General features: G+C 61.7%; 60 protein-coding genes, 2 tRNA genes and 4 pseudogenes (1 of these 66 cut by a window edge). 15 read left to right on the top strand and 51 right to left on the bottom strand.

The features are described 5' to 3' along the window. The 6 genes from EGJ09_RS24725 to EGJ09_RS24700 all read right to left on the bottom strand — a co-directional run. Positions 1 to 2,178 carry the 5' portion of a toprim domain-containing protein gene (locus tag EGJ09_RS24725; RefSeq protein WP_125925025.1) on the bottom strand. Its footprint begins 540 nt before the window's first position, so only the first 2,178 of its 2,718 coding nucleotides appear in the window; its start codon is at positions 2,176 to 2,178; its stop codon lies off the left edge, out of view. A gap of 14 nt (positions 2,179 to 2,192) precedes the next feature. Next, positions 2,193 to 2,435, bottom strand: coding sequence for a hypothetical protein (locus tag EGJ09_RS24720; protein ID WP_125925006.1), 243 nt, complete (start codon positions 2,433 to 2,435; stop codon positions 2,193 to 2,195). Positions 2,436 to 2,511: 76 nt separating this feature from the next. Continuing rightward, the gene (locus EGJ09_RS24715) at positions 2,512 to 2,880 is read right to left on the bottom strand and encodes a hypothetical protein (RefSeq protein ID WP_125925005.1); all 369 of its coding nucleotides are present in this window, start codon (positions 2,878 to 2,880) and stop codon (positions 2,512 to 2,514) included. Next, positions 2,877 to 3,179, bottom strand: coding sequence for an ogr/Delta-like zinc finger family protein (locus EGJ09_RS24710; protein WP_082423650.1), 303 nt, complete (start codon positions 3,177 to 3,179; stop codon positions 2,877 to 2,879). The genes EGJ09_RS24715 and EGJ09_RS24710 overlap by 4 nt, the downstream gene beginning before the upstream one ends. After that, positions 3,176 to 3,658 carry a YmfL family putative regulatory protein gene (locus tag EGJ09_RS24705; RefSeq protein WP_125925004.1) on the bottom strand — a complete coding sequence of 161 codons (483 nt, stop codon included), beginning with the start codon at positions 3,656 to 3,658 and terminating at the stop codon, positions 3,176 to 3,178. Before EGJ09_RS24705 ends, EGJ09_RS24710 begins: the two co-directional genes overlap by 4 nt. 29 nt (positions 3,659 to 3,687) lie before the next feature. Next, entirely contained in the window at positions 3,688 to 3,912 is a 225-nt protein-coding gene (locus tag EGJ09_RS24700) for a DNA-binding protein (protein ID WP_125925003.1), read from the bottom strand. 50 nt (positions 3,913 to 3,962) lie between these two features. Here EGJ09_RS24700 and EGJ09_RS24695 point away from each other — a divergent pair, with 50 nt between their 5' ends. Together EGJ09_RS24695 and EGJ09_RS24690 are read left to right on the top strand one after the other, a co-directional pair. After that, a complete protein-coding gene (locus tag EGJ09_RS24695; RefSeq protein ID WP_256658461.1) occupies positions 3,963 to 4,337 on the top strand; it encodes a helix-turn-helix domain-containing protein in 375 nt (124 codons plus the stop codon). Positions 4,338 to 4,413: 76 nt separating this feature from the next. Beyond that, positions 4,414 to 5,082, top strand: coding sequence for a hypothetical protein (locus tag EGJ09_RS24690; RefSeq protein ID WP_125925002.1), 669 nt, complete (start codon positions 4,414 to 4,416; stop codon positions 5,080 to 5,082). Between the two features lie 257 nt (positions 5,083 to 5,339). Here EGJ09_RS24690 and EGJ09_RS24685 read toward each other — a convergent pair whose 3' ends face one another. The 26 genes and pseudogenes from EGJ09_RS24685 to EGJ09_RS24570 form a co-directional block, all read right to left on the bottom strand. Then, positions 5,340 to 6,575: a phage late control D family protein gene (locus tag EGJ09_RS24685; RefSeq protein WP_125925023.1), complete on the bottom strand. Its 1,236-nt coding sequence runs from the start codon at positions 6,573 to 6,575 to the stop codon at positions 5,340 to 5,342. Positions 6,576 to 6,604: 29 nt separating this feature from the next. Next, the gene (locus EGJ09_RS24680) at positions 6,605 to 7,045 is read right to left on the bottom strand and encodes a phage tail protein (RefSeq protein WP_125925001.1); all 441 of its coding nucleotides are present in this window, start codon (positions 7,043 to 7,045) and stop codon (positions 6,605 to 6,607) included. 5 nt (positions 7,046 to 7,050) lie between these two features. Continuing rightward, the gene (locus tag EGJ09_RS24675; protein WP_125925000.1) at positions 7,051 to 10,134 is read right to left on the bottom strand and encodes a phage tail tape measure protein; all 3,084 of its coding nucleotides are present in this window, start codon (positions 10,132 to 10,134) and stop codon (positions 7,051 to 7,053) included. Then, on the bottom strand, positions 10,124 to 10,243 hold the full coding sequence (locus EGJ09_RS24670; RefSeq protein WP_125924999.1) for a GpE family phage tail protein: 120 nt from the start codon (positions 10,241 to 10,243) through the stop codon (positions 10,124 to 10,126). The genes EGJ09_RS24675 and EGJ09_RS24670 overlap by 11 nt, the downstream gene beginning before the upstream one ends. Before the next feature lie 8 nt (positions 10,244 to 10,251). After that, positions 10,252 to 10,587 (bottom strand): phage tail assembly protein, encoded by a 336-nt coding sequence (locus tag EGJ09_RS24665; protein ID WP_125924998.1) that lies wholly within the window; start codon positions 10,585 to 10,587, stop codon positions 10,252 to 10,254. Positions 10,588 to 10,613: 26 nt separating this feature from the next. Further along, on the bottom strand, positions 10,614 to 11,129 hold the full coding sequence (locus EGJ09_RS24660) for a phage major tail tube protein (protein WP_125924997.1): 516 nt from the start codon (positions 11,127 to 11,129) through the stop codon (positions 10,614 to 10,616). Positions 11,130 to 11,143: 14 nt separating this feature from the next. Next, complete coding sequence (locus tag EGJ09_RS24655) at positions 11,144 to 12,316, bottom strand: phage tail sheath protein (RefSeq protein WP_125924996.1); 1,173 nt, start codon at positions 12,314 to 12,316, stop codon at positions 11,144 to 11,146. An 87-nt stretch (positions 12,317 to 12,403) separates the two neighbouring features. Continuing rightward, entirely contained in the window at positions 12,404 to 12,802 is a 399-nt protein-coding gene (locus tag EGJ09_RS24650; protein ID WP_256658460.1) for a phage tail assembly chaperone, read from the bottom strand. Positions 12,803 to 12,807: 5 nt separating this feature from the next. Then, positions 12,808 to 13,290: pseudogene (locus EGJ09_RS27125) on the bottom strand (glycine-rich domain-containing protein); the annotation flags it as partial. Between the two features lie 948 nt (positions 13,291 to 14,238). Further along, positions 14,239 to 15,309, bottom strand: a pseudogene (locus EGJ09_RS26880) (phage tail protein); the annotation flags it as partial. Beyond that, positions 15,302 to 15,913: a phage tail protein I gene (locus tag EGJ09_RS24640; protein WP_125924995.1), complete on the bottom strand. Its 612-nt coding sequence runs from the start codon at positions 15,911 to 15,913 to the stop codon at positions 15,302 to 15,304. The pseudogene EGJ09_RS26880 and the gene EGJ09_RS24640, both read right to left, overlap by 8 nt. Continuing rightward, on the bottom strand, positions 15,910 to 16,824 hold the full coding sequence (locus tag EGJ09_RS24635; RefSeq protein ID WP_125924994.1) for a baseplate J/gp47 family protein: 915 nt from the start codon (positions 16,822 to 16,824) through the stop codon (positions 15,910 to 15,912). The genes EGJ09_RS24640 and EGJ09_RS24635 overlap by 4 nt, the downstream gene beginning before the upstream one ends. Beyond that, on the bottom strand, positions 16,821 to 17,165 hold the full coding sequence (locus EGJ09_RS24630) for a GPW/gp25 family protein (RefSeq protein WP_125924993.1): 345 nt from the start codon (positions 17,163 to 17,165) through the stop codon (positions 16,821 to 16,823). Before EGJ09_RS24630 ends, EGJ09_RS24635 begins: the two co-directional genes overlap by 4 nt. Then, positions 17,162 to 17,737: a phage baseplate assembly protein V gene (locus tag EGJ09_RS24625; protein ID WP_125924992.1), complete on the bottom strand. Its 576-nt coding sequence runs from the start codon at positions 17,735 to 17,737 to the stop codon at positions 17,162 to 17,164. The genes EGJ09_RS24630 and EGJ09_RS24625 overlap by 4 nt, the downstream gene beginning before the upstream one ends. Before the next feature lie 61 nt (positions 17,738 to 17,798). Then, positions 17,799 to 18,254, bottom strand: a complete 456-nt coding sequence (locus EGJ09_RS24620) for a phage virion morphogenesis protein (protein ID WP_125924991.1) — start codon at positions 18,252 to 18,254, stop codon at positions 17,799 to 17,801. Beyond that, on the bottom strand, positions 18,247 to 18,780 hold the full coding sequence (locus tag EGJ09_RS24615; protein ID WP_125924990.1) for a phage tail protein: 534 nt from the start codon (positions 18,778 to 18,780) through the stop codon (positions 18,247 to 18,249). The genes EGJ09_RS24620 and EGJ09_RS24615 overlap by 8 nt, the downstream gene beginning before the upstream one ends. Then, entirely contained in the window at positions 18,764 to 19,030 is a 267-nt protein-coding gene (gene lysC, locus EGJ09_RS26645; RefSeq protein ID WP_218567561.1) for an Rz1-like lysis system protein LysC, read from the bottom strand. The genes EGJ09_RS24615 and lysC overlap by 17 nt, the downstream gene beginning before the upstream one ends. Next, a pseudogene (locus EGJ09_RS26875) lies at positions 18,951 to 19,313 on the bottom strand (LysB family phage lysis regulatory protein); the annotation flags it as partial. The gene lysC and the pseudogene EGJ09_RS26875, both read right to left, overlap by 80 nt. After that, positions 19,313 to 20,146 (bottom strand): N-acetylmuramidase family protein, encoded by an 834-nt coding sequence (locus EGJ09_RS24605; protein ID WP_125924988.1) that lies wholly within the window; start codon positions 20,144 to 20,146, stop codon positions 19,313 to 19,315. The pseudogene EGJ09_RS26875 and the gene EGJ09_RS24605, both read right to left, overlap by 1 nt. Beyond that, on the bottom strand, positions 20,143 to 20,457 hold the full coding sequence (locus EGJ09_RS24600) for a phage holin, lambda family (RefSeq protein WP_099813805.1): 315 nt from the start codon (positions 20,455 to 20,457) through the stop codon (positions 20,143 to 20,145). Before EGJ09_RS24600 ends, EGJ09_RS24605 begins: the two co-directional genes overlap by 4 nt. Before the next feature lie 36 nt (positions 20,458 to 20,493). Then, positions 20,494 to 20,706 carry a tail protein X gene (locus tag EGJ09_RS24595; RefSeq protein WP_099813804.1) on the bottom strand — a complete coding sequence of 71 codons (213 nt, stop codon included), beginning with the start codon at positions 20,704 to 20,706 and terminating at the stop codon, positions 20,494 to 20,496. After that, positions 20,706 to 20,915, bottom strand: a complete 210-nt coding sequence (locus tag EGJ09_RS24590; RefSeq protein WP_125924987.1) for a hypothetical protein — start codon at positions 20,913 to 20,915, stop codon at positions 20,706 to 20,708. Before EGJ09_RS24590 ends, EGJ09_RS24595 begins: the two co-directional genes overlap by 1 nt. Beyond that, the gene (locus EGJ09_RS24585; RefSeq protein WP_125924986.1) at positions 20,915 to 21,391 is read right to left on the bottom strand and encodes a head completion/stabilization protein; all 477 of its coding nucleotides are present in this window, start codon (positions 21,389 to 21,391) and stop codon (positions 20,915 to 20,917) included. Before EGJ09_RS24585 ends, EGJ09_RS24590 begins: the two co-directional genes overlap by 1 nt. 99 nt (positions 21,392 to 21,490) lie before the next feature. Continuing rightward, positions 21,491 to 22,192, bottom strand: coding sequence for a phage terminase small subunit (gene gpM / locus EGJ09_RS24580; protein ID WP_125924985.1), 702 nt, complete (start codon positions 22,190 to 22,192; stop codon positions 21,491 to 21,493). A gap of 2 nt (positions 22,193 to 22,194) precedes the next feature. Next, entirely contained in the window at positions 22,195 to 23,208 is a 1,014-nt protein-coding gene (locus EGJ09_RS24575) for a phage major capsid protein, P2 family (protein ID WP_125924984.1), read from the bottom strand. A gap of 40 nt (positions 23,209 to 23,248) precedes the next feature. After that, positions 23,249 to 24,097, bottom strand: a complete 849-nt coding sequence (locus EGJ09_RS24570) for a GPO family capsid scaffolding protein (protein WP_125924983.1) — start codon at positions 24,095 to 24,097, stop codon at positions 23,249 to 23,251. Positions 24,098 to 24,249: 152 nt separating this feature from the next. Between EGJ09_RS24570 and EGJ09_RS24565 the strand changes: the two genes are divergently transcribed. Together EGJ09_RS24565 and EGJ09_RS24560 are read left to right on the top strand one after the other, a co-directional pair. Next, positions 24,250 to 26,001, top strand: a complete 1,752-nt coding sequence (locus EGJ09_RS24565) for a terminase ATPase subunit family protein (RefSeq protein WP_125924982.1) — start codon at positions 24,250 to 24,252, stop codon at positions 25,999 to 26,001. Next, positions 26,001 to 27,044: a phage portal protein gene (locus EGJ09_RS24560; protein ID WP_125924981.1), complete on the top strand. Its 1,044-nt coding sequence runs from the start codon at positions 26,001 to 26,003 to the stop codon at positions 27,042 to 27,044. Before EGJ09_RS24565 ends, EGJ09_RS24560 begins: the two co-directional genes overlap by 1 nt. Before the next feature lie 44 nt (positions 27,045 to 27,088). Here the strand turns inward: EGJ09_RS24560 and EGJ09_RS24555 are convergent, their stop codons facing one another. From EGJ09_RS24555 to EGJ09_RS24535, 5 genes are all read right to left on the bottom strand, one after another. Further along, complete coding sequence (locus EGJ09_RS24555) at positions 27,089 to 27,487, bottom strand: DUF2513 domain-containing protein (RefSeq protein ID WP_125924980.1); 399 nt, start codon at positions 27,485 to 27,487, stop codon at positions 27,089 to 27,091. A gap of 719 nt (positions 27,488 to 28,206) precedes the next feature. Next, positions 28,207 to 28,563: a hypothetical protein gene (locus EGJ09_RS24550; RefSeq protein ID WP_125924979.1), complete on the bottom strand. Its 357-nt coding sequence runs from the start codon at positions 28,561 to 28,563 to the stop codon at positions 28,207 to 28,209. Then, complete coding sequence (locus EGJ09_RS24545) at positions 28,560 to 29,066, bottom strand: Panacea domain-containing protein (protein WP_125924978.1); 507 nt, start codon at positions 29,064 to 29,066, stop codon at positions 28,560 to 28,562. The genes EGJ09_RS24550 and EGJ09_RS24545 overlap by 4 nt, the downstream gene beginning before the upstream one ends. A 257-nt stretch (positions 29,067 to 29,323) precedes the next feature. Beyond that, positions 29,324 to 29,399, bottom strand: a tRNA-Thr gene (locus EGJ09_RS24540). Between the two features lie 98 nt (positions 29,400 to 29,497). Next, complete coding sequence (locus EGJ09_RS24535) at positions 29,498 to 29,752, bottom strand: hypothetical protein (RefSeq protein WP_125924977.1); 255 nt, start codon at positions 29,750 to 29,752, stop codon at positions 29,498 to 29,500. A 541-nt stretch (positions 29,753 to 30,293) separates the two neighbouring features. Between EGJ09_RS24535 and EGJ09_RS24530 the strand changes: the two genes are divergently transcribed. Together EGJ09_RS24530 and EGJ09_RS24525 are read left to right on the top strand one after the other, a co-directional pair. Beyond that, on the top strand, positions 30,294 to 30,569 hold the full coding sequence (locus EGJ09_RS24530) for a hypothetical protein (RefSeq protein ID WP_046788292.1): 276 nt from the start codon (positions 30,294 to 30,296) through the stop codon (positions 30,567 to 30,569). Continuing rightward, entirely contained in the window at positions 30,566 to 30,838 is a 273-nt protein-coding gene (locus EGJ09_RS24525) for a DUF3077 domain-containing protein (protein ID WP_115273108.1), read from the top strand. Before EGJ09_RS24530 ends, EGJ09_RS24525 begins: the two co-directional genes overlap by 4 nt. A 284-nt stretch (positions 30,839 to 31,122) precedes the next feature. Here EGJ09_RS24525 and EGJ09_RS24520 read toward each other — a convergent pair whose 3' ends face one another. The 5 genes from EGJ09_RS24520 to EGJ09_RS24500 form a co-directional block, all read right to left on the bottom strand. Further along, positions 31,123 to 32,328, bottom strand: a complete 1,206-nt coding sequence (locus EGJ09_RS24520) for a methyltransferase (protein ID WP_125924976.1) — start codon at positions 32,326 to 32,328, stop codon at positions 31,123 to 31,125. A gap of 85 nt (positions 32,329 to 32,413) precedes the next feature. Then, positions 32,414 to 33,103, bottom strand: coding sequence for an ABC transporter permease (locus tag EGJ09_RS24515; protein ID WP_125924975.1), 690 nt, complete (start codon positions 33,101 to 33,103; stop codon positions 32,414 to 32,416). Beyond that, positions 33,100 to 33,795, bottom strand: a complete 696-nt coding sequence (locus EGJ09_RS24510) for an ABC transporter permease (protein WP_012316686.1) — start codon at positions 33,793 to 33,795, stop codon at positions 33,100 to 33,102. The genes EGJ09_RS24515 and EGJ09_RS24510 overlap by 4 nt, the downstream gene beginning before the upstream one ends. A 55-nt stretch (positions 33,796 to 33,850) precedes the next feature. Next, positions 33,851 to 34,603 carry an ABC transporter substrate-binding protein gene (locus EGJ09_RS24505; RefSeq protein WP_115273105.1) on the bottom strand — a complete coding sequence of 251 codons (753 nt, stop codon included), beginning with the start codon at positions 34,601 to 34,603 and terminating at the stop codon, positions 33,851 to 33,853. Positions 34,604 to 34,614: 11 nt separating this feature from the next. After that, entirely contained in the window at positions 34,615 to 35,388 is a 774-nt protein-coding gene (locus EGJ09_RS24500) for an ABC transporter ATP-binding protein (protein WP_012316684.1), read from the bottom strand. Between the two features lie 365 nt (positions 35,389 to 35,753). On the opposite strand from EGJ09_RS24500, the pseudogene EGJ09_RS24495 reads away from it, so the two are divergent. Then, positions 35,754 to 35,975: pseudogene (locus EGJ09_RS24495) on the top strand (GABA permease); the annotation flags it as partial. A 170-nt stretch (positions 35,976 to 36,145) separates the two neighbouring features. Here EGJ09_RS24495 and EGJ09_RS24490 read toward each other — a convergent pair. The 6 genes from EGJ09_RS24490 to EGJ09_RS24465 all read right to left on the bottom strand — a co-directional run bounded on the left by EGJ09_RS24490 (position 36,146) and on the right by EGJ09_RS24465 (position 41,625). Continuing rightward, positions 36,146 to 36,589: a hypothetical protein gene (locus tag EGJ09_RS24490; RefSeq protein ID WP_039603031.1), complete on the bottom strand. Its 444-nt coding sequence runs from the start codon at positions 36,587 to 36,589 to the stop codon at positions 36,146 to 36,148. Positions 36,590 to 36,701: 112 nt separating this feature from the next. Then, positions 36,702 to 37,691 carry a polyphosphate kinase 2 gene (ppk2, locus tag EGJ09_RS24485; protein ID WP_125924974.1) on the bottom strand — a complete coding sequence of 330 codons (990 nt, stop codon included), beginning with the start codon at positions 37,689 to 37,691 and terminating at the stop codon, positions 36,702 to 36,704. Between the two features lie 191 nt (positions 37,692 to 37,882). Next, a tRNA-Phe gene (locus EGJ09_RS24480) sits at positions 37,883 to 37,958 on the bottom strand. 90 nt (positions 37,959 to 38,048) lie between these two features. After that, entirely contained in the window at positions 38,049 to 38,321 is a 273-nt protein-coding gene (locus EGJ09_RS24475; protein ID WP_125924973.1) for an oxidative damage protection protein, read from the bottom strand. Beyond that, positions 38,318 to 39,385, bottom strand: a complete 1,068-nt coding sequence (mutY, locus tag EGJ09_RS24470) for an A/G-specific adenine glycosylase (RefSeq protein ID WP_119687916.1) — start codon at positions 39,383 to 39,385, stop codon at positions 38,318 to 38,320. Before mutY ends, EGJ09_RS24475 begins: the two co-directional genes overlap by 4 nt. Further along, positions 39,382 to 41,625 carry an AsmA family protein gene (locus EGJ09_RS24465; protein ID WP_125924972.1) on the bottom strand — a complete coding sequence of 748 codons (2,244 nt, stop codon included), beginning with the start codon at positions 41,623 to 41,625 and terminating at the stop codon, positions 39,382 to 39,384. The genes mutY and EGJ09_RS24465 overlap by 4 nt, the downstream gene beginning before the upstream one ends. 370 nt (positions 41,626 to 41,995) lie before the next feature. On the opposite strand from EGJ09_RS24465, the gene EGJ09_RS24460 reads away from it, so the two are divergent. The 6 genes from EGJ09_RS24460 (at position 41,996) to hisF (ending at position 47,012) form a co-directional block, all read left to right on the top strand. Further along, a complete protein-coding gene (locus tag EGJ09_RS24460; protein ID WP_012316677.1) occupies positions 41,996 to 43,654 on the top strand; it encodes an OFA family MFS transporter in 1,659 nt (552 codons plus the stop codon). Between the two features lie 233 nt (positions 43,655 to 43,887). Beyond that, complete coding sequence (gene hisB / locus EGJ09_RS24455) at positions 43,888 to 44,481, top strand: imidazoleglycerol-phosphate dehydratase HisB (RefSeq protein WP_012316676.1); 594 nt, start codon at positions 43,888 to 43,890, stop codon at positions 44,479 to 44,481. Next, on the top strand, positions 44,482 to 45,120 hold the full coding sequence (gene hisH, locus EGJ09_RS24450; RefSeq protein ID WP_012316675.1) for an imidazole glycerol phosphate synthase subunit HisH: 639 nt from the start codon (positions 44,482 to 44,484) through the stop codon (positions 45,118 to 45,120). Next, the gene (locus EGJ09_RS24445) at positions 45,121 to 45,381 is read left to right on the top strand and encodes a DUF2164 domain-containing protein (protein ID WP_012316674.1); all 261 of its coding nucleotides are present in this window, start codon (positions 45,121 to 45,123) and stop codon (positions 45,379 to 45,381) included. A gap of 112 nt (positions 45,382 to 45,493) precedes the next feature. Further along, on the top strand, positions 45,494 to 46,231 hold the full coding sequence (gene hisA, locus EGJ09_RS24440; RefSeq protein WP_012316673.1) for a 1-(5-phosphoribosyl)-5-[(5-phosphoribosylamino)methylideneamino]imidazole-4-carboxamide isomerase: 738 nt from the start codon (positions 45,494 to 45,496) through the stop codon (positions 46,229 to 46,231). A 10-nt stretch (positions 46,232 to 46,241) separates the two neighbouring features. Beyond that, the gene (gene hisF / locus EGJ09_RS24435) at positions 46,242 to 47,012 is read left to right on the top strand and encodes an imidazole glycerol phosphate synthase subunit HisF (protein ID WP_012316672.1); all 771 of its coding nucleotides are present in this window, start codon (positions 46,242 to 46,244) and stop codon (positions 47,010 to 47,012) included. A 115-nt stretch (positions 47,013 to 47,127) separates the two neighbouring features. On the opposite strand, the gene choV is transcribed toward hisF, so the two are convergent. From choV to EGJ09_RS24420, 3 genes are all read right to left on the bottom strand, one after another. Continuing rightward, positions 47,128 to 48,306, bottom strand: coding sequence for a choline ABC transporter ATP-binding protein (gene choV, locus EGJ09_RS24430; RefSeq protein ID WP_046788302.1), 1,179 nt, complete (start codon positions 48,304 to 48,306; stop codon positions 47,128 to 47,130). Then, complete coding sequence (gene choW, locus EGJ09_RS24425) at positions 48,303 to 49,151, bottom strand: choline ABC transporter permease subunit (RefSeq protein WP_177010808.1); 849 nt, start codon at positions 49,149 to 49,151, stop codon at positions 48,303 to 48,305. Before choW ends, choV begins: the two co-directional genes overlap by 4 nt. Before the next feature lie 81 nt (positions 49,152 to 49,232). After that, the gene (locus tag EGJ09_RS24420; RefSeq protein ID WP_046788304.1) at positions 49,233 to 50,180 is read right to left on the bottom strand and encodes a choline ABC transporter substrate-binding protein; all 948 of its coding nucleotides are present in this window, start codon (positions 50,178 to 50,180) and stop codon (positions 49,233 to 49,235) included. 441 nt (positions 50,181 to 50,621) lie between these two features. On the opposite strand from EGJ09_RS24420, the gene EGJ09_RS24415 reads away from it, so the two are divergent. After that, positions 50,622 to 51,998, top strand: a complete 1,377-nt coding sequence (locus EGJ09_RS24415) for an L-serine ammonia-lyase (protein ID WP_115273097.1) — start codon at positions 50,622 to 50,624, stop codon at positions 51,996 to 51,998. A 391-nt stretch (positions 51,999 to 52,389) separates the two neighbouring features. Continuing rightward, complete coding sequence (locus tag EGJ09_RS24410) at positions 52,390 to 53,496, top strand: GlxA family transcriptional regulator (RefSeq protein WP_115273096.1); 1,107 nt, start codon at positions 52,390 to 52,392, stop codon at positions 53,494 to 53,496. Positions 53,497 to 53,578: the final 82 nt, after the last annotated feature.

Below are 53,578 nucleotides of genomic sequence, written 5' to 3'. Positions count from 1 at the left end.
GATGAAGCCGCTCACCTTTTCCATCGGCATACGCTCCAGCTCTTCGGCCAGCAGCTTGGTCTCCGGGGTCTGGTGCTCACGGGTCAGCATGCAGTGAGCGATCCGCTGCAGGATTGGCTCAGAGGCGTTGACCGCGTTGTTCTGTGCGATCAACACAGCAGCGCGGAAGGGCGGCTCGCGGGTCTCGTTGCCGTTGTTCTTCACACCGGTCGAGCGAACCGATCGCCCGTTGTATGCGGTCTTGATTTCGTCCCAGTCGAAGTGCTTCACCGGCGCGCCGTCTTTCTGCTCGCGCTCGGACTCGATCAGGACTACCGGCAGATTGGCCACCTGGGCAAAGTTTCGCGCTCGGCTGGCCGGTGTGGCCTTGGACGGGTCGAAGCCTTCATATTCGGTCCGGCCGACCAGCTTCCACAGGAACTCCACCAGCGTGGTCTTACCAGCGCCGGCTTCACCGACCAGCTCGAAGAAGCAAAAGGACTTCTGCAGCTGGCGGATCTGCTCGGCATGTAGCGAGCCAAGCCACCAGACCAGGACGACCACACCACGCACGCCGAAGCACTTCCAGAAGGTGTCGAACCAGCCAGCGTGGTATTCGGCCAGGTCAGTGTTGACGACCAGGGTCGGCGACTGGCTCTGGGATTTGATGCTCAGTTGGCCAACGTCGAAAAAGTCCTCATCGTTCAGGTGGTGGACCTTGCCGTTGGCGATCGCCAGGTCGTTGAACACGTAGACTCCGTGCTCCCTGGTGTACCCGATCCAGTCAATGGTGTTGACCCGCTTCAGGCAGTCCAGCTGAGGCTCCAGCATGCGCTCCAGTTGCAGTGCGCTGCCGGTGAACATCCCGCCGTTTGAGACATTCAGCAGGCGCTTCTTGAACTCCGGCGCCGACGATAACTGTGCAGCCGTGAATGTGCTCTTGGTCGCCGGCATTCCAGGCCGCTCAATGCGGAAGTAGTACCAGGCCTCGTCGGTCTGCTCGTTGCGCATGTTGTACAGAGCCTGGAAGTAGCAGTTCGCAATGCGGACTACCGCCCCACACTCGCGCATCGCCTTGTCTCGCCGCTGGCGATCGTTGAGCAACTGGTCTTCCTGGCTCTCGGAAGAGTCCATTTCCCGCATCCGTCGGTCGAACTTCTCCAGGTCGAACTTGAACCAATAGAGCCGGTTCTTGAACGAGAAGGAAAACTCCCCGCGGGGCTGCCAGTCGTACATCAGCAGGCCCTTTTCCTCGGCAGTTTCGGCGAGCAGCAAGGCTCCCTCATGACGGGCCTGCTTGAGGTCGCTCGCGACCTGGCCAGCGCGCTGATCGTCTTCCAGGAAATTCCAGCGCAGGTGCAAGTCATTCCAGTCGACCTTTCGGCCGTCAGGCTGTGGAACGAGCGCAGCCTCGCACTTGAAACCCATTTCCCGGGCTTCTTTCGCCCAGCGCCGGGTGTTTTTCTTGGCTACGGGTTCATTGTCTAGGGCCCAGATCAGTTTCGGCGGTCGTTTGTCTGCCTCCTGGCAACTGCGCAGCAGGGCCTTGAGCGACTCGGTGGGTAGTGGCGCGCTCGACATCATGGAAACGGCAGCAATGCCGTTGTGCATCAGCGCGATGGCGTCGAAGATCCCTTCCACGATCCACAGCTCGTCGACTTCGAGCAGATCCAGTGCAGGGGAGCACCACCAGACGCCGCTGTAGCCTGCGCGGCCTTCGCCGGTCGGTTGGAAGCGAGCTTTCATTTTGCCAAACCGGTTTGGCCGGTCGATCAGGCGCTCCCAGTAACCGCCTTTCTCCAGCGGGAAGCGCACAGTTGCGCTGCCGATCTTGAGCTTGTGGTCGTAGTAGTTGTCCTGGGCGTACCACCCTTTGATCAACTCTTCCCGGAAGCCTCGATTGAACTCCAGGTAAGCGCGGGCTGTGGCAGCCGGATCGCTTTCGGTCGAAGGGGCCAATTCGCTCCAGTCGTTGAACAAGTCGTCGTACAGGTCCTTGACATGCACACGGTGGTTGCACTTCTCAGGCCTGCCGCAGATCAGCATCCATGGGGCGTCGTGGTAGGTGTAGAGAGTTTTCTGGCCACAGCCATGCGCAGGGCATTTGCCCTTGCGCATGAACTTGGTGCCGGGCATGTGCTTGAGGCCGAAATCACGCTCCAGGCGCTGCAGCACATCAGTGCGCAGGCGGTCTTTCATTGGGTGGGTCGTGGTCACAGCGCACGCTCCACTACCGGGCCAACGTGCTTTTCCAGCTCTTTGCGAGTGCGGCAAATGCCCAGCAAGTGGGGAATGTCTGCGAGAACCTTCGGCCCGCGCTCACCGGCTGGCACGTGGCGGTACCGATCGGAGTACCAGACATCGGCCATGGTGAGGTTGTACTGGCTGCTGAGCCATTGCAGGTAGTGCTTAGCCTGCTGCTCGTCCAGCTCGATTTTGAGGGTGATCTTGCTCATTTCTGCCACCAGTGGAATGCAGTTTCCCCTTACCCACGCAGAGCGGGGCATCGGGAAGGGGTTTATTCGGTGTGTTTCAGTTGTTGCGGTGGTGAAGCATGCGGCGCGGCAGATAGCGTGCCGGCACCTGGTATCGGTGCTGTGTAACCGTGTCCAACAAGATCAGGCTCGGCCGAAAGATCCCGCTGGATGCACAGACGCCGATCATCCGCAGGCGCTTGGTGGTCTTGCTTTCGAATTCGGCGACGGCCAGCTCGGCAATCCGCTGCACCAGGTGCGCCGGCACTTCCAATGAGTGCGACAGGTAGTGGCTGCAGCTCTGCAATACCTGGTGATCGCCAGACAAGTGCAGGCCTTCGCGGCGGAACAGGTAAGCCACGGCGGCCTGCTGCATAGCGGCCCGGTAGTCGGTTTCGTGGTTGGTGGTCAGGGCAACGGCGTTCATGCGAGTGCTTCCTCCATGTCCAACTGGTCCAGCAGGTCGGGTTGATCATCAGTTGCAGCAGACTTCATGGCTTGGCGCCGGAGGGCGACAGGGGCCACAGGCAAGCGAACAGAAGGGTTCGGCATGCCGCTCGGGCTCATCTCATGGGTCATTTCGAACTGGGCACGCACGGACCAGCCACAGGCCTCGTTCACGCACTGCAGATAGGCAATGCGCAGGAAAATATGTGTGCCTTCGCTGGTGCGGATTCGCATCTTGCTGCTGCAGTGGGGGCATACGAGCTTGTAGGCGCTGCTCACATTGACCCCCTGACATTCGCGGCGCTGTAAAGCTGAATGGTGGCAGTCACCTCAGCGGTACGAGCGGCGAAATAACGAGTGAGGGCCTGAATGATGGTCATCGCCTCGCATGCCTCGATGACACCATCCTCGATCGCGGAAGCGATCAGCTGGTCAATATGGCCGAGCTTTGCATCGGTTCTCAGTGAGCGCTGGAACAGCTCAACGTTGTCCAGGTCCTCGGTTTTGGACAGTGGGACGAACATGCCCCCGTAAAGACGGGCTATGAACTCCGGCAGGTGAGTGGTCTTGGCGTCTTGCTCAAGCAGGTGGATCTGCTCATAGCTCAGCGGGCGGCTGCCGGCGTTCTCGTATGCGCGGTTATCGAACTGCTTCAGCTGGTAGCCAAGGCGCTCGGCGGCGCTATCCCGACCTCCTGGATAGGCACACACAACGGCGCTAACAACCTGGCGCAGGCTTTCTAGAACGGTGGTCTTCATGTTCTGGTTTCTTCCTTGGGCCAGGGGGGCTAGTTTTTGGGCTTGCTGGATTTGGGCAGGCGCTTGATGCCGAGCAGTACAGCGGCTCGGTGCGCTTCTCCACGAAGGCATTTCTTCTGCCCGAGGAGAACCGCATAGACGGTGCTTGGGTGCAGCCCATGCTTGAGGGCGAACTCTTTTACGGAGATGCCCTGCTTTTCCAAGCGTTCTCGGGCTCTCTCGCATGCTTGCTCGGTTACGGGGGTGGCGTGCATAGTGGCAATCGTGCAATTTCGTGTAGTGGTACGCGAAGGATGATGCACATTTGTTCATTTGTAAATATGGAAAAGGAACGTTTGTGCATCTTCTTGAGGAAATCGGTGCGCGTCTGCAAGCCGAACGCAAACGGCTTGATCTGACCCAGGACCAAATGGCAGCCCTGGTTGGGGTGTCCAAGCGGACATTGGCCAGCTATGAAGGCGGAACCCGCGAGGCAGGCGCCGCACTCTTGAACTTGGCTGCCGGTGCGGGCGTGGATGTTCTTTATGTGTTGACCGGTGCGCCGTCGCCGCAGGCTGCAGACAGCCTTTCCGCCGAAGAGGCGGAGTTTGTGGTCATGCTTAGGGGTATGACGGATAGCGATAAGGCTGTCCTGGGTCGCACAGCCCAAGCCTTCGTAAAGGCGAACTCGTGGAAGTGAGAAACAGCTGATCTTCATCAGTTGAAAGGATTGCTGTTGCCGGCCATGGGGGCCGGTGGATTGTCGAGGATGATGTATGGATGACTTGGTTGGGGTCTTGTGCCTCGGCGTGGGCGCGGGCACCTGGTGGTGGCTTGCGGGGCGTATGAAGAAACGCGGCAGTGGCTGGTTGACCAGGCAGGTAGCCGGCAGCTTCGCATGTTGTTTTATGGCGGTGGTCGTTGCCGGAATTGCAGTCTCAACGGGGATTGTGGAAAACAAGGCACCAGAGCAGGCGAAGGTCCCGCCCGTTACGGAGCAACATGCCACTGCCGCCAAAGTTGAACTAAAAACTTTGGGAATGACACCGGCTGTCTATGCGAAGCGCATTAACCCATTGCTGGAAAAGTATGAGAAGCCATACCGAGTTGATCCAAATGAAATTACCAAAGGCGAAGTCCAGGACATTCTGAAAACTAGCCTAGGCCCTTACACGTCACTGATTGCGGCTGTGTCGAAGGAGACAGGCGAACTGGTTGACGTGACCCTGATCGGCGCCGGTGATGGCAAGCCTTTGTCGGGGATCGAAATTATGCTGATCGCCAGTGCGGCCCTCGCTGCAGCTGCGCCGGATGCGGATTATCGCGAAGTATTCAAGAAGCTTCCCGACATGCTGAAAGGGAGCGATCAAACCTATGGACAGGTCAAGTTGAGCGTCAAGCCAACAGACATGATGGGCACCTGGTTTATGGCTGCCCCTATATAGTCCAAGGGTGAAATTGGAGGGTTCTTCGACTTTCCATTTGGTTGTGTGCGGTATCTCCGATGCCGCATATGTCTTATGGAAATGGAGTACCTATGATGGAAAACCTTACCCAGTTGGAACGCCTCTTTATCGAACTTCTGCGCGACCTGGATGAGCAGGGAAAAGAAGACTTGATGAGGTTGTTGGAGGTGCTTTCGCAGTCGACTGAGTAACGGAGCGGTAGAAGAAACCCGGCAACTTGCCGGGTTTCTTTTTGGTCAGGAATTTTTCTCCTGGAGCTTCTTCCATTCCCGATCTGCCGCCTTTTGCGCTGCCTCCTTGCTGTCGTACACCCGCTTGATGCGCTTGGGCTTCGTTGCGTCGCCGGCTACGACAGAGGTTTCCTTGCCTGTCGCCTTGTCCCTGTAGAACGCCACCACACCGGTGTAGGCACCGTCTTTCGGCTCGTCATACAGCCCATCGACAGAGTCCTCTGGCAATTTGCTCTCCAGCTCCAGGCTGGTGGTGAAGCCACCATCGGCCGTGAGGCTGTGCTGCACGTTGCCGCCGTACCAGACAATGGCATCGATCTCGCCTTTGATCCCTCGCAGGCTGTAGGTCAGCTCTGGGATCAAATCTGCTCGGCCTTTAGCCAAGTTGTAGCTCAGCGTGGCACTACCTCGCTGCAGGCGGTTTAGCTCCGATCGTGCGGCCCGTAGAGCGGAATCGCGATCGCTGTAGGTGTGCCTCAGGTCCTTAACCTTGTCGCCACCACCGGCAATCGCCTCCTGCTTTTTGGTGCTGCCCACGTCGTAGTAATAGGCCTTCACTCCGTCGTAACTGTCCCGATCGGCCTGCAGGAACCGATGACCATCACCGTCGCGCCTGGTTAGGGTGATGTGGGGTAGAGCGCTGCCGCCTGCGGTCTTACCCCCGCCTGCCGCCAGGCAGACCAGGCAGCCGGCTTTCACCGAGATAACCGCGTCGTGCATCTCGCCAAGCCGGGTGAGGATGTTGGCATCGGACTCGTTGGCCTGGTCCAGGTGCGCAACAGCACGCGCAGCAACTGCAGCCGCGATGTTGGTTTTGAGGTCGTTCGCGCTGGCGATGTCGCTCAGGATCTGGCCGAGGGTGGTGGTGTTCCAGCTGCGCTCGCGCTTGGTCTTCAGGCCGTTGCGCAGATCTGCCGATCGAGCGCGGATGTTCAGCATGTCGGGCGTGCCGCTGTGCTCAGTTTCGTCAACGGTGAATGAGCCCTTATAGACCAGGCCTGTATCGCTCCAGCCCAGCCACAGCTTCAACACGGCGCCCCGGGGCGGAATCTCCAGCAAGCCGTCGTCGTCCGTGAGACTCAGGCTCAACTGATCAGCCTCAAGGCCACGGTTGTCGGTGAGCTGGAGGCTGGACAGCCGGGGGTTGATGCTCTTGGCGATGTCCTTGCCGTTGACGGTCAGGCGGAAGGCCGGCAACGAGTTGCTGTTGTCCCGCTGCATCTCGTTCTGGACATCCCGCATGTACGCTACGACGCGCAATTCCTCATCAGTCACACCAGTGCCCTCAGCAGACTGACGTCGCTGCTCGCCACACTGCCGAGCAGATCGATGCGGCCGGCGTCTATGCGGGTCAGAGCCAGATTGAACTCAATGCGCCGGGCTTTGCCATCGGCGAAGAACAACGTCTGTGTCTCGCTCAGGCTTTCGATGACGTACAGCCCGAGCATGCGCCCGGTGCCGTCGACCAATGACCAGGCGCGACCGGTATTGGCCATGCTCCGCAGCTCATCCAGGCATACCGGGGCGCCGGCCAGCTCCGGTAGGATGACGCCGGGCAGAGTGATCTTGTCATCGCCACGGCCGACGAACTGCCGTGCCGGCGGAGCACCGACACGGTTACTGCTGGCGTATCGCCAATCGGTCTGGCGTTGCAGTTCCTGGTAGGCGAGGGTGTGCATGCTGAAAACGAACATGCCCAAGGCGAGCATCATGCTGGTTACTCCTGGTCAGAAAGACGGCTTCGCTGGCGAGCGGATTTTTCCCGGTTGCGGCGGTCAAGTTCCGCGCTGACGGCACGGGCAATGGCCTGTCCATCCATGCCCGGGGCAGGGTGGATGTTGATGTGGATGACATCGTGGCTGTCGTTCACGCTCGGCGCCGCTGCAGCGACCGGCGACCGGTTGTCCAGGCTGATGCCGGGGGCCGTGTCGGTGGCCAGCGCCTTACCGGTGCTCAGCTGGGGTGCGACAGTTTTGATGTCTGGTTGACCGATTCGGGTCTGCGCCACCTGCTTAGACAGGGTCTTTGCTTCGGTTGGGATGACCGCTTGAGGCGCAGGAAACGACTCGCGCCGTTTCGGCTGGGCTTGTGCCAGCTGCTGGTTCAGGGTCTTCGCTTCGGTTGGGATGACCGCTTGAGGCGCTGACAACGACTCTGGCCGTTCCAGCTGGGCTTGTGCCAGTTGCTGGCTTAGGCTCATCGCTTTGGCCGGTGCAGCCTTGGCCTCGGCGACTTCTGGAGCGACCGTTTTCAAGTCGATTCGCCCAGACTTCGCTAACTGCTGGTTTAGGGCGGCTATCTCGGTACTGGTGGTTTGGTCAGGCTCAGGCGCTGCGAGCCCGGCCTGGCTCAATTGCGCGCTAAGGCTGCTGGAGCTGTTCGCGAGCGCCTTGCCAGCCTCGATCTCGGGCGCGGTCGCTACGAGATCGAATTGTCCAGCTTTGGTCAGGTCTTGGCCCATGCGAGCCACAGCGTCGATCGGGGCTTTCGCACCGGCATCGACGCCCATGGCGAGGCCTTCGGTGGTGAAACCGCCCAGCTCAGCAAACACCCGCGATGGGCTGTGGATGCCTAGCTTCTCTTTGAACCATCCGATCGTGGAGTCGCCGAGGCTGGTGATGGTGTCTTTGACCAGGCCGAGGCCCGCTGTCAGGCCACCAATTAAGCCATTGATGATCATGCCGCCGAACTCGGTGAAGCGCGTCGGCATTTCTACGCCCAGGTAGTTAAGGACAGCAGAGAACGCCTGATACACCAGGCCGATCGGGCTGAAATTGGCCAGCACCGTGAGGATACCGGTGATGCCGCCACTGAACCCTGCCTTGATCTCAGCCCACGCACTGGCGAAGTAGGCCTTCACCTGGTCCCAGTTTTGGTAGATCAAGTAAGCCGCACCGGCAATCACAGCGATGGCTGCTGCGATGGCCAGCACCACCGGATTAGCGGCCAGCCCCCACAAAGCGATCGATACAGTACGAATTGCCCCTAGCAGGCCACCGGAAAGCACACCGATAAGCTTGCCGACCACTGGTAGCACCGTGGCGCCCTTGAGCGCGAACAGCGACATGCCGTACTGGGCCAGGGCAAACGGGCCCAGCACGCTGGCCAGGCCAAGCGTCAGGGCGCCCATGCCAGCCACCAGCACGGCGACGGCCGCAGCGCCTTTTGCGATGCCGGCCGCCAGTTCGGGGTTGGCGCTGATCCAGGTCTTTGCAGCACCGACGATTTCAGTGACGGTTTGCACCAGCTCGCGCAGCGGCCCGCTCTCTCCATCGACAAGTGCGCCGATCAGCGCGCCCCAGGTGCCAGTAAGCTTGTCCAGGTCACCGCCCAGGTTGTCCCGGAAGGTCTTGCCCATCTTGTCCGCCGCCCCGGTGATGTCGCCCAAGCTGGCGGTACCGCCGGCCAAGGCTTTCAGGAAGTCGGGGATCTGATCGACAGCGAGGTCCTCAACGGGCGTGCCGAACAGCGCAATGGCAGCGTTGGCCCGCTCTGCCGGGTTTTTGATGCCCAGCAGGGCGTTGGCTGTCTTCGTGAGGGCCTGGCGCGCATCGGTACCACCTTTGGCGATGGCGGCAGACATCTTCCCGGCATTCAGGCCGATCGAGGCGTAGGCTTCCTGGCTGGACTTGGACATGTCAGAACCACGGATGGAGAACTCCTTGATGGCGTCCCCGGTCTTGTCCAGGGCGAACTTGCCCTGCTTGGCCATGTTCACCAGAAGGCTCATGGCCTCTTCGCCGCTAAACCCCATACCACGGAAGTGAGTGGAATATTCGTGCAGAATTTCGGGGATTTCGCCGCGCATCTGCGTCGAAACTTTCTGCATGCCAGCGGCGACCAGGTCGAAAGCTTGTTCGCTGCTGCCAGCCAGGCCGTTCTTCATCAGGATGCCGACCATCTGGATGCTTTCTGCCACGTCGATACCCATGATCTGCGAGAGATCCAGGGCACGTCGCGCTGCAGCATCCAGTTCCTTGTCACCTACGTCACCCAAAGCCCCCAGCGTGCTCTTGGCCGCTGCCACGGCTTCGCCGATCTCGGCCACGTCGGTGCTTTGGCCGTCCGTGCGAATGTTGCGGATGATGTCCACATACTGGGTGGCGCGCTCTGGCGATTCACCGGACTGTGCCGCGATCATCGAGGCCTGATGGGTGACTTCCAGCTGAGGGGCAATCAGCGCAGCACCAGCCATGCCGGCGCCGACGCCGCCCGCGATACCTGCTGCCCCTGCACCTGCCATTTTGCCGGCCCTGTCCTGGACCTTCTCCAGCCGAGCTTTGGCCTGGGCAGCCTTGCGCTGCGCGGCAGCCAGCTGCTTGAGCCTGGTTTCCTGCTGCTCGATGGTGTGATTGGTCTGCGCCATTTCCTGGCGCAGTGCCGCGTTGTGCTGGTTGAGCTTACGGGTGTCGATACCGGCCTCACTGAGCCGGCGCTGGAGGCCCCGAAGCGCCTCCTGTTCGTCCTTTGTCTGCTGCTTGAGTGCATTGGTGGCACGTATGGCCGCCTGAAACTCGGCCGTCATCTGCTTGGTCGGGGCGTCCACCGTGGACATCGCCCGGCCCATTTCCTTGACCTTGGCCCGCGCCTCGTCCAGAGCCTTGGCCGTTTCCCTAGCCTGGGCATGCTGCTGCCGCCAGGCGCTCACGTCCTTTTGCTGGGCGTTCAATTCCTTGAGGCGCTCGCGGGTTTCCTTGAGCGAACGGGCGGTATCCTGCCCGCCCTGGTTGATCTGGCGCAGCGGAGCGGTGGCTTTGTCCACGGCGTCCAGCAGCACCCTCAGCCGTAGATCATTTGCCATCGCCGCTACTCCTTACACGCGCTCGCTCGCGCCATTCCATCAGCTCTTGGACGCCCAGTCGGTCCATGTCGGCCGGGGTCCAGTGAAACACCACGGCCAGGTCGGCCATGGCATCGTCTACGCAACGAGGGATGCGTCCGTCTTCGTCCGCTTCTGCAGCAAAAAACCTGTGACCTTCACGCCGACGGCTACCAGGTCGGCCGGGTCCATGGCGCGGACTTCGGCTTCGGTGAGCGGGCTAATGCGTGGTACCAGCTTGATCAGCGCGCCAACGTCCATTTGCAGCAGATCCGCGAGCTGAATGCCGCGCAGCTCGCCCGAGGAGGGTTTTCGCAGGGTGATGGTGCTCAGGGTGGACTCGCCACGCTTGACTGGGGTGTCCAGCTCGACGGCATTTTCGTCCTGAACCAGCGGGGTTGCTTCTACGGTGACGGTGGCTTTTTCAGTGCTCATAGGTGTTCGGTCCTTGCGGTTATAGGTCAAAGGCCAATGGCGCGGCGCTGGGCGGCCAGCATGTCGACGCCGTTGACGTTTTCGATGAAGTTCAGGAGGTCGATTTCAACCAGGACGGAGCCGTCAATGGTCAGCTTGTAGTAGCTACAGGTGGTGGTGATGGTGTGCTCGGTGTCCTCGCCGGATACGGCTTCACCCATGTCGATGGTTTCGTGACGGCCACGAACTACGACTTCCACGGTGCTTACCGCTGCGGTGTCGTCTCGCTGATAGGACCCTGAGAAGCGAATCATCAGGCCCGAGGCGCTCTGGTTGGCGAACTGTTTGATGACCTGGTCGTCAACGCCGCCGATCTTCCACTCCAGCTGCAGGCCGTCGTCAGAGAAGCCGAGGTCGGCTTTCACAGGGCCATTCATACCGGCGCCGCGGTAGGCCTCCATCTTTCGCCCGAGTACGGGCAGCGTGACTGACTTGGTGATGCCCATGTAGCTCACGCCATCATGGAAGGTGTTCAGGTTTTTGAGTTTGCGTGGCAGTGCCATTGTGCTGGCCTCCGTCAGCTATTGATGCGGCTGGCGAAGTCCGCCAGGTAACGGTCGGTGATGCGCTGGCGGAAGTTCAGGTCCTCCAGCGGCGGTACCGGGGTGTAGTCGTAATCGATGAACAGTTTCCCGGCCTTGAGGGTGGCCTCCGTATTGGCTTCCTCGTCGTACCAGGCTTCGCCGCCGATCAGGTAACCACCGGAGATCAGTTCGCGGAACTTGGCGTTGATACCTTCGATCATGTCCCGGACCAGCGATGGGTGCATGGGCTTGTCCATGGCCCACATGTGCGCTTCGGCCATGGTGTCGGCCAATACCTGGGCGGTGCGGGTGTAGTTCTCGAAGGCGAAGAGCGGGTCGGCGCTGCAGGTGCGGCTGCCCCAGAAGCGGTAGCCATCGGCGTTGATGAGGGTGGTGACCTCGTTGCCGTTCAGGTAGTTGGCATCGGTCGCTGGGTTCTGCAGGTCCCAGAACACGTCGGCGCTGATGCCAGTCACGCCGTTGACCGGGACGTTGGACAGCGTTTTGTGCCAGCCGGTGTCCTGATCGATCTTGGCGCGCAGGCCCAGCGCACGCGCTACGGCCGGAGCGGTGCCGGTCGCGTCCGTTTCGGTATTCCAGTATTCGAAGTCTGGCCAGATGACCATAACTTCCCGGGCGCCGAAGTTCTCGCGGTAGGCCGTGGCCTCTTCCTTGGTTTTGCAGCCTGCGGCACTGACGTAGGCGAACGCACGCAGCTGCTGTGCAATGGTGACCAGAGCGGTGGCCACCGGTTGCGAGTCCAGACCTGGAACGCCCAGGATGCGCGGGGTGACCTTGAGGCGACCTTTCGCGGCCAGCAGGGCCTTCATGCCGGTGTACTTACCGTTTTCGTCGGTACCGCCGATGATGTTGCTGGTTGTCTCGGCATCGGTTTCGCCGGCTGCAACCCGCACCACAACGGTGACTGGCTGGGTTTGGTCGGCAATGGCCTGGAGGCTGGCCGCCAAGGTGCCGGTCTTGCCAGCCTTGGCAATTGCACTCTGCACGCTGGTGAGCAGGACAGGGGTATTGAGTGGGAATGCGATCGGGTCGGCGTCGTCTGCAGTGCAGACCATGCCGACGATCGCGGTGGAAACGGTGCGGATTGGGCGGGTGCCCTCGTTGATTTCGAGGACGCGCACGCCGTGATGGTATTCGTCGGCCATGTTTGATGCCTGTGCAGTGGAATGACACTGCACAGGCTGCCGCGCGCGCGGGGGTTCAGCGAGCTGAGAGGGTTGTAGCGGCCGCTTTTACAGGTGTTGTTCTGCGATCCAGCCAGGCGCGACCGGACGATATGCCGAGTCAGGAAATGCTTCAGCCTGAGGCCAGTCACGCAGCGCCTGCAGATAGGCCAGCAGCTCGGTGAATTGCTCATTGCTGAGCGTGGTTGGGCGCCCAAGGTCCTGCTCGTCTCGGTGCCGCTCACGGATCCATTGCCGCGCCGCGAGCTCGACATCTCGCCATTGCCGCTCGGCTGCACGGCGCTCCTCCTCGCTTTCGACCCTCTCGGAAAACGCGGCATGCACGTACAGCCATCCTGGCTTTACCTGCTCACTGCAGGCGCGCCATTGAAGATCAGGATGATAGCGCCCCTCCGGGTCAACATCCGTCGTTTCAATTACGATCCCTTCTTGCACAAGTGCCCACATAGTCATCACCACTGAATAATTACTTGCCCAGCAGCCCCAGCACCACCGGCATAACCGGTATAAGCACCAGAACCCCCCCCCCCAGGACCAGCGGCCGCGCCACCAACGCCCGGAGCTTGCCTTGCGCGAACGCCTGGCCCCCCGCCAGTACCACCTTGGGTGCCGTAGTTCGAGAATCCAGGGCCAAGCGTGGTATTGAAATCGCCACCAAAACCAAGGCCCCCAGTCCCCCCAGCATTCGCCGTCCCGCTATTCCCTGCGCCCCCTACACCACCAGTTGCAGACAGGTACGCACCAAAGGACGAAGTGCCGCCTGTTCCACCCTGGCTGCCGGACTCGGTAGCACCCGCTCCGCCAGCGCCAACCGTAACTGCCACCGACGTGACGCCCGACAGGTCTACAAGGCGCTGAGACATACCGCCACCGCCGCCACCCGCCGAACCAATCCCAGCAGAGGGCGAAAAGCCACCGCCGCCACCGCCACCAATGACTGTTACCCAGGCTTTTTTAGCGCCCGCCGGAACTGTCCAGGTGAAGACTCCGGCGGTCTTATAGGTCTGCGTCCCGCGAAAAGGTCCATGACGGCTGGTAGTGACTTCTTCCCAATCGGTCCAAGTTTTCCCCGAGGTTAAAGTGCGAATAGCTTGCTTAACATCGCCGCCGGCAAGCCCTGCACTCAAGGTCTGTACCAAGTGACCAGAAGCGCCAAGCCCATCGACCACCATGCAGTGACGTTGGGCCGCATTCCAACCCGCTGGCAGGTTCAATAGTCCCGAAGCGGCAGTCAGGTAGTTACCCGGAACTTGAAAACTGTTCATATCCACTTCAGTGGTGACAATGGCGGAGCCGGCGCCAAACGACCCGACTGTCAACATCGCTCCCGCCGTAATATCGGAAGCATTTGTTTGCTTTGGCGTATTCAGGCTTGTCCAAAGCTGCCCCCACTCCGACCATACGCCATTCGAATTACGCGTGCGGATGAATGCAATCGGGGTATTCGTGTTGACCAGGGAATCCCAAATTTGAGTAGCCATGTTGCTACTCCAGCGCTCCATGTGGAAAAGCGTGGCGTTGGCAATGGCGCCGACACCTAAGCCTGCAGGATAGGTAGGCTTAATGCCGGCGGTGGTGCCGGTGACCATGTACACGCCCGTTTCGCTGACTGTATCGATATTGGTGATCACGTTATCGGCACTGGCCGCGCCTAGCCCGTAACGCGCCATCAGTGCGCGGACAAAGGCCGTGGTAGCCAGCGACGTGTCGTTATCCGTAACAGCCGGCGTCGGCGCTTTGGGATCGCCGGTAAAAGTCGGGCTGGCCAAGGGCGCCTTGAGCGCCAAAGCGTTGGTCATGGTGGCGGCAAAGTTCGGATCGTTGCCCAGCGCAGCCGCCAGCTCGTTCAGTGTATCCAGCGCCGCCGGCGAGGACGCCACCAGCGCCGCTAGGGCAGCTTGCACAAACGCCGTATTCGCCAGTTGAGACGTATTTGTCCCTGCCGCCGCTGTCGGCGCCGTCGGTACGCCTGTCAACGCCGGGCTGGCCAGCGCCGCCTTAAGCGCCATAGCCTGGTCGATCTGCGTCTTGGTGTACACATCGGTCAGGCCATAACCCGCCACCGTGGTCGGATTGGTCGCAGCGGTTACCCGGCCATAGGCATCCACCGTAACGCTACGGTAAGTGCCTGCGGCCACACCGCTGCGGCCAAAGGCCATTTCATACGTCAGGGCGGTGACGCCCAGAGTAATCGGCGCATCGGTCACCAGCTGCCATGCGCTGTCGCCGTTGACGATGCCGCGCTCAACCAGGACGAGCATGCCGGGTGTCACTTCCGCGCTGATATCTGCGTCGGCGCTGCGTGTCCAGGCGGCCGATGCGACGATGTACAGACCATTGTCCTTACCTGTGGTCTGATTCTTCACCAGGACACGCGATCCAGCGGTCAGCGCGACTCCGTCGATGGTCTGCAGCCCGCTCAAGGTGATGTTGGCTGTGGTTGCCGCGACCACAGAATGCTTGAAATCCTGCTTGGCCAGCTCGGACGTTACCCACTCACGAGTGGCCAGCACCACGCTGGGGTCAATCTTGAGTTCTACGTTGCTGGAGCTGCTGACGATCAGGTTCATGCGCACTACTTGGGTGCGGCCTGAGCCCTGGCTGAGCAATGGCTTATAGGTGGGCGGGCAGTTCGCGACGGCGACCAGGTCACCATCGGCGTCGTATAGGCCGATCTCGCGAATCCATTTGCCGCCCACGTCGGCCGGGATGATCTGCTCCGCGACGATTATGGAGCTGTCGTTATCGTCCACCTTCAATTGATTCAGCGGCGCCCGCCGCCACTCAGCAATGAGAGCGGTCTGGGTGGCGTTTGGGGTCGGCTCGATGCCGTTGGCGTCACCGACGCCCAGTTGCGTGATTTTCCAAGCAATGCCCAAGGCATCCGCGTTGGCCTGCTTTGCGGCCCCCACGTTGGTGAGGATTGCGTAGAACTGCGAGTTCTGATCAGCCATGTGCAATGTCCAGTGTGTCAATGGTGTGTTCGCGACCCCCGCGGCCAATCGAGCCCGTGATGCTGATGTCACGTTGAGCAGGGGGATAAATGTCCAGCTCATCGCCGTCGTACAGGCCGCCGGCAATGAATAGGGAGCCGCTCGTTTCGAGGCTGATGGCTAAGCCGGTCAGGTGCCGGCTCACAGGTCGGGCGTCATCAATCAGCCAGGTCAGTTCCTGGTAGGTCTCCTCGCTGATGCCTTCGTTGGATACGCCGACCTTGATGGCGAACGTTCCAGGAACGCCCTGCGGTTCCGTCTGGAACCACTCCACAACCTCGATCAGGTAACCCAATGGCTCAACCACACGGCGCAGAGCGCCGATGGTCCCCTTGCGGGAGTGGATGTAGTACGACGACCGGATGGCGCCGCGCTTGGCCGATTCGCTCCAGCGGCTGTCCCATCGATCGACGGAAACGGTCCAGGCGAGGAAGGGCAGCAACGCCACCGGGCAGCGGTCTGGATTGAAGAGGTCCCGGATCGGCACGGGGACGCGCTCGATCTGCGCGAGCGCCTCTGCGGCCTGGGACTCCAGGTCGGTGGAATTTCCGGGCAGCAGCCTCATGGCTCTGTACCTTGCGACAGGCTGATGCCGGTGCAGTACGGTGCCTGGCTGTCCGTGGCATTGATGTCGGCCCAGCCGGCCAGCATGACTTTGCGCACCCCTTCAACGTGCAGTGCCGCATGGACGGCTGACTCGGAAACTTGCATGCCCAGGCGGCGGCGTTGCGTCACGAATGCCTGCAGCTTCTGCTCAGCGGCCTCAAGAATCGGCTCGGCTTCGGGCCCCAGCGTGTTCAAGTACAGGGTTGCGGTTACTTGGTATGGCAGGATCTCCGCGCCCTGCACAATCAGCCGGTCTGCAACCGGCCTGCGGTCTTCATCGTTCAGATAGGAAGAGACGGCATCGAGCAGGGCTTGGTCGGCTGTACCGTCTGCGAGTGCGGACTGAATCGTCACGACGGCGGTGGCGGGTGATGGGCTTTGCGCTGTGGCATCTGCAACCCGGCCATCTGAGGCCCTGGCGTGGAAAATGTACGAGTTACGCGGCCCCGCAGTGCTCAGCCCTTCAAATGCCATCTGGGCTCGCTCACGCAGCGCCTCGTCGCTCTCTAGCACCTGGGGGACAGGGGGAATAGCCAGCGGCTGGGCAACCTGGATCACCAGGCGCTTAACGTTGACGTTGGCGGCGAGCTGGTCCAGATCGTTGCCGCCGGCGGAGCTAAGCATCACTGCAAGTGAAGCCTCATTAACCCGCTGCCGCAGGATCATTTCCCGGTAGGCGCTCTCCTGCAGCAGCTTGGTGATTGGCTCGGACTCAAGTGCCAGCCGGCCGGAGATCATGGCCTGCTCTTCCGCTGGCCAGAGGCTGATGGCGTAGGCCTTGCGGTCGGCCAGGATCTGCTCATAGTCGATCTGTTCGACCACCTGGGGCGCCGGCAGTTGGCTAAGGTCTATCGGTAGGAAGGTGTTCACGCGGTGCTCCCCAGCTGCAGAGGCATGCGGACGTTGAACTCTTCGTTGTTGTCGACCAGGACGGCGGTCATATCCAGCTCTGCCCGCCCGGTCAGGTCGGAGATGTTCAGTTGCACGCGGGTTAGGTTGATGCGCGGTTCCCAGCGAAGCAGGGCCATCGCAGTGGCTGCGTACAGGCGCAGGCAAGTCGTCTCGTTGAGGGGCTGATCGATCAGCTCGGGCAGCAGGCTGCCGTACTCCCGTCGCGCGATCCGTGTACCGAGGCGGGTGGTGAGAATGTCCTCGACGGACTGGGCAATGTGCTCACGAGTGGTCAGGGTTGAGCCGGTACGGCGGTTCATTTGGCAGGCACTCCCGTTTTGCCAGGGCCTGACATCACGCCGCCATGTACGTGGGTCACCAGGCTGACGCCATCGGCAATAACGTCTTCCGTTACCGTTACAAGACCGGTGACGGTTTGGTTGCCGGTCTGGATGTAGTCACCTTCGTGGGTGATGTCGCCCACGATGTGGATGCCGCCCGTGCTGATCAGCTCGGTGGTACCGCCTTCCGGCAGGGTGGCTATCAGGTGGTGCGCCACACTGTCGTACTCGACCACGGCGCCATCGGCATAGGTGTGGCGATGCAGGCCGGCGCGATCGCCATTGGCTGGGATCAAGTCGCTGAAAAGCCCGGTGACCGCCACGCCGTTGGCCAGCTGGCCGCTGGGCGACAGCAGCAGTACCTGTTCATCGACGGTAGGCGGGTCCCATTCCCGGCTCTCGCCAGCTCGCCAAGCGAGCCACGGCAGCCAGGTGGTCAGCATCCCGCCGGTCTGGACCTTTACGCGGGGCGGCACGTGTTGCACCTCGGCAACGATGCCGAAGCGGATCAGGTTTTCCAGCAGGCGGTTGATTTCGGCAAGGGAGTTCATGCCGGCGATGGTCGCGCCACGCGTGCGCGAGCGCAGCCGGTGGCGGTTGTAGCGGGCGCAGCTACAGGCCCAGGTGGGCGAGCACCAGGTCTTTCAGCACTTCCTGATCTTCGACAGTGAAGCCAAGCAGCTCCCGGGCCTCGTACTGAGCCGTTGGGCCACGGGCGGCAATGCGATCCCGCAAGCCGTATTGGTGGACACGGGCAATCCTTGCGATCCGTCCGGTAAACCCAACTGCCAAGCCCTTGGCGTCCCCTTGGGCCTTGAGGTAGCTGGCTGTGCGCAGCTTCTGGAACATCTTCGCCTTGGCCTTCACCCGGCCTTTTTTCTCGCGCAGCTTATGCGGCCGTCGTGCCGTGTACTGGGTGCCATCGGGATTGTGCTGGCCTTTGATCCGTTGTTGTTGGCTCCGGCGCAGCTGTTGCGCCAGGGTTCGGGCCAGTTTGGCCCGGCCGGCTGGCTCGATCTGGCGAAGCAGTGGGCCGGCCCAGTCTTCCAGGGCGTTGAGATCAGCCACGGTCAGGGCGCTTCGGGTGAGGCATGACCAGGGCCATGCTGTCTGGGGCGGCAGGTGGCTGCCAGGACACGAGCGGTTCGCCGTCGGCATACACGGTCACTGGACCTTGTTCCTGGTAGTCCTCGTATTGTGGTTCGGGGGCGTGGGAGGCATCGAGGCTGCCATCCGCCTTGCGGGTGACGATCACGCGCTCGGTTAGGGGCAGGGTAAGGCTGAGATCTACCTTGCTGCGGTCCAGCATGTCGGCTTCGAATTTCAGACCCTCGGCGGACTTGTCCAGGTTGACCAGCAATTCAGACTGGTTGACCCGCAACCATCCAAGGATCGGGAGCATCACGCTGTCAGGGTGCCCCGCAAAGTCGGTCAGGATGACTTGCAGGGTGTAGCTGTATTCGAACGAAAGGCTGGCAGCGGCGGTGCAGCGGACCCTGCCCTGGTCGATGAACATCAGCAGGCGTTCAGGGTTTTTCTTGAGGCCTGGCACGGCCTCCAGCAGCAGATTACGCAGGCTATCGGGCTTGTTCATGCTTCACCTGGTGTTGATAAACGGCGTCGACCTGGGCGGCGCACTCGGACCAGGCTAGCTCGGTGCGCTCCTGGTCAGTGAGCAACTGGCCGTTCTTTGCCGGGCTTGTCGCCGGCAGTTGGCAGGGCACCACTACCGGACAACCACTGACGGTAAGCGTCGGCGCCGGTGATGGCGGGACGCTGCCGCAGCCGGCGAGCAGTATCAGGGATAGGCTGATCAGCCCATTGCCGCAGTTCATCGTTCTCATGCTTTAGGTTCTCGATCAGGCGCTCGCGGTTGGCCAGGCCAGTGCGCAGCTCGCCCTGGAGCTTCAGCAGCTTGGCCTGGTCTTCGCGCTCGCGCGCCAGGGTGGCTTTCAACTTGTTGGCGGTGGCCAGGTTGTCGCGGGCATCGGCCTGAGCGGTGTCGCGCTGCTCAGCCAGGCCCTTGGAGATGGCCTTCTCGCTATCCAGTAGCGACTTCTGCGACCAACCCCACAGGCCGACGCCGGCCAGCAGCGCAGCAGCAAACAACCCGGTGCGCAGGTCCATCAGGCAGCTACCAAAGCACGGTCTTGGTGCCGCTCGAAGGCGCGCTCCAGCTTCACGTCGTACAGGTTTCGCTGGTAGTTCGGGCCGTTGTAGAGCTTGGCCACAGTTGCCCACTTCAGTGCCTTCAAGGCCTTGAGCAAGTTGGCGTCGGCTTCGATGTAGCGGACGAAGGCCTCCAGGTGGTCTGCTTCGCTACGATTCATCGCTGCTACAAAGTCGTGGACGCTGGAGTAACCCAGGCGCTGCCAGTGGTAGCCCATGACTTGGAAGCCGCCCCAGCTGGCGGACTCCAGCGCGGCTACGTCGTCCAGTTGCCGAGCCTGAGCAAGACGCTGATGCTCAGCGCTCCCGCCGATGTAACCGCCGGCTTTCGGGTTAACCAGGTTGGGCACCTGCTTGGCCAGCTGCTCGGCGCGCTGGTGCAGCTGCTCCTGGTCATCACCGGACGAGCGGACCAACTGCACGCGGTCAAACATGACGTGGCGCTCGAAGAGGATCACCGGCTTGCCGTTGTCCAGAAAGCCGAGGCCATTTGATTCGACCTCGTTCAGGGCATACACAGCCGCGATCGGCACGCCGAGACGGGCGGAAGCCTGGACCAGGTCGGAATGTTTGAGGAGCTTGCCGGTGTCCAGGCCTTGCAGGCTGGCCATGGTCTTCGGGCCGGCGGCGCCATCGGAAACGAGCCCGGCTTTCTCCTGGTAGGCCCGGACGGCCGCCTCGGTGGCATCGCCAAAGGCACCGTCAGTTTCCAGCTTGGCGCCTTTGGCGTTGAGCAGGCGCTGCAGCTCGCGAACCGCTTGGGAGCGGTCGCCATGTCGAAGAGTGGTCATGCTGTTCCCTCTTTGCGGGTGAAGAACTTCTTCGCGGTTGCACGGGTGAACTCGACGCCCAGCAGGCCAATGACGCCCCCGAAGAACGGGGCCGCACTGATTGGGATGCCGATCAGCGACAAGCCGTGGCTGGCCGATAGGGCCAATGCGCCGCAGAGCGGGGCTTCTACGGCCATGCGACGGATTCCGCCGCCACCGTAGATAACCCGCAGGGCGGCAATAACGATGGCCAGACCGCCGGCATACAGGCCGGGCCAGTTGTGTTCGAGCCAGGTGGCGAGCCAGGCCCAGGTTTCAGGGCGGTCAGGCATGGGTGTCCTTCCTTGGTTGGGTGTTGGGGTGGCCGGTCAGTCCCATAGGTTCACCATCTGGCGTTCGGGGGCAGCCGCTTGCAGTTCGGGGAGGGTGACGAGCAGGCCAGAAGGAAGCACAGGCCCCTTGTCGGCCAAGCCCGGATTGGCATCGAGCACGGCCTCGACCACGCCGGCAGTGCGGCCGTAGTGACGCCAACACAGGGCGTCCACGGTGTCGTTTTGCTGGGTGCGCTTCTGTTCGGCCATTACTTTTGGCCCCTGGCGCAGGGCTGGGCGATCACGTCGTCGGGGTAAACCCATGCGCCGTCATCGCTGACAATTGCACCAGCTGACATGCCCGTTTCAGGATCCCGGCAGACCGCCAGGCCCAACGGGTGCATGATTTCCCGGTTGATGCGTACCAGCAGGCCGCGCCGGGATATCTCGTTCCAGTCGATGGTTTCCATTTTGGCCATCAGAGCAGCTCCACATTTGTGCGCGAGCTGCCCAGGAAGTCACGGACGGCCCAGCGCTGGTCGCGACGGTAGTCATCGATGGTCGGCGCCGACTCGTCGGCGTTCTTGCTGCCGCTGGCGGTGCTGTCGAAACCGCGATAGCGCTCGCAGACCTCGGCGCCGGCCGCGCACTCGACGGCTCGCACGTAGAGGTGGATGCGCTCAGAACTGGTTAGGCGGTCGTCATCTGGAACATCGGCCAGGGTGGTGAAGGCCTCAACCTGGCGGGCTGCTCGCCACTTGGCCAAGTCCCGGTTCACCCCAATGATGGCCGCGACAACAGCAGTTTCGAGACGGGCAGGGGTGACGCTGGAGTCGATGCGCAGGGTTTCCCGCAGCTTGTCCAGGTCAATGGACGGCCAGAAGGGATTGCTGTTGATGTGGGTGTCCGGTACCGATTCGCTCGGCACCAGACCGCCGGCGATGAATCCGCTCATGGTCGTGCTCTGAATAGGTCGGCGGTGGTCGGGGCTTCACAGCTGAGCCAAAAAGGCCGCTGATCCGTCCCGAGCCGCCGGGTTGCGTGGGACGCTCGGTTAGCTGGCGGGGCCAGCGAGTTTCTTGAGGAGACGCTCGGCCTTCTCCAGGTCTTTCTTTCCGCCACAGGCATTGTCGAGCTTGATGGCTTCTTGCAGCAGCTCGACACCCGCCTCTACTTGGCCAGGCGCGCCCGGATTGCTCTCGTCGAGGCCTTGCAGCGTTGCGCGTGCCAGAGCCAGCTTGAGCTTGGCCCTGGCTTCATCTGGCATGTCTTGCTCTTCCGTGAGCAGAGCGGTGCGGAGCAGGTCGTCAACCGGGAACGTATCGCCAGCCTTCTGAGCGTTGAGCGCGGCCGTGGCGACTTCTTCAGCGATCAAGCAGCCGGTGGTGCGAGCAAAGCGGTTCGGGGTTGGCAGGTTGTGCTTCAGCACATACTCAGCAATGTCCAGGCCTCCCGGGAAATCACCGGCATCGAAGCGCCAGATCATCACGGTGGTCAGTACGTCGTCATGAGCACCTTGGCCAGCCTCAAGGATGCCGGCGACATAGGGGACGTACTCCGGCAACAGAATGCTTTTCAGCCTGGCCTTGGCCTGCTTCGACTGAACCTGCTTGAGGCGCAGCTGATCCTGCTGCAGCTTGGCGAGCATCAGCTCATAGCTGGTCAGGCCGTCCATCATGGCAGCCGGGGCGGTGGTGGCCGCCTCCTTGGCGGCCAGCTTGCGCAGTCGGGTACGTTGAGCGAGGGTCAGCGTCATGGTTAGACCTTCTCGATGTTCTCGACCAGGGCGCAGGCGCCGAAGTCTTCCACGACATAGGCCTCGTTCGAGGATTGGTAATCGGCGACCTGGTCGGCGTCCGGCTCGTCACGGATGTTGCGACGACGCTTGCCGTTCTGGACGTAGATCGACAGGTTGGACAGCGGGCCAACCCACACACCGCCTTCGATGAAGAACGGGGCGTCGTACTCGATCGGCTTACCACCCAGGCGAGTCTTGATGATGATCTCGTCGGCCGCATTGGCTTCCTGGTTGGAGTCCGCGCCTTTTTCCAACGCCTTGAGCTGCTTCTCATGCAACAGAGCAGGATCCACGATCACGACCAGGTCGGTGCGCTTGCGGTGCCATGGGTCGAGCAACTGGATGGCGTCGAACACCAGGGCGTCCAGGGTTTTGTAGTCACCGGTAGCACCGACGGTGACCTTGCCGGCAGTTTTGGTGCCTTCATCGATGACGCGTTCCGGGGCGCGGTCGCGCATTTTCTGCAGCCAACCGATGTTCACGTCCTCCAGCATCGGGTTGGCAGCCAGGTCGGTGTCGGCGGCGGCGCTTTTACCGTTGAAGCCGATCATGATGCGATCAAGACCCTGGCGCTCTGCGATCGAGCCCGACAAGCGGGTCTGGAAGTCTTTGAACTTCGCCCAGGCATCGAGCCGCGCATAGGGGATGGCGGTGTCGAAGTTGGTCTTCTTGCAGGCGTAGGTGTCCGACGTCAGTGCGGCCACGTCGCGTGGTTGGCGACGTTTGTTTGGTCCGGTGGCGGTGCGGCTGGCTGTTGGACCGTTAACGCCGAGCAGGATGGCTTCACCTTCCGCCTCGTCAACGCCGATGATGTTGATCTTCTTCAGGAACCCACTCGATTCCTGAATGGCAGTTTCCAGATTCTGGGCCGGGTTGGGCGCTACGGTGTAGGTCTCAGTAACCGAGGTGACATCGTTGATTTTGGCCTGGTTGGCCAGGTAGCCGTTGAAGGCGATCCGTGTTTCTTTCTGCATGGTAGTTCTCCGAACTGGTGGTCTGTGGGGCTACGGGGGATCAGTACTCGGCCTGGATCTGCCCGTCGCCACCGGTCACTGGTGGGCGCTTCGGCTGGCTGTGGTCTTCGGTTTCGCCCAGGCGCTTGACCAGCTCGTTGAACTCCTTCGACAGCTTGTCGTGGTCGGCCTGGAGCTTCTCGCGTGCGGACTTCTCCGCAGTGAAGGCTTCGGCCTGCTCGGCGCCATGGGTTGCGATCTGCTCGATCAGCTCGCCCAGGGCGGTAAAGCTGGCGGCGTCCTTGCCTTCCTTATCCTTGCTCTTGCCGAGGAGTTCGCCGACCTTGTCGCGCAGTGCTGCAAACATGGATGGGGTTTCGACGACTTCCTCGAATTTGATGGAAACCTCTTCAGCGGCGCTGAACAGGTTGTCCTGGTGCTGCTTGCGAGCAGCCAGACCGCTTTGCGAACTGAACTTGAGAGCTTCGGTACCCAGGCTGGCCGGGCTGTCGGTTACCGCCAGGCCAACCAGGTATGCCTTGCCCGACTCGGCAAAGTTCGGCTGAACCTCTGCCGACGTGTAGATCTTCTGACCCTTTTTGTTCAGCTCGATCAGGCTCGCGGTCGGTTCGATCTTGGCGTACAGGCCGAGCTTCTTCTCGCCGCCGATCTCCACCTCTTCGGCTTTCAGGGCCAGCACGTCGCCGAACGAACCGAACAGGCTGTCCGGGCCCAGGCCGCGGATGTGCTCGCAATTGAGGCGGGCGCCGTAGGTTTTTGGGTCGTAGGTAGCGGCCATCTGCTCGATCCAGGAGCGTTCGATGGTGCGGCCGTCAGTGGTTGCGCCCTCGACGAAGATGCGGAACCAGTCGGAGCGGTAGTTCTTGGCGGGGGCGTTGCTTGCGGCCATGTTGGCAGTCCTCAGTGCGGTGGCGTTGTGCCTTGCGATGAGGGGCATGGTCCGCAGCCGGCTGATTCACGGCAACGCGCTGCACTTGTAGGCCTAACGGCTACAGTGGGCGCCAGTGGGGGAATACGCGCGCGAGCGGCAGCATCGGCGCCATGAACACTACCGCCCAACCCACGATGGATCCGCGCCGCCAAGCCAAGTTCATGTACTGGACCGGTTGGCGCATCACCGATATCGCCGAATATCTCGACGAGAAAGATAAGACCGTCCACAGCTGGAAGGCCCGAGACGAATGGGATCGTGCCGACAACGTCGAGCGAATCGGCGGCGCCCTGGAGGCGCGGTTGGTGCAGCTGATCCTCAAGGACGGAAAGACCAGCGGTGACTTTAAGGAGATCGATCTGCTCCATCGCCAGCTGGAGCGGCAGTCACGCATTCAGCGGTACCAGGCGGGCGGTACCGAAACCGATCTCAACCCGAACATCGCCAAGCGTAACGAAGGGCCCAAGAAGCAGCCCAAGCGCAACGAGCTGGATGAGGACCAGATCGAGCAGTTGGTAGATGCTTTCCGGGACAGTTGCTTCGACTACCAACTCGACTGGTACCGCGCCGGCAACCAGCGTACCCGGATGATCCTCAAGAGCCGGCAAATCGGTGCCACGTTCTACTTTGCCCGGGAAGCGCTGATCGACGCCATCACGACCGGCCGCAACCAGATCTTCCTGTCGGCCAGCAAGGCCCAGGCGCACCAGTTCAAAACCTACATGCAGGCGTTTCTCAATGAGGTGCTGGGCATCAAGCTCACTGGCGACCCCATCGTGCTCTGGAACAACGCCGAGCTGCATTTCCTGGGCACCAACTTCCGTACCGCCCAGGGCCGGTCCGGAAATTTCTACTTCGACGAATTCTTCTGGGTGCACGGCTTCACCGAGATCAACAAGGTCGCCTCGGGCATGGCGCTGCACAAGAAGTGGCGCAAGACCTACTTCTCGACGCCGAGCAGCATGGCGCACCCGGCCTACACCTGGTGGACCGGTGAGCGGATCAACAAGGGCAAGCCTTCTGCTCAGCACATCCAGCTGGATGTGACCCATGAGGCTCTGCAGCAGGGCCGGCTGTGCGAGGACAAGATCTGGCGGCAGATCGTCACGATCATGGACGCTGAATCAAGGGGCTGCGACCTGTTCGACCTGGATGAGCTTCGGCTGGAGTACGACGGGCCAGCGTTCCAAAACCTGCTCATGTGCCAGTTCGTGGACGATGGGCAGAGCATATTCCCCCTGAGCATGCTGCAGCCCTGCATGGTGGAAAGCTGGGACTGGCCGGGCTACAGCCCATTTGCTGCCCGGCCATACGGTGAGCGGCCGGTTTGGGTTGGCTACGATCCGGCGGAAAGCGGCGACTCGGCCGGTCTGGTCGTGGTTGCGCCCCCGCTGGTACCCGGCGGGAAGTTTTTCGTCCTGGAGAAGCACCAGTTCCGCGGGATGGACTTCAACACCCAGGCCGAGACCATTCGGCAAATCACCAAGCGCTACAACGTGGCCTACATCGGGATCGACACCACCGGCATGGGCAGCGCCGTCGCGCAGCTGGTGCGCCAGTTCTTCCCGGCGCTGCGCACCTTCTCCTACAACCCCGAGGTTAAGACGCGACTGGTCATGAAGGCCTGGGACGTGATCAGCAAGGGGCGCCTGCAGTTTGATGCTGGCGCAACCGACATCGCCCAATCGCTCATGGCCATCCGCAAGACCGTCACCCCAGGCGGTCGCCAATTCACATACACCGCCGGCCGCAACGAGGCCACCGGCCATGCCGACCTGGCCTGGGCGCTCTTCCACGCGTTGCACAACGAGCCGCTCGAAGGCCAGACCGCAACCAACACACGCATCATGGAGATCTTCTGATGGGCAACATCGATCAGGCAGGCGCTGTGCCGGCGCCCGCTGGGGAGCTGCTGGCCAACCCTGGCGCCCGAGCCGAGGCTTTCACTTTCGGCGACCCAACACCGGTCCTGGACGGGCGGGAGATCCTGGATTACCTGGAGTGCTACAACAATGGTCGTTGGTATGAGCCTCCGGTTTCCCTGGACGGCCTGGCCCGTTCCTCGAAGGCCAGCGTCTACCTGCAGTCTGGGCTGATCTTCAAGCGCAACGCCCTGGCCAGGACGTTCAAGCCCCACAGGTTGCTGACTCGTCAGGCCTTCGAGCAGATCGTCATGGACCTGTGCTGGTCGGGTAACCTGTACCTGGAAAAACGCGACAACATGCTGCGCGACACCCTTGGGCTCAGGCCGTGCCTGGCTAAGTACATGCGGCGGGGCTCCGATCTGGAAACCTACTACCAGGTGCGCGGCTGGCGGGACGACTACGAGTTCCGCGCTGGCAGCATCTGCCACCTGCGCGTGGCCGACATCAACCAGGAGGTCTACGGCCTACCGGAGTGGTTGCCGGCGCTCCAAGCCGCGCTGCTCAACGAGTCGGCCACACTGTTCCGGCGCAAGTACTACCAAAACGGCAGCCACGCGGGGTTCATCCTCTACATGACCGATGCCGCCCAGAACGAAGACTTTGTCGACGACCTGCGCAAGGCGATGAAAAGCAGCAAGGGGCCTGGCAACTTCCGCAACCTGTTCATGTACGCGCCCAACGGCAAGAAGGACGGTATTCAGCTCATCCCAATCAGCGAGGTGGCGGCGAAGGATGACTTCGGCGCGATCAAGAACATCAGCCGTGACGACCAGCTGGCCATGCTGCGGATCCCGCCGCAGCTGATGGGCGTGGTGCCGCAGAACTCAGGTGGCTTCGGTTCGGTACGTGAGGCTACTCAGGTGTGGGCGGTAAACGAGCTGGAGCCCGAGCAGGCAAGGCTGTTGCAGATCAACGAATGGCTTGGGGAGGAAGTGATCCGGTTCAACCCCTATGAGGTGTCGGTCGGCAACACCAACTGAAGGACATATGAAACAGAAAAGCCGCCTATCGAGGCGGCTTTTTGCTATCCAAGCTCGATATCGGTGAACTTCGATATCTGTTTTCTCATAAACCCTTTGCCAAGTGCTGCCAGCGTATCCATGGTGAAGACGCCTGCGGCTGTAGCGGCCTTCTTTGTCAAAGCCCAGACCGCGTCGTCTCGAACTGAGTCGATGAAGTCATGCCCTATTGGGGTCAGCGCCCGGAAGCTGAACTGCCCTTGGGGGTTCATTCCACGGCCGCCAGCCATGTCGATCCAGCCGCTCTGTAGAATCTGATCGACGTGGTAATAAACCGCGTCGCTGTCATAGCCCGGCAGAGCCAAGTGGTCCTTATAGCTGACCATGGCAATAGCGGTTGCTGGCTTTTCCAAACTTTCCAACTTCAGCATCAGCAGTCGGATCAGCTCTGGGTCACGCTGCATCGTTGTTCCTCCTTGGGGCGGCCCTGCGCCGCAGCTGAACGATAGCGCCGATTCCTTCTGGACACCATCTTGGGCATTCGCGCTGCTCTGGGCCCGGCGCGCGCCCTCGTCCCCCCGCCACGCCTGCGGGCTAAACGTGTCGGAAATTCCGCACCCCTGCAGGGCGCTGGCAGACCCTACGGCGTTGGGGTTGATCAGGATGTGAGGGTCTGAGCTTTTCTGCGGATCCCTGCACCTGGAGGGGGTTGGCAGGTCGTTGTGTTGGGTTTCTGTACGGGATAGGGGGAGGGGTCTGAAAAAGAGTAATCAGCGTAACCGGATGAGGTGGCAGATGGTGGAGGCCGCGTGTTCATTGGGCCTGGGCGATTACAGATGGGAGTAATAGAGAGGTAATGGAAAAGGTAATTTTATTATAAGTGATTGATTTTAAAGGCTTTGTAGCAAGCCATTTATCACTAAAACAAAAGGTAATCTGATTACTATTTGGTTACTAAGAAATCACTCTCCAGCAAACCTATGAGGCCGCGTATTCCGTGGGGTGCAGGACAGAAAACGGTCAGGATTACCAATATTACTCTTTTTCTGACCCCCCCCTATACCCTAAAAATGGAAGTCTCAACGCAGGGGCGGGCGCACGTGTGCATGTCTGATGCTCACGTGGCTGAGTGGTACGGGAGAGGAAGAGGGCGAGAGGGAAGGCTGGGCCTTCCCCCTGGCGGTTAGCGCTTGGTAGCTGTACCGAAGACGAAGCCCAGGGCGGAAGTCGTCAAGCCGTAAAGCCACTTCCGAGCCTCGTTGAGCTCCGGGCTCTCGGTTACAAAGAAGCTACCGACGATGAGAAGCGCCGATACGCCGATGACAAAGCCGGCGATGTTGGTTGGGGCTGCTCTATCAGTAGCGCCCCAGAACTTTCCGAGCCAGCCCAGATTCTGCTGATTGTGCTGGAGCTGAAAATGCTCTTTACCGGCAGCAAAGAACGCATTTTCGTCATTCCCTGAGCCATTCAGCCCGTTCGCAGCGGCTTCAGCAGTTGGATCAATCTTAACCGAGCCAATCCCCGGTGTTGGCTCGCTCACGCTTGTACCGCCGTTTGGCCGCTTTGTGCCTTGCGCACGGCATCCTTGAAGTGGGTCGCAATGGTGCTGAACGGAATATCCACACCGCGCATCCCGTTCGCAGCCGACCAGGTCACGGCCCATGGAGTCCCACTTGCATGGGTCATCTCCGACAAGCGGATACCCGAATACATGCCGTAGCTGTTGTACACGTTCTGCAGGAAAGTACGGATATCAGGGTCCGCAGGTGTAGCAGCTTCCCGGACGCCCAGAGCATCATACTCAAACGCCTTGCCGGTGATTTCGCCGGAGCCGAAGCGTTTGAACTCGTGATACAGCGAAGGGATGACGGGGCCGTACTGCCAAGCCTCGACCGCCTCGTTGATCAGTGGCCGTTCGGTATAACCGGCGTACCAACCATGAGCGTAATAAACGAGCTTCTGCAGCTTCATCGGGCTAATGCACTCACCCCTGGCGGCGGCCAGTTCCAGAAAGTAGTTAGCAATCGATTTCGCATTGAACACGTTCGTTCTCCTTCAGCGACCTTTTGCGCCCATGTGTGAGCGCGAGCCCCTTGACATCCAGCGAAAACGGCTTCCTAGAGGGCTAGTATGGCACGGCGGATGCGGGTTGTATCATAAATAGCTGGGGGCTAAAAGCTATTCTGCAACTGTATGAGTATACAGTATTTCTGTGCCGATTGCTGCTGCTCTTGGTACGTGCGTTGGTACGTGTGCCACAAACAACAAAGGCCTGCATTTCTGCAAGCCTTTGATTTATATGGTGCCGGCACCAGGAATCGAACCCGGGACCTACTGATTACAAGTCAGTTGCTCTACCATCTGAGCTATACCGGCAATGGGGCGTCATTATAACGATCGGTTGGCGCCTGTAAACCACTTCCTTGCGATTGTTTGAAAATGACCTAAGTCACCGGCTTAAAAGGAGAAATTTCCTACCAGCCGCGGTGGATGGTGTTGACGTTTGGTTCGGTCTTGGCGGGGTTGAAGAACAGCTTGTCGTTATCGCAGCCACGCTTGCGGCAGGGGCTTTCTACGCGAAGGGGCAGGCCGTTGTCGCCGCCCAGCTGCATGCCGGGGGTGTTCCAGTCCAGGTTGCTGGTGTGCTGTGGCGTGGTGCCGCTGCCATTGGAGCAGGCAGTCAGGGCCAGGGAGAGGGTCAGCAGGGCAAGGGGTTTGGCGTGGGGCACGATGTCGAGGTCCGTTAGTCCATGTCGATTCTGGCGCAACGCCAGACGGTCGCGTGGCTGGCGGGGCAGCGCGCGACGTAGCTTTTTAATGATTTGGGGGACGGATCATACACCGTTGAGCCGGGCTCGCGGTGGATCGGCTTCGCATTGTGATGACTGTGCAGGCGTCTTCGCGGGTAAACCCGCTCCCAAAGTTGAGGTGGTGCTCTTTCGCTCGGAGCGCAGTTGTAAGGTATTTCTGAATCTGAAACCAAATGCTTCATGTTCGGTTGGTTTGGGAATTATCCTACGAGCGCTACCGAAGCTTCACTGTTGGCGGGGAAGTGCCCCAGGGATACCGTTCCTGGGTCGCCAATTCCTGGTGACCGGGTGTGAGAACCCGACTGTGAATAAGCGGTAGCCCTATGGCTGCCGTACGCGGGCAGACTTCGGTCTGGCCGGGCTTCCTTATTCCCTCGGTTTCTCACCCCGCGTACGGCTGCCACCCAAATCCGTGAGAAAGATTTGGTGGCATGCATTTTCAGTGAATAAGGATTAAGCCATGAAGAAAATCGTTCCAGACCCACCTCGCCCTCTCATCTCCACCCCGTACTTCACCATCCACAGCGACATCTCCCCACCCGACGCCATCGCCCACGCCGGCCAGCTGTTGCGTGTCGTGGTCGAAACCCTGGACGACCACTGCCGTGACCACGCAGGCGAGCCCGGCCTGAACCTGCTGGCAAACGCCAACCATGCGGCTTATTCGGCCTATGTGCTGATCCAGCATGCAAAGCGGCGTTTGGACGATGCGCAGGATGGGGAGTCGTTCACATGAGCCTTGAAACCAAGCCTGTCACCACAGCCGGTATCGAGACGTTTCTCGAAGTCGGCAACCCGCCCGTGGATCTCTTGCGCGTACAACCCGGAATTCCTGTGGATGACGCCTATGAACAGGTTTCGATATTGCTGGGCTACATCAAGCACCTGGTGCGCGAAGGCGACATGGAGGATGACCACAAGCTACTGGGGGCCGCCGATTATCTCAGTGCGCTGGCCAAGGCACTGATGAACGATATCGAAATGGCGAAGAACAAGCTGCACTGAGTTGGAACGCACCTGTGGGGGCCGGGGAGCCGGCGCCCACAATCAGGCAGCGGCCGCACCAATCCAGCGCTGTTTGCCTAATCGAATTTTTGTTTATGCACAAGAGGCATCAGCGCCGTGCGCGAAAGGCGTGCCGATACGCCGCACCGCTGGTCTTTGCGCAAAGGCCTGTTTTTACTGGGGTTGTAGCTGCGGCGGGAATAAGCCGAACGTTTGAAATAGCGCTTGGATCCAACCATTCATCACAAGCTTGTTCACAGACTTATCCACAGGTTGTGCTGTGGCTAACGGTCGCGCTCGGCAAGCAGCAGCAGGTTGCGTGGGGTGAGTGGATAATCGCAAAAGGTGCCCAGGCGTACGGCGTAGCCGTGCTCTTCAAGAAACAGTGCGCGGTCGAGCACCAGCCACATTTCCAGTGGCCTTCTGAACAGGTTGCGTATCCGTTCCAGGTTGCGCACCTGGGCAAGGCGCTGCCAGCCCTCTGCTTCCAAGGCATCCCAATCGGGGTTGATGGTCAGTTCCAGCTCGCGCAGTTCGGCCAGGTCGCGGCAGTACTGCTCGAAAGGTTTGGCCAGCCAGGCAACCGGCAGCGACGGGGTGGGCAGGTATTCATCACGCTGGCGTTGGCGGCGCTGCAGCAGGTCGAAGCCCAGGCGCCTGGCCATGGAGCAGTCGCGCTGGTGGCGAACCCGGGCGCCGGCGGTCACGGTTTCGCTCAGCGGCAGGCCCAGGTCGAGGAGCGACAGCTGCAGCGCCGAGCGCTGCGCAGCTGTGGATAACGGCTGGTACTGCTCGCCCTGGATGCGGTTGTAGCAGCAGGGCGCCACGGCGAGATGGCGGCAGCCTTGCTCACTGGCCACACGCAGCAAGTGCACATGTAGGTCGCCGCAGGCATGCAGGGCCACCACGCTCTTGTCGCTGCCCAGGTGGCGGCGGCTGTCCGCTGCCATGACGTCCTGGTGCACGTGGGTCGCCGGCAGCTGGTGGTGGTCACTCAGGGCTTGGCCGGCGTTGACCAGTCGGGCGTCGTACTCCAGGCAGGTCAGCTGCTGGCCGGGCTGCAGCAGGCGGCGGCCGAGGTAGCCTTTGCCTGAGCACCAGTCCAGCCAGTGGTGGGTCTGCGTGCGGAAGTTCAGGCGGCGGCTGAAGGCCTCGATCTGCTGCCACTTACGGCCCGGGACGTTGACGTCCAGGCGGTGTGCGGCGGGGGGCAGGCCGGTGTCGGGTAGCTCGCCCAGGGCGCTGAGCTGTTGGGCTTGCCGGGCAAGGTGTGGAAAAGGTGCGGGCACGCCCTGCGGGTCGAGGTTGGCTTCGGCATCGCTCAGGCTGCATTGGCGCAGGTGGGCGGACAGTGCGGGGTGTTCGGTTTCCCAGTCCAGGCGCAGGGTGGTGAAGGGCCTGGGTTTCCACAGCTGCTGGTGCTCGGTCAGGAACTGGTCGAGGGCCAGGAAGCGTTCGCGTAGTTGGTGGCTGTGGAGGAAAGGGGGCATGGGGCTTGGCACTGGTTGAGGTGAAGGGCCCCACCGCCATCAAGCCGGCTTGACGGCGGTGGGTTGCAGAGCAGCCCGTGGGGTTTTAACGCCCTTGGCAGGCATCCACCCGCAACCAGCGCTCCAGCAGCTTGAAGCCTTGCACCAGTACGAACGAGATCACCAGGTAGAACACCCCGGCAGCGAAGAAAATCTCCACCGGCAGGTAGGTACGGGCAATGATGGTCCGTGCCATGCCGGTCAGCTCCAGCAGGGTCACCGTACTGGCCAGGGCGCTGGCCTTGAGCATCAGGATCACTTCGTTGCTGTAGGCCGGCAGGCCGATGCGCGCAGCGCGGGGCAGCATGATGTAGAACAGCGTTTTGCCACGGGACATGCCCAGTGCTCGCGCCGCTTCAATTTCACCCTTGGGGATCGACTGCAGCGCGCCGCGCAGGATCTCGGCGATGTAGGCCGCAGTGTGCAGGGTCATGGTCAGCACCGTGCACCAGAACGGATCGCGCAGGTAGGGCCAGAGGCTGCTCGAACGCACCGCATCGAACTGCGCCAGGCCGTAGTAGACCAGGAACAACTGCACCAGCAGGGGTGTGCCGCGGAAGAAGAAGATGTAGCTGTAGGGCAGGGCGCGCACGTACCAGTGCCGCGACGAGCGGGCGATACCCAGCGGGATCGCCAGGATCAGCCCGGCAACGACCGCGATGGCTACCAGTTCCAGGGTCAGGGTGGCACCCTGGGCCAGGCGCGGCAGCCACTTGATGATCACTTCCCAGTTCATTGTTCGGCCCTCGCAAAGCCGCGAGCGGCGCGTTTTTCCATGAAGTGCATGCCGGTCATGGCGACCACGGTCAGGCCCAGGTAGATGCAGGCCGCGACCATGTAGAAGGTGAACGGCTCTTTGGTCACGGTCACGCCGATCTGCGCGTGGCGCATGATTTCTTCCAGGCCGATCACCGACACCAGGGCGGTGTCCTTCATCAGGATCATGAACAGGTTGCCAAGGCCCGGCAGGGCGATGCGCCACATTTGCGGGAGGATGATCCGCGACAGGATGCGCGCTTTGGACAGGCCCAGCGCCAGGCCGGCTTCACGGTGGCCCTTGGGGATCGCCAGGATGGCGCCACGGAATACTTCAGTGGCGTAGGCGCCGAAGCACAGGCCCAGGGCGATCACGCCGGCGGCGAAGGCGCTGAGTTCCAGGCCAGGCATGTTGAGGGCTTCGCCGAGGCTGTTCATCAGGCCGACGGTGCCGAAATAGATAAGCAGGACCCAGAGCAGTTCGGGCACGCCGCGAACCAGGGTCGAGTAGAAGCCGCCAAGCCATTGCAGTGGCTTGAGCGGGGAGGTTTTGGCCAGGGCGCCGAGCAGGCCCAGGACCAGCCCCAGCAGCAAGGCGCAAAGCGCCAGTTTTACGGTCATCAGGGTGCCAGCCGCCAGGGCCGGACCGAATCCGTGCAGGTCGATATTCATGGGCAGGGTCGTTCTAGGGACCGGCGCGCCGCAAGGGCGCGCTGGTCGGGGCGAATCATTCGATGCTGAATGGGAAGTACTTGTCGTTGATCTTCTTGTACGTTCCGTCAGCCTTGATTTCTGCCAGGGCTTTGTTCAGCTTCTCGCGCAGCGGGTCACCCTTGCGTACGGCGATGCCGATCTTGTCGCTGTCGACCACAGGTTCGCCTTTGAACTCGAAGTTCATGCCGTCCTTGCTCTTGAGCCACTCGTACTGCACGTACTTGTCGGCCAGGATGCCGTCCACTCGGCCAGAGATCAGGTCGAGGTAGGCGTTTTCCTGGGTGTCGTACAGCTTGATGTCGATGTCGCTGCCGTAGGTGTCTTCCAGCCAGGTACCGGCCAGGGTGGCGCGCTGGGTGCCGATGATCTTGCCTTTGAGGTAGCTCGCGTCGGTCTTGAAGTCGACGTTCTTCGGCGCGATGAACTGCAGCTTGTTGGAGTAGTACGGGTCGGTGAAGTCGACAGCCTGCTTGCGCTCGTCAGTGATCGACAGCGACGACACCAGGAAGTCGAACTTCTTGGCGTTGAGGGCCGGGATGATGCCGTCCCAGTCGGAGGTGACGACCGAGCACTCGACTTTCATCTTGGCGCACAGGGCGTCGCCGATGTCTTTGTCAAAGCCGACCACGTTACCGCTGGCGTCCTTGTTGTTGAACGGCGGGTAGGCCGCCTCGATACCCATGCGCAGTTTTTCTGCAGCCATGGCGTTGGCCGAAAACACCAGCGTGGCGGCAGCTGCCAGGAGGAATTTCTTGTAAGTCTGCATGTGTTGCTCCGTTAGCGGTGGCTGGACATGAATTGCTTGCAACGCGCCGAGGTCGGGTTTTCGAAGACCTGCTGCGGCGATCCTTGCTCTTCAACCAGGCCCTGGTGCAGGAAAACCACTTCACTGGACACCTGGCGGGCAAAGTTCATCTCGTGCGTCACCAGCAGCATGGTACGGCCTTCTTCGGCCAGTGCGCGGATAACGTTAAGCACTTCCTGGACCATTTCCGGATCGAGCGCCGAGGTTGGCTCATCGAACAGGATGACTTTAGGCCGCATGGCCAGGGTGCGGGCGATGGCAGCACGCTGCTGCTGGCCACCGGAAAGCTGGGCGGGGTAGCTGTGGCGCTTGTCGTAGATGCCGACCTTGTTCAGCAGCGCTTCGGCGGCTTCGGTGGCTTCGGCCTTGCTCTGGCCGAGCACGCGGCGTGGCGCCTCGATGATGTTGTCGAGGATCGACATGTGCGGCCACAGGTTGAAATTCTGGAAAACGAAGCCGATCTCGCTGCGCAGGCGATTGATCTGGCGGTTGTCGGCAGCGATCAGGTCGCCGTTCTTGGCGGCCTTGAGCTTGAGAGCCTCACCGGCAACCAGGATTTCGCCCTGGTGCGGGTTTTCCAACAGGTTGATGCAGCGCAGCAGGGTGGACTTGCCGGAGCCGGACGATCCCAGAATGGAGATCACGTCACCGTCACGCGCGGTCAGCGAAATGCCCTTGAGAATTTCCTGGTCGCCGTAGCGTTTGTGCAGGTTGCGGATTTCCAGCGCGGGCGTGGCCTGGGCCATGTGCGGTCCTCATGTGTTCGGGTGCGTTCCCAGCTGTTGGCGGCCTTCCTGGCGTGCGCCAAGCTAGCATAGCGGCATCAGGGCGGCCAACAGGGTCGCAAGGGGCTTTGGTCAATGCTGGGGCAGTTTGTCGCATCGCTGCAGCGCAACGTCGCGCAGATGTCCGCAAGGGTCTCGCCCAGCTCCATAGCCTTGATGAAAAAAGGCGCGATGGTGCCAGCTTTGGGCAGCACTGGGAAGCGCTTTTGGGCTATTTGCGGCTAAAGGCGCTGTCGCTGGCGAGTATTCGGGGTTACCCGACAACAGGCCTATCCAAGTGGAGGGTTGTACCACAGGGTTGCACTTTGATGCCTTGCAACAGTGCAAAGGCGCGCGGTGAAACGATCGACTTCAAGATGTGGCTGTTCCCGGGCCTGACCTGGGCGAGCATTGCTTTCATCGTTGCCGTGCTGGTGGTGATGGCGCTGCGTGAGGATCACCGTGCGCAGATCATCGCGACTGCGCTGCTGAGCATTGGGGTGGTTGCGGCTGGCTTGCTGGTGCACCGCAAGCGCCAGGCTGCCGGGCGGGTGGCGCTGGATAACTGATCCGCGCTGGCTGCAATGAAAAGGCCGCGCCCTGTGAAGGGTGCGGCCTTTTTTTGTTTGCCTGGTCTGGCCCTATCGCCGGCAAGCCGGCTCCCATAGGTACCCCGTTGCTCTCAAGCTCAGCGCAAACCCAGTGGAGCCGGCTTGCCGGCGATAGGGCCGGTGAGCATTCAGCCGAACTGTTTCTGCTGCTGTTGCTGCTTGGCCACCAGTTCGGAAGCAGCGATATAGGCTTCCTGGAACTCGTCGCTTTCCAGCCAGGCCATGGTGGTGTCTTCGTCGGCGCCATCGAGCCAGGTGCGGTAGGCGTTGAACACCAGCACGATGTAGTCGGTGGCGTGCTCTTCCTTGTGGCCCTTGAGCACCAGTGCCAGCAGCGGGTCGACCAGGAACACCGAGATCATCGAGACCAGGCTGGTCTCCTGGGCGGCCTTCATCTTCACGAACAGCTCTTTATAGCTGTCGGTCTCCATGGCCTTGTTGAACACCTGCTCGATGCTGGCGCTGTCACCGGCGCTGGCTTTCACTGCCTGGCCACTGCGTACCATGCGGTTTTGCTTGGCTTTGCTGGCGGCGCGTTTGGCGCGTTTCTGTTGCTTGGTATTGGTGGCCATGGGGCTGGAAATCCTTGGGGGCGAAAATGTGCGTATTGAATCGTACTTGCCGAGCAAACCCAAGCGTTGCCGGCGCCCGGAAGACCGGAGCACCCCTTGCAGGCCCCGGCCTTCAACTGTCGAGCGCAGGCCCTTCATCCTCCTCGAACCCGCGCGAAGCCCGGCCAACCAGCAAGTCATCCGGCGCGTACGCCACGCTGGGGTCCTTGCCCGGGTAATCCAGCGAATGCAGGAAATGCCGGATGCAGTTGATCCGTGCGCGCTTCTTGTCATCGGACTTGATCACCGTCCACGGTGCATCGCCAGTGTCGGTATGGAAGAACATCGCCTCCTTGGCGGCGGTGTAGTCCTCCCATTTATCCAGCGACTTGATGTCGATGGGCGACAGCTTCCAGTGCTTGAGCGGGTCGTCCCGGCGCGAGATGAAGCGGCGTAACTGCTCTTCGCGGTTCACCGAGAACCAGTACTTGAACAGCAGGATGCCGCTGTTGCACAGCATGCGCTCCAGGTCCGGCGCCTGGCGCATGAACTCCAGGTACTGCAGCGGTGTGCAGAACTCCATGACTTTCTCGACCCCGGCGCGGTTGTACCAGGAGCGGTCGAAGAACACCATTTCACCGGCCGTGGGCAGGTGCTGGATATAGCGCTGGAAATACCACTGGCCCTTTTCCTGCTCGGAAGGCTTCTCCAGCGCGACGATGCGCGCACCCCGCGGGTTCAGGTGCTCCATGAAGCGCTTGATGGTGCCGCCCTTGCCTGCCGCATCCCGCCCTTCGAACAGCACCACCACGCGCTGGCCGGTGTCCTTGACCCAGCTTTGTACCTTCAGCAGCTCGATCTGCAGCGCGTGCTTGGCCTTCTCGTATTCCTGGCGGCGCATGCGGGTCGGGTAGGGGTAGCTCGCCGGCAGGCGGGCAGAGGTGCTGTCCTCGTTGCTGCCTTTCGGCGCGCTGGCCACTGCCAGTGCTGCGGGTTCCTGGCTGACCTGGGTGATGGATGGCTCAGGTTTGCGCTGGCGGGCGCGGCGGGCGCGAGGCTTTGGTGTGGTGCTGGGCGTCGGTTCGGCGGGGGCGGGGAGCAGTAGGGGGGATTCTTCGCTCATGGAGGTCCTTGCGAGGTCGATTCGAATGTTCGCCTGCAATTGTGGGTTTGAGCGAGAGGGGGTTAGTTGATGCGGGTCAACTATACGGGGTAGGCATAACAGGATGAGAAATCCCAGACAACAAAAAACCCGCACTAGGCGGGTTTCTTGTTGTCGCTTCGGGTAACTTTGCAACCACCAGAAGCTGAAGGTGGTGCCCAGAGACGGAGTCGAACCGCCGACACGAGGATTTTCAATCCTCTGCTCTACCGACTGAGCTATCTGGGCGACGAGGTGAATTAAATAGATTTCCAGACCGCTCGTCAACGACTTTTTGAAAAAATTTTAAATTAATTCCGTCGCTTACGATTTTTGGGGTCATTCGGCCGGTGGAACGTAACCTTCCGCCTGCGCGTAATCTTCGCCGGCGAAAAACTTGTCCATCTCGCCCTGAAGGAACTTGCGGTCCTCGGCGTTCATCATGTTCAGGCGCTTCTCGTTGATCAGCATGGTCTGGTGCTTCTGCCAGTCGGCCCAGGCTTGCTGCGAGATGTGCTCGAAGATGTCTTGGCCCTTGGCGCCGGGGTAAGGCGGGCGCTCCAGGCCTGGCAGTTGTTCTTTGTATTTGCGGCACATCACGGTGCGGGTCATCGGGCATCTCCTGCAATCAGTTCGTCGGCCGCGCGTTTGAGCAGCTTTTTGACCGGGGCGGCGAGGCCCAGGCGCGGCGGGGTGGCGAGGTTATACCAGAGCCAGTCGGCCTCGGCCACGTGCTGGCCGACCGGGTCGACACGCACCAGCCATGGCTCGATCGCCAGCTGGAAATGGCTGAAGGTATGGGTCAGGCCGTCCAGCGCGCGGCTTTCGGCCAGGCGCAGGCCATGCTGGTAGGCCAGGTCATCGAGCTGCTCGATGGCGTCCAGCTCGGGCAGGCTCCACAGGCCACCCCAGAGGCCGCTGGACGGGCGGCGGTAAAGCAGGATCGCGCCTTCATGGTTGGCCAACAGCGGCATCAGGGTGCGCCGCTGGGGCAGGGCCTTGCGCGGTTTGGGCTCGGGGTAGCGCGTTTCCTCGCCGTGCAGGTGCGCTTCGCAGCCGCTGCGCACGGGGCACAGCAGGCAACTTGGCTTGCTGCGGGTGCACAGCGTGGCGCCCAGGTCCATCATCGCCTGGGTGTAGTGGTTGGCGCGCTGTTGCGGGGTAAAGCGCTCGGCAGTGGCCCACAGGGCATTGGCCACCTTCGGCTCGCCCGGGTAGCCGGCCTGGGCGGTAAAGCGGGCCAGCACGCGTTTGACGTTACCGTCCAGGATCGGCGCACGGATACCCATGCTGATGCTGGCAATGGCACCGGCGGTGGAGCGGCCGATACCAGGCAGCTCGGTAAGCTGTTCGACACTGCGCGGGAACTCGCCGCCGTGTTGCTCGACGACGATCCTGGCGGCCTTCTGCAGGTTGCGTGCACGGGTGTAGTAACCCAGGCCGGTCCACAGGTGCAGCACCTCGTCCTCCGGGGCCTCGGCCAGCGCCTGCACGGTGGGCAGGGCCTGCATGAAGCGGTCGAAGTAGTTCAGCACGGTGCTGACCTGGGTCTGTTGCAGCATGATTTCCGACACCCACACCCGGTAAGGGTTGATGCCCTGTTGCCAGGGCAGGTCGTGTCGGCCGTGCTGGTCGTACCAGTCCAGCACGGCGCTGGAGAACTGCGCAGGGCTCATCGCTTGAACAGCCCCTTGAGCGCGTCTTTCAATTCTGGGCTCACTTTGTCTCCGAGTTTTTCATCGAGCTTTTCATCGATCTTGTCTTTGAGGCGGTTGCCGGCCAGTTTGGCGGCAACCTTGCCCAGGCCGTCCTGGTCCAGGCGGCAGGCCTTGGCGCCAAGCTCCAGCGGGCCACGGCAACGCAGCGGCAGTTCGACGCCGACGTAACGCTCGTTGACCTGGCAGGCCGGGTCGGGCATGGCACGCTGATCACCTTCGACGATCACGCCGACGTTGTAGTCCATGCCCAGCACGCGCAGGTCAAGGTCGCCGTGGCCGTTGACGGTAAGGCCTGGGATGCGCGCTTTGAGGTCCGGGTTGCTGGCCACGCCGTTGCGCACCACCAGGCTGCCGCGCAGCTCTTCGAACGGCGTGTCCTTGCCGCGTGGTTCGCCGCTGAGCGTCTTGCGGTTGAGCGTGGCGATGGCCTGGCAGAGCTGCTGTTCCAGGTTGGCGTTGACCAGCACGCCGTCGTTGATGGTGAAGTTTGCATTGCCGTTGAGGGTGTCCACCAGTGCCTTCTGGCTGTTACCGGTGGCTGTCAGGTCGCTGGTCAGGGTCAGCAGGCCTTTGACCGGCGGTGCTTGGTCTTTGTCTTCAGCCTTGATGAAGTGCTCCACCGGCACGCGGTTGATCTTGGTATTGACGCCGATCTGCGGCACGGCTGGGCGTACATCTACGGTGCCCTTGGCTTCGAAGCTGCCGTTGTAGAGGCCACCGCGCAAGGTTTGCAAGGTGATCAGGCCGCCCTGGCCGTTCGCTTGCAGCTGCGCGTCGCTGATCGGCAGCTTGTCCAGGGTCAGTGAGCCGAAGGCCAGGTCGGCCTGCAGGTCGAGCGTGCGAAGGCGGTCCACCGGCAGCAGCTTGTCGTTGCTCCAGGCAACCTGGGTGGGCGCGTTTGGCAGCGGGGAACTGCCGGCACCGGCGATGGCGCTGGCTTCCTGTTGCTTGACCTCGTTCTGGCGCGCTGCGGTGGCACCCTTGGCTGCTTCGCTCTTGGCCGGCATGTAGCGGTCGGCGTCGAACTTGTCGGCCTTGAGCTGCACGCGCAGGGCTTGCTTGGCAAAGTCCTCGACGGCAACGCGGCCGCTGAAGGTGCTGTCGTCGAGTTTTACGGCGAGGTCTTCCAGGGCCAGGCTGCTTGGCGTGCCCTGCAGGCGGCTGACCAGCTCCAGCTTGTTGAAGGCGGCGGGGTCGTTGGTGGCCGGCAGCGGATGGCCGACGCCATCGAGGAAGGTGCGCAGGTCGAACTGGGCGATGGACAGCCCACCGCTGAGCTGCGGCGTCTTGTCCAGGTCGCGCAGGTTCAGCTCGCCAAGGGCGCGCAGCTGGTTGGCCGAGATTTTCAGGCCATTCCAGGAGGCGACGTTGGCTGCCATGTCGACCAACAGCTGGCCTTGGGCCGCGAAGGTCATGGTCTTGCCGGCCAGAGGCTCGCCCGAGGTTTCGCCAGACAGGCGCATGTCCTCGAAGTTGTAGCGCTTGAGCTTGCGGTCAAAGCGCAGCTCGCCGGCAAGTTCGGTGCGTGCCTTCATGTTCGGCTGGCTGGCGCTGAGGAAGGCGCTGGCCTTGAGCGGGATGTTCGCGCCCTCGTGAATCGGGCCGGTGCTCAGCTGGATGCTTTCGGCGCTGTAGCTCTGGCCGGTCTTGGCATCGCTGAAGTGCACACGGGCGTTGTTCACGGTCAGGCTGTCGATGTCGAGCTTGACCGCACGTTCGCTGCTGCCCTCTGCAGGTGCGCCGGGCTGCTCGGCAGGCGCAGGTGCACTGGCGGTTGGGTCGGTTTGCGCAGGCAGCGGCTTGCCGATGTCTTCCCAGTTGCCATGGCCCTGTTCATCACGGTTCAGGGTCAGGTTCAGGCCTTCGACGCGCACATCGCTCATCTGCACTTCACGGCGCAGCAGGGGCAGCACGCGTACCGACAGGCCAAGCATCTGCAGGTCGGCGAACGGTTCCTTGGGCTTGTTCAGGGTGGCGATGCTGGCTTCGTGAAGCTCCAGGCCCAGCCACGGGAACAGGCTCCAGCCGATGTCGCCATTGAGGGTCAGCTCGACGTGGGCCTTGTCGCGCGCCAACTGGCGGATCTCGTCTTTATAGTCGTTGGGATCGAAGAGGTGGGTCAGGGCGAAGCCCAGCGCCACGATGATCAGCAGCAACCCGAGAAGCCCCAGTCCCAGGAGTTTGCCGAACGCTTTCATGGGCGAGTCCTTGTAGTCCGTATTTGATTTTCAAGCGCCAGAGTATAGCGCCGCAGTGGTATGCCCAGAGTATTCGACAAGAGATACAGAGCATTTCCTACCAATTGATCAGGTGTTGTGGCTTTCGACAGTTGTGGTTTGGGCAGTTCCTTTTTGCTGACTTGGCAGCAGTACCGATTCAGCCGGGCAAAAAATAACGATATCAGATTGCTTTCATGTCATAGGCGAACTGGTACTCTTTCGCCGCCTGCGAAGCGGTCGCGACGTATTGTCGCGGGACGTTGCCCTGAAACGGCCGAGCCTTACGTGCAACCAGAAGAGCCGGGCATTCAATGCGCACGCATCGTCTACCTACATAAGGATCACATCCATGAACAGCAGTATCACGGCAGGAGCGGTGGCCAGCGCGCCAAGCTTCCTGTCGAAGGAGCGCATCATCGCCCGCCCGGGCTTCAACCGCTGGTTGGTACCCCCGGCCGCGTTGGCCATCCACCTGTGCATCGGCATGGCCTACGGTTTTTCCGTCTTCTGGCTGCCGCTGTCCCAGGCCATCGGCATTACGGCCCCGGTAGCGTGCTCGGCGGACATGGGCTTCATTGCCCGCATGTTCAGCGCCGAGTGCGACTGGCCCATTTCCATGCTGAGCTGGATCTACACCCTGTTCTTCGTGTTCCTCGGTTGCTCGGCAGCGGTGCTGGGCGGTTGGCTGGAACACGCCGGGCCGCGCAAGGCTGGCCTGGTGTCGGCCCTGTGCTGGTGCGGCGGCATGCTGATTTCGGCAATTGGCGTGAAGACCCACCAGTTATGGCTGATGTGGCTGGGCTCCGGCGTGATCGGCGGTATTGGCCTGGGCCTGGGCTACATCTCGCCGGTTTCGACCCTGATCAAGTGGTTCCCGGACAAGCGCGGCATGGCCACTGGCATGGCGATCATGGGCTTTGGCGGCGGCGCCATGGTCGGTGCACCGTTGGCCACTGCGCTGATGGGGCACTTCGGCAATGAGCATGAAGTGGGTGTGTGGCAGAGCTTCGTGGTGATGGCGGCGATCTACTTCGTGTTCATGACCGCTGGCGCCCTGGCGTACCGCGTGCCGCCGACCGGCTGGAAGCCTGAAGGCTGGACCGCGCCGGTGAAGAAAGCCAATGCGATGGTCACCGACCGTCACGTGCACGTCAGCGTTGCCTGGAAAACCCCGCAGTTCGCGCTGATCTGGCTGGTGCTGTGCCTGAACGTTTCTGCGGGCATCGGCATCCTGGGCATGGCGTCGCCACTGCTGCAGGAAGTGTTTGCCGGCAAACTGCTGGGCAACGAGCTGAGCTTCAGCGAGCTGAACGCTGCACAATTGGCGCAGATTGCCGCCATTGCCGCTGGCTTCACCGGCCTGCTCAGCCTGTTCAACATCGGCGGGCGGTTCTTCTGGGCATCGTTCTCGGACTACATCGGCCGCAAGAACACCTACTTCGCCTTCTTCGCCTTGGGTGTGGGCCTCTACAGCCTGGTGCCGAACATGGGCCACCTGGGCAACGTGGCACTGTTCGTAGCGGCGTTCTGCATCATCCTGTCCATGTACGGCGGTGGTTTCGCCACGGTGCCGGCCTACCTGGCCGACCTGTTCGGTACGCAGATGGTCGGTGCCATCCACGGTCGCCTGTTGACGGCCTGGGCCGCTGCCGGTGTGCTGGGCCCGGTACTGATCACTTACCTGCGTGAGTACCAGTTGGCGGCGGGTGTGGAGCGTGCGGCGGCTTATGACATGACCCTGTACATCCTCGCTGGCCTGCTGGTGCTGGGCTTCGTCTGCAACCTGCTGGTGCGCCCGGTGGCCGACAAGCACTTCATGAGCGATGCCGAGCTTGCGGCCGAGCGTGCCCTGAGCCACGACAAAGGCGCCGACGGCGCGCGTTCGCTGGAGTGGCACGCTGCGCCTGGCAGCCTGCCGCTGGTGCTGATCGCTTGGGCGGTGGTGGTGATTCCGCTGGCCTGGGGGGTGTGGATTACCCTGCAGAAGACGGCGGTGTTGTTCCACTGAGGTGCATGACAGCCAGCTGACTGGCTGGCTGTGATGGCCTCATCGCCGGCAAGCCGGCTCCTGCAAGCTTCTCCACCAAGCATGAGTTTTGGGGAGGCCTCTGGGGGCCGGCTTGCCGGCGATCGGGCTGCGGAGCAGCCCCTTGCAATGCCATATGTCATCCGCGTTCCAAGCTTGAGCGTTCTGGGCCTATAATGGAGCCCTTTTCGCCCAATGATTTTGCGGAGCTGGTGATGGTCGAACGTAAGGCTTCCGTCGAGCGCAATACCCTGGAAACCCAGGTCAAGTGCTCGATCAACCTCGATGGCAGTGGCAAGGCCCGATTCGATATCGGCGTGCCTTTCCTTGAACACATGCTCGACCAGATTGCCCGACACGGGCTGATCGATCTGGATATCGAGTGCAAGGGTGACCTGCATATCGACGATCACCATACCGTCGAAGACGTCGGTATCACGCTGGGCCAGGCATTCGCCCAGGCCATCGGTGACAAGAAAGGCATCTTCCGTTACGGCCATGCCTATGTGCCGCTGGACGAAGCGCTGTCGCGTGTGGTCATCGACTTCTCCGGCCGCCCAGGCCTGCAGATGCACGTGCCGTACACCCGCGCCACCGTTGGCGGCTTCGATGTCGACCTGTTCCAGGAGTTCTTCCAGGGCTTCGTCAACCATGCCTTGGTTACCCTGCACATCGACAACCTGCGTGGCCACAACACCCACCACCAGATCGAAACCGTGTTCAAGGCCTTTGGTCGTGCCCTGCGCATGGCCGTGACCCAGGACGAGCGCATGGCCGGGCAGATGCCATCGACCAAGGGATGCCTGTAAATGCAGACGGTAGCCGTAATCGACTATGGCATGGGCAACCTGCACTCGGTGGCCAAGGCGCTCGAGCACGTCGGCGCCGGCAAGGTGCTGGTCACCAGCGATGCTGCGGTGATTCGCGAGGCTGACCGTGTGGTGTTCCCGGGCGTGGGCGCGATTCGCGACTGCATGGCCGAAATCCGCCGCCTGGGTTTCGACAGCCTGGTGCGTGAAGTCAGCCAGGACCGGCCGTTCCTGGGCATCTGTGTCGGCATGCAGGCGCTGCTGGACCACAGCGAAGAAAACGACGGTGTCGACTGCATCGGCCTGTTCCCTGGCCAGGTGCGCTTCTTCGGTAAAGACCTGCAGGAAGGTGGTGAGCACCTGAAAGTGCCGCACATGGGCTGGAACGAAGTCACCCAGGCCGTCGACCACCCGCTGTGGCACGACATCTCTGATCGTGCGCGCTTCTATTTCGTGCACAGCTACTACATCAATGCCGGCAAGCCGGGCCAGGTGGTCGGTCGCGGCCATTATGGCGTCGACTTCGCTGCCGCGCTGGCCGAGGGTTCGCGCTTTGCCGTGCAGTTCCACCCGGAGAAGAGCCATACCCATGGCCTGCAGCTGCTGCAGAACTTCGTCGCCTGGGACGGGCGCTGGTAAATGAGCAGGTCGAAGACCAAGGCCCCCGTCATCACCCTGGCCCCCGAGCAGGAGCGCGAAGCGCTCGACACCCTCAAGCGCTTCCTCGAAGACCGCTTCGAGCTGCAGCTGGGGTCGTTCGAGGTGGCCGAGGTCCTCGACGTGTTCAGCAAAGAGATTGCACCCCATTACTACAACAGGGCGATTGCCGATGTTCAGCTGCACCTCAAGGAGCGGTTCGAGAGCATCGAGAGCGACCTGTGGGCGTTGGAAAAAAGCTGAAAGCTTCAAGCCTCAAGCTGCAAGCCAAAGCTGGACCGCCATCGAAAACACGACGCGCATGCTTGCAGCTTGTCGCTTGCAGCTTGCCGCTTGAATTGACGAAGGAAAGAGCATGCTGATTATCCCCGCTATCGATCTGAAGGACGGTGCCTGCGTGCGCCTGCGCCAGGGCCGCATGGAAGACTCCACGGTATTTTCCGACGACCCGGTGAGCATGGCCGCCAAGTGGGTCGAGGGTGGTTGCCGCCGCCTGCACCTGGTCGACCTCAACGGCGCCTTCGAAGGCCAGCCGGTCAACGGTGAGGTGGTCACCGCCATCGCCAAGCGTTACCCGAACCTGCCGATCCAGATCGGCGGCGGCATCCGGTCGCTGGAAACCATCGAGCACTACGTCAAGGCCGGCGTCAGCTATGTGATCATCGGCACCAAGGCAGTCAAGCAGCCAGAGTTCGTCGCTGAAGCGTGCAAGGCCTTCCCCGGCAAGGTCATCGTCGGCCTGGACGCCAAGGACGGTTTCGTCGCCACCGACGGCTGGGCTGAAGTGAGCTCGGTGCAGGTCATCGACCTGGCCAAGCGTTTCGAGGCCGATGGCGTCTCGGCGATCGTCTACACCGACATCGCCAAGGACGGCATGATGCAGGGTTGCAACGTGCCATTCACCGCGGCGCTGGCAGCGGCCACCTCGATCCCGGTGATCGCCTCGGGCGGCATCCACAACCTGGGTGACATCAAGACCCTGCTGGACGCCAAGGCCCCAGGCATCGTCGGTGCCATCACTGGCCGTGCCATCTACGAAGGCACCCTCGATGTCGCCGAGGCCCAGGCCTTCTGCGACAACTACAAAGGCTGAGGACTGAACCATGGCACTGGCCAAGCGCATCATCCCTTGCCTGGACGTGGACAACGGCCGGGTGGTCAAGGGCGTCAAGTTCGAGAACATTCGTGATGCCGGCGACCCGGTGGAAATTGCCCGTCGCTACAACGAGCAGGGTGCCGACGAAATCACCTTCCTCGACATCACCGCCAGCGTCGATGGCCGCGACACCACCCTGCATACCGTCGAGCGCATGGCCAGCCAGGTGTTCATCCCGCTGACCGTGGGCGGTGGCGTGCGTACCGTGCAGGACATCCGCAACCTGCTCAATGCCGGTGCCGACAAGGTTTCGATCAACACCGCTGCGGTGTTCAACCCAGAGTTCGTGGGTGAGGCTGCCGACCGTTTCGGTTCGCAGTGCATCGTGGTGGCCATCGATGCCAAGAAGGTGTCAGCGCCCGGTGAAGCGCCGCGCTGGGAAATCTTCACCCATGGCGGGCGCAAGCCGACCGGGCTGGACGCCGTCGAGTGGGCGAAGAAGATGGAAGGCCTGGGGGCCGGTGAGATCCTGCTGACCAGCATGGACCAGGACGGCATGAAGAACGGTTTTGACCTGGGTGTGACCCGCGCCATCAGCGATGCGCTGGGCATTCCGGTGATCGCATCGGGTGGTGTGGGTAACCTGCAGCACCTGGCTGACGGGATTCTGGAAGGGCATGCCAGCGCGGTGCTGGCGGCGAGCATCTTCCACTTCGGTGAGTACACGGTGCCGGAGGCCAAGGCCTACATGGCTGCACGCGGTATCGTCGTTCGCTGATGGATTGTTGGGAGGGCTTTGCCCTCCTTTCGCGACACAAGGCCGCGCCTACAGATACGCCTTTTGTAGGAGCGGCCTTGTGTCGCGAAAGGGCCGCACAGCGGCCCCAGTTGCATCACCCGTGGTTCTTCCCAAGCAGCGCGTGGTAAAGCTCGGTATCCCCAAGTATCCCCACCACCTTGTCGTTATCCTGCAGCACCAGCTTGTTGCCGGTCTGGTAACGGATCTGCAGCGCTTCGCGCATGCCGATATCGGCATTGACCAGCGTAGGCCGGCGTTCCAGCAACTCGACATCCTCCCCTGGCGCCCAGTTCTGCAGGTCCAGCCCGTTCTGCCCCTGGCGTGCACGCTTGAGCGAGCCGCCTTCGCCCAGGTCCAGCCACGAGTCGATGCCTGGGTCCAGGCACACCGAACCGTTGATCCGCTTGCAGTTGTCCAGGGTGCGCATCAGGCTGCGGCCGCACAGCACGTTCAGCGGGTTGGTGTGGGCCACGAAGGTGCGCACATACTCGTCCGCCGGGTTGAGCACGATTTCCTCGGGCTTGCTGTACTGGATGATCCGCCCGTCCTTCATGATGGCGATGCGGCTGCCCAGCTTGAGCGCTTCGTCCAGGTCGTGGCTGACGAACACGATGGTCTTGTTGAGCTTGCGCTGCAGTTCCAGCAGCTCGTCCTGCAGGCCCTGGCGGATCAGCGGGTCGAGGGCCGAGAACGGTTCGTCCATCAGCAGGATGTCGGCGTCCATGGCCAGCGCCCTGGCCAGGCCCACGCGCTGCTGCATGCCGCCGGAGAGTTCGTCCGGCTTCTTGTTGCGCCACTGGGTCAACCCCACCAGCTCGAGCTTCTCGTCCACCAGCTTGCGCCGTTCCTTTTCAGGGCGGCCCTGCATTTCCAGGCCAAAGCTGATGTTCTCGCGCACCGTCAGCCAGGGCATCAGGGCGAACTTCTGGAACACCATGGCGATGCGCTTGGTGCGCATCATCTTGAGCTCCGCCGGGGTGCAGTGGGCAATGTCGATGTGCTGGCCTTCGTGCTCGACGAACAGCTTGCCGCGGCTGACGGTGTTCAGGCCGTTGATGCAGCGCAGTAGGCTCGACTTGCCCGAACCGGACAAGCCCATCAGCACACAGATCTCGCCCTTGTTGATGTCCAGGTTGGCCTTTTCGACGCCGACCACAAGGCCGGTCTGCTTGAGGATCTGCTCGCGGGTCTTGCCCTGGTCGAGTAGTGCCAGGGCCTCGCGCGGCTTGTTGGAGAAGATGACGTCGACGTCTTCGAAACGAATGATGCTCATGCTTCACCCCTTGCCGTGACTTCCGGTTGCTTGCAGATACGGTCGAGCATGATGGCCAGCAGTACGATCGCCAGGCCCGCTTCGAAGCCCAGGGAAATATCGGCGGTGTTCAGTGCGTTGACCACGGGTTTGCCCAGGCCGTCGGCACCCACCAGGGCGGCGATCACCACCATCGACAGCGACAGCATGATGCACTGGGTGACACCGGCGGCGATGCTGGGCATCGCGTGGGGCAGTTCGATGCGGGTCAGCAACTGGCGCCGCGAGCAGCCGAAGGCCTTGCCGGCGTCCAGCAGCTCCTGCGGGACGTCACAGATGCCCAGGTAGGTCAGGCGAATCGGCGCGGCGATGGCGAACACCACCGTGGAGATCAGCCCAGGCACCACACCCAGGCCGAACAGGGTCAGGGTAGGGATCAGGTAAACGAAGGTCGGCACTGTCTGCATCAGGTCGAGCACCGGGCGCATCACGGTGTAGAACATCGGTTTATGCGCGGCGACGATACCCAGCGGCACGCCGATGGCCACACAGACCACGGTGGCAAAGGTGACTTGTGCCAGGGTTTCCATGGTCTCCTGCCAGTACCCCAGGTTGAGGATCAGCAGAAAGGAGAGGGCGACGAACACCGTCAGTGCCCATTTACGCTGGATCAGGTGCGCGAGGGCGGCGAACAGGGCGATGAGGACGAACGGGTTGAACCAGGTCAGGGTGCTGGTGACGCCATGGATCATGAATTCCAGGCCTTGGGCGATGGCGTCGAAGTAATCGGCGCCATTCTGGGTCAGCCATTCGACGAATGAGGCGATGTACTGACCCAGGGGTATTTTCTGATCGATAAGCATGATAGCGAGCTTCCACCTGCAAAGATTGAAATCAGTCCGGGGCGAGCACGGTCCCGCCCCGCGGTGTTGCCTTGGCGTCTTGCGTTATTGCGTCAGTTTGGCTTTGGCCGCCTCAAGGCCGGGTTTGCCGTCCACGGTGGTCACCCCGGCGAGCCAGGCGTCCAGCTTGCCTGGGTTGTCCTTGAGCCACTTCTTGGCAGCTGCCTCGGGTTTCATCTTGTCGTCCAGGACATAGCCCATCATGGTGCTTTCATCCTTGAGCTCGAACGACAGGTTCTTGAGCAGTTGCCCTACGTTGCTGCACTCCTGCACATAGCCCTTGCGGGTATTGGTCAGCACGGTTGCCTTGCCCAATTCAGGGCCGAAAAAGTCGTCCCCGCCGGTCAGGTACTGCATCTTGAAGCGGGTGTTCATCGGGTGAGGTTCCCAGCCGAGGAACACGATCGCCTCCCCGCGCTTCTGCGACCTGTCGACCTGGGACAGCATGCCGGCCTCACTGGACTGCACGATCTTGAAACCGGCGTCCTTCAGGCCGAAGGCGTTCTTGTCGATCATGCTCTGGATGGTGCGGTTGCCGTCGTTGCCCGGTTCGATGCCGTAGATCTTGCCGTCCAGTTCCTTCTTGAACTTGGGAATGTCGGCAAAGTCCTTGAGGCCCTTGTCGTACAGCGACTGGGGCACGGCCAAGGTGTACTTGGCGTTTTCCAGGTTGGCGCGCACGGTTTCGACAGTACCGGCATCACGGTACTGCTTGATGTCGTTTTCCATGGTCGGCATCCAGTTGCCGAGAAACACGTCCAGGTCCTTGCCGGTGGCCAGCGACTTGTAGGTCACCGGTACCGAAATCATGGTGGTGTGGGTCTTGTAGCCCAGTGCTTCGAGCACAACGCTGGTGGTCGCGGTGGTTACCGTGATGTCGGTCCAGCCGACATCAGAAAAACGTACCGTCTGACACTGCTCGGGTTCTGCGGCCTGGGCCAGCAAGGGGGCGGACAGCAACGCGGCCAGCAACAGCGAGGGTGAACCTTTCATGGATGGACTCCTGTGATTTTATCTTCGGGTTCGCGAGGGCTGCCGGGCTTTCTCAGGGTCCGGTCAACCAGGCCTGCAGAGGGCAGGATGCGAGGCCGTGCAATACGAGTCGCTTTTGATAATCCACCAGCGCCGGGCAATCGCCTACTGGTGGGGTCGTAACCAGTACGGAACGGGTCGCTTTGAGTACTGGCGATGTCGCATATGGCTTTTTCCTCCCCTGCCTGCGTATTTTTCCGTCATCAGAGCGCCCGAAAGCGGCGCACATACAGCTCAAACAGCGCGGCGCTGCTGGACAAAAGTACGTCGGTTGCAGACGGCGAAGGGGGGCGTAAAAGCCCGATGATGCGTGCATTCGTGGCGGCTCGCAGCTTCAGCCTAGCAGTTGCCCCGCCCTGCGCATGGCGCGCAGAGACAAGCCCAGCAAGAGGTGTAGCGACAATGGCCATCAGCGTGTTCGACCTGTTCAAGATCGGAGTCGGGCCCTCCAGCTCCCATACCGTCGGCCCCATGCGTGCGGGCGCCCTGTTTGTTCAGGGGCTGCGTGAGCGCGGCGAGCTTGAGCAGGTGAAAAGGGTGCAGGTGCGGTTGTACGGTTCGCTGTCGGCCACCGGTATTGGCCACGGCTCCGACCACGCCACCATCATGGGCCTGATGGGCGAATGGCCGGACGCCATCGACCCGGCCCAGATCGTCCCACGCATCGCCGACCTGCGCGAAACCAACACCCTGAAGCTGGATAACCGGTTGCCCATCGAATTCGTCTGGGCCCGTGACATGCTGCTGCTGGACGAGAACCTGCCGTACCACCCCAATGCCATGACCCTGATCGCCGAAGGCGAGCAGGGCGAGCTGCACCGTGATACCTACTACTCGGTGGGAGGTGGTTTTGTGGTCGACGCCGCCCAGGCCGCCAGTGGTGTGCTGGATGCCGACCAGACGGTGCTGCCGTACGATTTCAACAGTGCCGCAGAGCTGCTGCGCCTGTGCAAGCAAAACGACCTCAGCGTGTCGCAATTGATGATGGCCAACGAGAAGGTCTGGCGCAGCGAGCAAGAGATCCGCACCGGCCTGCACACGCTCTGGCAAGCCATGCAGGAATGCGTGCACAACGGCCTCAAGCATGAAGGCACGCTGCCCGGCGGGCTGAACGTGCGCCGCCGCGCGGCCAGGCTGCACCGCAGCCTGCAGGAGATCGGCAAGCCCAATGTGATCGGCTCGACCATGAGTGCCATGGAGTGGGTCAACCTGTTCGCCCTGGCGGTCAACGAAGAGAACGCCGCGGGCGGGCGCATGGTCACTGCGCCCACCAATGGCGCGGCCGGCATCATCCCGGCGGTGCTGCACTACTACATGCGCTTCAGCGATGAGGTCGACGAGTCCAACGTGGTCGACTTCTTCCTGGCCGCCGCCGCAGTGGGCATCCTTTGCAAAAAGAACGCATCGATTTCAGGTGCCGAGGTGGGGTGCCAGGGTGAAGTCGGTTCAGCGTGCGCCATGGCGGCAGCGGGCCTTGCCGAGGTGCTGGGGGCGACCCCGCCGCAGGTGGAGAACGCCGCCGAGATCGCCCTGGAGCACAACCTTGGCCTGACCTGCGACCCGGTCGGTGGCCTGGTGCAGGTGCCCTGCATCGAGCGCAACGCCATTGCTGCTGTAAAAGCCATCAACGCTGTGCAGATGGCCCTGCGCGGTGACGGCGAGCACTTCATCTCCCTGGACCAGGTGATCCGCACCATGCGTGACACCGGCGCCGACATGCATGACAAGTACAAAGAGACCTCGCGCGGCGGCCTGGCGGTCAGCGTCATCGAATGTTGATGCGCTGACTGTGCGCTACGCTCGTCAGGACGCCCCGTTTTGGGGCGTCTTCGCATCAGCCGATCGTCGGGTGTCGCGATCAGTGTTGCCATTGTCGGTGACACTAAACAGTGTCGTTTCTGGGCAACCTGCCTTGAGCGTGTCACCAATTTGCTCATAAGTGACACGCAAAGGCGCTGGCCCGCCGGTTTGGGTTTTTTAAACAACCCGACCGCTGAGCCGGAATTGCTGAAAAAAGGCGTCGTTTTTGGGTTTTTTTGGATGGCCGTTCAATTTCAGGCACGGCCCTTGCGTTGAGATTGGTAAAGCCCCCGCACATGAACCGGGGCCATGACAAAAAAAATAGTGCCCGCCTGAGGCACGCCCTGTATTTGTGTGAGGAGAAATCGCGATGACGTCGTACACCTCCGGGAATCCAACCCAGAACCGCACAGCACCCCAGTCCATCGGGTTTCTTCTACTGGACAACTTCACCCTGATTTCCCTGGCATCGGCCGTCGAGCCGCTGCGCATGGCCAACCAGCTTTCGGGCCGTGAGCTGTATCGCTGGCATACGCTGACCGTCGATGGCGGCCAGGTCTGGGCCAGCGATGGCTTGCAGATCACCCCGGACGCCGCCATCGCCAACGCCCCTCCCATCGACACCGTGATCGTCTGCGGTGGCGTCGGTATCCAGCGTTCGGTCACCCGTGAGCATGTCACCTGGCTGCAGGCCCAGGCCCGTCAGTCGCGCCGTTTGGGCGCTGTGTGTACCGGCAGCTGGGCGCTGGCCTGTGCCGGCCTGCTCGACGGTTTCGACTGCAGCGTGCATTGGGAATGCCTGGCGTCGATGCAGGAGGCATTCCCGCGGGTCAACATGAGCACTCGCCTGTTCACCCTCGACCGCAACCGCTTCACCAGCTCTGGCGGCACCGCGCCGCTGGACATGATGCTGCACCTGATCAGCCGCGATCATGGTCGCGAACTGTCGGCGGCCATTTCGGAGATGTTCGTCTACGAGCGCATTCGCAACGAACAGGACCACCAGCGCGTGCCGCTCAAGCACATGCTGGGCACCAACCAGCCGAAGCTGCAGGAAATCGTCGCGCTGATGGAGGCCAACCTGGAAGAGCCGATCGACCTCGACGAACTGGCCGTGTACGTGGCCGTGTCACGTCGCCAGCTTGAGCGCCTGTTCCAGAAGTACCTGCATTGTTCGCCGTCGCGCTATTACCTCAAGCTACGCCTGATTCGCGCGCGGCAATTGCTCAAGCAGACCCCGATGTCGATCATCGAAGTGGCCTCGGTGTGCGGCTTCGTGTCCACCCCGCACTTCTCCAAGTGCTACCGCGAGTACTTCGGCATACCGCCGCGTGATGAACGAGTAGGTTCGAATACTGCACAACAGGTAGCGATGATGCCGATTCCGCAGGCCATGACTCTGTCGCCGCACAGCGGGCCGATGGCTGCATTGAGCCAGGCGCGCAATGAGTCGACCTTTGCCAGTGTGAGGCTCTGATGTCCCGGGGCTGCTTTGCAGCCCAATCGCCGGCAAGCCGGCTCCCACAGATTCACACCAATCTCAGGCTTGGTGGTGAACC

Source organism: Pseudomonas sp. p106, from assembly GCF_003936645.1.
Lineage (GTDB): Bacteria > Pseudomonadota > Gammaproteobacteria > Pseudomonadales > Pseudomonadaceae > Aquipseudomonas > Aquipseudomonas putida_E.
The sequence above is the reverse complement of the archived record's forward strand: the minus strand, read 5'-3'. Positions and strand labels throughout refer to the sequence as shown.

Coding starts and splice junctions, on each gene's coding strand:
- EGJ09_RS24640 (WP_125924995.1), bottom strand. CDS start 15,913: ATGAGGCTGCTGCCCGGAAATTCCACCGACCTGGAGTCCCAGGCCGCA.
- EGJ09_RS24650 (WP_256658460.1), bottom strand. CDS start 12,802: ATGTGGGCACTTGTGCAAGAAGGGATCGTAATTGAAACGACGGATGTT.
- EGJ09_RS24690 (WP_125925002.1), top strand. CDS start 4,414: ATGGATGACTTGGTTGGGGTCTTGTGCCTCGGCGTGGGCGCGGGCACC.
- EGJ09_RS24630 (WP_125924993.1), bottom strand. CDS start 17,165: ATGAACCGCCGTACCGGCTCAACCCTGACCACTCGTGAGCACATTGCC.
- EGJ09_RS24705 (WP_125925004.1), bottom strand. CDS start 3,658: ATGAAGACCACCGTTCTAGAAAGCCTGCGCCAGGTTGTTAGCGCCGTT.
- EGJ09_RS24570 (WP_125924983.1), bottom strand. CDS start 24,097: ATGGCCGCAAGCAACGCCCCCGCCAAGAACTACCGCTCCGACTGGTTC.
- EGJ09_RS24715 (WP_125925005.1), bottom strand. CDS start 2,880: ATGAACGCCGTTGCCCTGACCACCAACCACGAAACCGACTACCGGGCC.
- EGJ09_RS24595 (WP_099813804.1), bottom strand. CDS start 20,706: ATGGCCGAACAGAAGCGCACCCAGCAAAACGACACCGTGGACGCCCTG.
- EGJ09_RS24660 (WP_125924997.1), bottom strand. CDS start 11,129: ATGGCACTGCCACGCAAACTCAAAAACCTGAACACCTTCCATGATGGC.
- EGJ09_RS24420 (WP_046788304.1), bottom strand. CDS start 50,180: ATGAAAGGTTCACCCTCGCTGTTGCTGGCCGCGTTGCTGTCCGCCCCC.
- EGJ09_RS24500 (WP_012316684.1), bottom strand. CDS start 35,388: ATGGCCCAGGCCACGCCCGCGCTGGAAATCCGCAACCTGCACAAACGC.
- hisB (WP_012316676.1), top strand. CDS start 43,888: ATGGTCGAACGTAAGGCTTCCGTCGAGCGCAATACCCTGGAAACCCAG.
- EGJ09_RS24670 (WP_125924999.1), bottom strand. CDS start 10,243: ATGGCCGACCTGGCCGTGGTGTTTCACTGGACCCCGGCCGACATGGAC.
- EGJ09_RS24720 (WP_125925006.1), bottom strand. CDS start 2,435: ATGAGCAAGATCACCCTCAAAATCGAGCTGGACGAGCAGCAGGCTAAG.
- EGJ09_RS24475 (WP_125924973.1), bottom strand. CDS start 38,321: ATGACCCGCACCGTGATGTGCCGCAAATACAAAGAACAACTGCCAGGC.
- EGJ09_RS24490 (WP_039603031.1), bottom strand. CDS start 36,589: ATGGCCACCAATACCAAGCAACAGAAACGCGCCAAACGCGCCGCCAGC.
- EGJ09_RS24525 (WP_115273108.1), top strand. CDS start 30,566: ATGAGCCTTGAAACCAAGCCTGTCACCACAGCCGGTATCGAGACGTTT.
- hisA (WP_012316673.1), top strand. CDS start 45,494: ATGCTGATTATCCCCGCTATCGATCTGAAGGACGGTGCCTGCGTGCGC.
- EGJ09_RS24505 (WP_115273105.1), bottom strand. CDS start 34,603: ATGCAGACTTACAAGAAATTCCTCCTGGCAGCTGCCGCCACGCTGGTG.
- EGJ09_RS24410 (WP_115273096.1), top strand. CDS start 52,390: ATGACGTCGTACACCTCCGGGAATCCAACCCAGAACCGCACAGCACCC.
- EGJ09_RS24675 (WP_125925000.1), bottom strand. CDS start 10,134: ATGGCAAATGATCTACGGCTGAGGGTGCTGCTGGACGCCGTGGACAAA.
- lysC (WP_218567561.1), bottom strand. CDS start 19,030: ATGAGAACGATGAACTGCGGCAATGGGCTGATCAGCCTATCCCTGATA.
- EGJ09_RS24605 (WP_125924988.1), bottom strand. CDS start 20,146: ATGACCACTCTTCGACATGGCGACCGCTCCCAAGCGGTTCGCGAGCTG.
- mutY (WP_119687916.1), bottom strand. CDS start 39,385: ATGAGCCCTGCGCAGTTCTCCAGCGCCGTGCTGGACTGGTACGACCAG.
- EGJ09_RS24685 (WP_125925023.1), bottom strand. CDS start 6,575: ATGCGGGATGTCCAGAACGAGATGCAGCGGGACAACAGCAACTCGTTG.
- hisH (WP_012316675.1), top strand. CDS start 44,482: ATGCAGACGGTAGCCGTAATCGACTATGGCATGGGCAACCTGCACTCG.
- EGJ09_RS24515 (WP_125924975.1), bottom strand. CDS start 33,103: ATGAACTGGGAAGTGATCATCAAGTGGCTGCCGCGCCTGGCCCAGGGT.
- EGJ09_RS24585 (WP_125924986.1), bottom strand. CDS start 21,391: ATGAGCGGATTCATCGCCGGCGGTCTGGTGCCGAGCGAATCGGTACCG.
- EGJ09_RS24465 (WP_125924972.1), bottom strand. CDS start 41,625: ATGAAAGCGTTCGGCAAACTCCTGGGACTGGGGCTTCTCGGGTTGCTG.
- EGJ09_RS24575 (WP_125924984.1), bottom strand. CDS start 23,208: ATGCAGAAAGAAACACGGATCGCCTTCAACGGCTACCTGGCCAACCAG.
- choV (WP_046788302.1), bottom strand. CDS start 48,306: ATGAGCATCATTCGTTTCGAAGACGTCGACGTCATCTTCTCCAACAAG.
- EGJ09_RS24625 (WP_125924992.1), bottom strand. CDS start 17,737: ATGAACTCCCTTGCCGAAATCAACCGCCTGCTGGAAAACCTGATCCGC.
- EGJ09_RS24555 (WP_125924980.1), bottom strand. CDS start 27,487: ATGCAGCGTGACCCAGAGCTGATCCGACTGCTGATGCTGAAGTTGGAA.
- EGJ09_RS24700 (WP_125925003.1), bottom strand. CDS start 3,912: ATGCACGCCACCCCCGTAACCGAGCAAGCATGCGAGAGAGCCCGAGAA.
- hisF (WP_012316672.1), top strand. CDS start 46,242: ATGGCACTGGCCAAGCGCATCATCCCTTGCCTGGACGTGGACAACGGC.
- EGJ09_RS24615 (WP_125924990.1), bottom strand. CDS start 18,780: ATGAACAAGCCCGATAGCCTGCGTAATCTGCTGCTGGAGGCCGTGCCA.
- EGJ09_RS24460 (WP_012316677.1), top strand. CDS start 41,996: ATGAACAGCAGTATCACGGCAGGAGCGGTGGCCAGCGCGCCAAGCTTC.
- gpM (WP_125924985.1), bottom strand. CDS start 22,192: ATGACGCTGACCCTCGCTCAACGTACCCGACTGCGCAAGCTGGCCGCC.
- EGJ09_RS24665 (WP_125924998.1), bottom strand. CDS start 10,587: ATGAGCACTGAAAAAGCCACCGTCACCGTAGAAGCAACCCCGCTGGTT.
- EGJ09_RS24565 (WP_125924982.1), top strand. CDS start 24,250: ATGAACACTACCGCCCAACCCACGATGGATCCGCGCCGCCAAGCCAAG.
- EGJ09_RS24600 (WP_099813805.1), bottom strand. CDS start 20,457: ATGCCTGACCGCCCTGAAACCTGGGCCTGGCTCGCCACCTGGCTCGAA.
- EGJ09_RS24560 (WP_125924981.1), top strand. CDS start 26,001: ATGGGCAACATCGATCAGGCAGGCGCTGTGCCGGCGCCCGCTGGGGAG.
- EGJ09_RS24530 (WP_046788292.1), top strand. CDS start 30,294: ATGAAGAAAATCGTTCCAGACCCACCTCGCCCTCTCATCTCCACCCCG.
- EGJ09_RS24590 (WP_125924987.1), bottom strand. CDS start 20,915: ATGGCCAAAATGGAAACCATCGACTGGAACGAGATATCCCGGCGCGGC.
- ppk2 (WP_125924974.1), bottom strand. CDS start 37,691: ATGAGCGAAGAATCCCCCCTACTGCTCCCCGCCCCCGCCGAACCGACG.
- EGJ09_RS24445 (WP_012316674.1), top strand. CDS start 45,121: ATGAGCAGGTCGAAGACCAAGGCCCCCGTCATCACCCTGGCCCCCGAG.
- EGJ09_RS24415 (WP_115273097.1), top strand. CDS start 50,622: ATGGCCATCAGCGTGTTCGACCTGTTCAAGATCGGAGTCGGGCCCTCC.
- EGJ09_RS24510 (WP_012316686.1), bottom strand. CDS start 33,795: ATGAATATCGACCTGCACGGATTCGGTCCGGCCCTGGCGGCTGGCACC.
- EGJ09_RS24520 (WP_125924976.1), bottom strand. CDS start 32,328: ATGCCCCCTTTCCTCCACAGCCACCAACTACGCGAACGCTTCCTGGCC.
- EGJ09_RS24655 (WP_125924996.1), bottom strand. CDS start 12,316: ATGGCCGACGAATACCATCACGGCGTGCGCGTCCTCGAAATCAACGAG.
- EGJ09_RS24680 (WP_125925001.1), bottom strand. CDS start 7,045: ATGATGCTCGCCTTGGGCATGTTCGTTTTCAGCATGCACACCCTCGCC.